The organism is Enterovibrio norvegicus FF-33, assembly GCF_000286835.2.
Taxonomy (GTDB): domain Bacteria; phylum Pseudomonadota; class Gammaproteobacteria; order Enterobacterales; family Vibrionaceae; genus Enterovibrio; species Enterovibrio norvegicus_A.
In genome coordinates, this window is record NZ_AJYD02000038.1 from 518,503 (window position 1) to 576,173 (window position 57,671).

45 protein-coding genes and 1 tRNA gene (1 of these 46 running past the window's edge) are annotated in these 57,671 nt (G+C 47.0%); 19 read left to right on the plus strand and 27 right to left on the minus strand.

Annotated elements, in window-relative coordinates; translation table 11 throughout:
- Nucleotides 1-112 precede the first annotated feature (112 nt).
- From A1OO_RS10595 to A1OO_RS10625, 7 genes are all read left to right on the plus strand, one after another.
- The gene (locus tag A1OO_RS10595) at nucleotides 113-1,180 is read left to right on the plus strand and encodes an FUSC family protein (protein WP_017003000.1); all 1,068 of its coding nucleotides are present in this window, start codon (nucleotides 113-115) and stop codon (nucleotides 1,178-1,180) included.
- 151 nt (nucleotides 1,181-1,331) lie between these two features.
- Nucleotides 1,332-1,898 (plus strand): hypothetical protein, encoded by a 567-nt coding sequence (locus A1OO_RS10600; RefSeq protein WP_026023811.1) that lies wholly within the window; start codon nucleotides 1,332-1,334, stop codon nucleotides 1,896-1,898.
- Nucleotides 1,899-2,324: 426 nt separating this feature from the next.
- Nucleotides 2,325-4,907 carry a family 20 glycosylhydrolase gene (locus A1OO_RS10605; RefSeq protein ID WP_017003002.1) on the plus strand — a complete coding sequence of 861 codons (2,583 nt, stop codon included), beginning with the start codon at nucleotides 2,325-2,327 and terminating at the stop codon, nucleotides 4,905-4,907.
- 301 nt (nucleotides 4,908-5,208) lie between these two features.
- Nucleotides 5,209-7,197, plus strand: a complete 1,989-nt coding sequence (locus tag A1OO_RS10610; RefSeq protein ID WP_017003003.1) for a type VI secretion system Vgr family protein — start codon at nucleotides 5,209-5,211, stop codon at nucleotides 7,195-7,197.
- Nucleotides 7,197-7,772: a DUF6931 family protein gene (locus tag A1OO_RS10615; RefSeq protein ID WP_017003004.1), complete on the plus strand. Its 576-nt coding sequence runs from the start codon at nucleotides 7,197-7,199 to the stop codon at nucleotides 7,770-7,772. The genes A1OO_RS10610 and A1OO_RS10615 overlap by 1 nt, the downstream gene beginning before the upstream one ends.
- The gene (locus tag A1OO_RS10620) at nucleotides 7,769-8,068 is read left to right on the plus strand and encodes a PAAR domain-containing protein (protein WP_017003005.1); all 300 of its coding nucleotides are present in this window, start codon (nucleotides 7,769-7,771) and stop codon (nucleotides 8,066-8,068) included. Before A1OO_RS10615 ends, A1OO_RS10620 begins: the two co-directional genes overlap by 4 nt.
- 74 nt (nucleotides 8,069-8,142) lie before the next feature.
- Nucleotides 8,143-8,763, plus strand: a complete 621-nt coding sequence (locus tag A1OO_RS10625) for a LysE family translocator (protein ID WP_017003006.1) — start codon at nucleotides 8,143-8,145, stop codon at nucleotides 8,761-8,763.
- Between the two features lie 66 nt (nucleotides 8,764-8,829).
- Here the strand turns inward: A1OO_RS10625 and A1OO_RS10630 are convergent, their stop codons facing one another.
- The 19 genes from A1OO_RS10630 to A1OO_RS10720 all read right to left on the minus strand — a co-directional run bounded on the left by A1OO_RS10630 (nucleotide 8,830) and on the right by A1OO_RS10720 (nucleotide 33,692).
- Nucleotides 8,830-9,540 carry a protein kinase domain-containing protein gene (locus A1OO_RS10630; RefSeq protein WP_017003007.1) on the minus strand — a complete coding sequence of 237 codons (711 nt, stop codon included), beginning with the start codon at nucleotides 9,538-9,540 and terminating at the stop codon, nucleotides 8,830-8,832.
- Nucleotides 9,540-13,001, minus strand: coding sequence for a type VI secretion system membrane subunit TssM (gene tssM / locus A1OO_RS10635; RefSeq protein ID WP_017003008.1), 3,462 nt, complete (start codon nucleotides 12,999-13,001; stop codon nucleotides 9,540-9,542). The genes A1OO_RS10630 and tssM overlap by 1 nt, the downstream gene beginning before the upstream one ends.
- Nucleotide 13,002: 1 nt before the next feature.
- Entirely contained in the window at nucleotides 13,003-14,145 is a 1,143-nt protein-coding gene (icmH, locus tag A1OO_RS10640; protein ID WP_017003009.1) for a type IVB secretion system protein IcmH/DotU, read from the minus strand.
- A 7-nt stretch (nucleotides 14,146-14,152) separates the two neighbouring features.
- Entirely contained in the window at nucleotides 14,153-15,466 is a 1,314-nt protein-coding gene (tssK, locus tag A1OO_RS10645; RefSeq protein ID WP_241819093.1) for a type VI secretion system baseplate subunit TssK, read from the minus strand.
- A 9-nt stretch (nucleotides 15,467-15,475) separates the two neighbouring features.
- The gene (gene tssJ / locus A1OO_RS10650; RefSeq protein WP_017003011.1) at nucleotides 15,476-15,967 is read right to left on the minus strand and encodes a type VI secretion system lipoprotein TssJ; all 492 of its coding nucleotides are present in this window, start codon (nucleotides 15,965-15,967) and stop codon (nucleotides 15,476-15,478) included.
- 1 nt (nucleotide 15,968) lies between these two features.
- Nucleotides 15,969-17,162 carry a type VI secretion system-associated FHA domain protein gene (locus A1OO_RS23015; protein ID WP_017003012.1) on the minus strand — a complete coding sequence of 398 codons (1,194 nt, stop codon included), beginning with the start codon at nucleotides 17,160-17,162 and terminating at the stop codon, nucleotides 15,969-15,971.
- Nucleotides 17,146-17,838 carry an ABC transporter substrate-binding protein gene (locus A1OO_RS10660; protein WP_431354956.1) on the minus strand — a complete coding sequence of 231 codons (693 nt, stop codon included), beginning with the start codon at nucleotides 17,836-17,838 and terminating at the stop codon, nucleotides 17,146-17,148. Before A1OO_RS10660 ends, A1OO_RS23015 begins: the two co-directional genes overlap by 17 nt.
- 48 nt (nucleotides 17,839-17,886) lie before the next feature.
- Nucleotides 17,887-19,056, minus strand: coding sequence for an ABC transporter substrate binding protein (locus tag A1OO_RS10665; RefSeq protein WP_017003014.1), 1,170 nt, complete (start codon nucleotides 19,054-19,056; stop codon nucleotides 17,887-17,889).
- Nucleotides 19,053-21,290: an MFS transporter gene (locus tag A1OO_RS10670; protein ID WP_017003015.1), complete on the minus strand. Its 2,238-nt coding sequence runs from the start codon at nucleotides 21,288-21,290 to the stop codon at nucleotides 19,053-19,055. The genes A1OO_RS10665 and A1OO_RS10670 overlap by 4 nt, the downstream gene beginning before the upstream one ends.
- Nucleotides 21,283-22,452 carry a D-alanine--D-alanine ligase family protein gene (locus A1OO_RS10675; protein WP_017003016.1) on the minus strand — a complete coding sequence of 390 codons (1,170 nt, stop codon included), beginning with the start codon at nucleotides 22,450-22,452 and terminating at the stop codon, nucleotides 21,283-21,285. The genes A1OO_RS10670 and A1OO_RS10675 overlap by 8 nt, the downstream gene beginning before the upstream one ends.
- Before the next feature lie 91 nt (nucleotides 22,453-22,543).
- Complete coding sequence (gene tssH / locus A1OO_RS10680; protein ID WP_017003017.1) at nucleotides 22,544-25,156, minus strand: type VI secretion system ATPase TssH; 2,613 nt, start codon at nucleotides 25,154-25,156, stop codon at nucleotides 22,544-22,546.
- An 11-nt stretch (nucleotides 25,157-25,167) separates the two neighbouring features.
- A complete protein-coding gene (locus A1OO_RS10685; RefSeq protein ID WP_017003018.1) occupies nucleotides 25,168-26,148 on the minus strand; it encodes a type VI secretion system baseplate subunit TssG in 981 nt (326 codons plus the stop codon).
- The gene (tssF, locus tag A1OO_RS10690) at nucleotides 26,130-27,911 is read right to left on the minus strand and encodes a type VI secretion system baseplate subunit TssF (protein ID WP_017003019.1); all 1,782 of its coding nucleotides are present in this window, start codon (nucleotides 27,909-27,911) and stop codon (nucleotides 26,130-26,132) included. Before tssF ends, A1OO_RS10685 begins: the two co-directional genes overlap by 19 nt.
- Nucleotides 27,904-28,326 (minus strand): type VI secretion system baseplate subunit TssE, encoded by a 423-nt coding sequence (gene tssE, locus A1OO_RS10695; RefSeq protein ID WP_017003020.1) that lies wholly within the window; start codon nucleotides 28,324-28,326, stop codon nucleotides 27,904-27,906. Before tssE ends, tssF begins: the two co-directional genes overlap by 8 nt.
- Nucleotides 28,323-29,675 (minus strand): type VI secretion system contractile sheath domain-containing protein, encoded by a 1,353-nt coding sequence (locus tag A1OO_RS10700; RefSeq protein ID WP_017003021.1) that lies wholly within the window; start codon nucleotides 29,673-29,675, stop codon nucleotides 28,323-28,325. The genes tssE and A1OO_RS10700 overlap by 4 nt, the downstream gene beginning before the upstream one ends.
- 49 nt (nucleotides 29,676-29,724) lie before the next feature.
- Nucleotides 29,725-31,206 (minus strand): type VI secretion system contractile sheath large subunit, encoded by a 1,482-nt coding sequence (gene tssC, locus A1OO_RS10705; protein WP_017003022.1) that lies wholly within the window; start codon nucleotides 31,204-31,206, stop codon nucleotides 29,725-29,727.
- Nucleotides 31,206-31,715, minus strand: a complete 510-nt coding sequence (tssB, locus tag A1OO_RS10710) for a type VI secretion system contractile sheath small subunit (RefSeq protein WP_017003023.1) — start codon at nucleotides 31,713-31,715, stop codon at nucleotides 31,206-31,208. Before tssB ends, tssC begins: the two co-directional genes overlap by 1 nt.
- Nucleotides 31,716-31,783: 68 nt before the next feature.
- Nucleotides 31,784-32,302 (minus strand): Hcp family type VI secretion system effector, encoded by a 519-nt coding sequence (locus A1OO_RS10715; protein WP_017003024.1) that lies wholly within the window; start codon nucleotides 32,300-32,302, stop codon nucleotides 31,784-31,786.
- A gap of 34 nt (nucleotides 32,303-32,336) precedes the next feature.
- Nucleotides 32,337-33,692: an ImpA family type VI secretion system protein gene (locus tag A1OO_RS10720; RefSeq protein ID WP_017003025.1), complete on the minus strand. Its 1,356-nt coding sequence runs from the start codon at nucleotides 33,690-33,692 to the stop codon at nucleotides 32,337-32,339.
- A gap of 510 nt (nucleotides 33,693-34,202) precedes the next feature.
- Between A1OO_RS10720 and A1OO_RS10725 the strand changes: the two genes are divergently transcribed.
- Nucleotides 34,203-34,847, plus strand: coding sequence for a hypothetical protein (locus A1OO_RS10725; RefSeq protein WP_017003026.1), 645 nt, complete (start codon nucleotides 34,203-34,205; stop codon nucleotides 34,845-34,847).
- Nucleotides 34,848-34,999: 152 nt separating this feature from the next.
- Here A1OO_RS10725 and A1OO_RS10730 read toward each other — a convergent pair whose 3' ends face one another.
- Entirely contained in the window at nucleotides 35,000-35,935 is a 936-nt protein-coding gene (locus tag A1OO_RS10730) for a helix-turn-helix domain-containing protein (RefSeq protein ID WP_017003027.1), read from the minus strand.
- 170 nt (nucleotides 35,936-36,105) lie between these two features.
- Here A1OO_RS10730 and A1OO_RS10735 point away from each other — a divergent pair, with 170 nt between their 5' ends.
- The gene (locus A1OO_RS10735) at nucleotides 36,106-38,880 is read left to right on the plus strand and encodes a glycoside hydrolase family 3 protein (protein ID WP_017003028.1); all 2,775 of its coding nucleotides are present in this window, start codon (nucleotides 36,106-36,108) and stop codon (nucleotides 38,878-38,880) included.
- Between the two features lie 193 nt (nucleotides 38,881-39,073).
- Here the strand turns inward: A1OO_RS10735 and A1OO_RS10740 are convergent.
- A tRNA-Ser gene (locus A1OO_RS10740) sits at nucleotides 39,074-39,164 on the minus strand.
- 561 nt (nucleotides 39,165-39,725) lie between these two features.
- Between A1OO_RS10740 and A1OO_RS10745 the strand changes: the two genes are divergently transcribed.
- The 6 genes from A1OO_RS10745 to A1OO_RS10770 all read left to right on the plus strand — a co-directional run bounded on the left by A1OO_RS10745 (nucleotide 39,726) and on the right by A1OO_RS10770 (nucleotide 45,257).
- Nucleotides 39,726-40,754 (plus strand): amino acid ABC transporter substrate-binding protein, encoded by a 1,029-nt coding sequence (locus tag A1OO_RS10745; protein ID WP_016958108.1) that lies wholly within the window; start codon nucleotides 39,726-39,728, stop codon nucleotides 40,752-40,754.
- A gap of 85 nt (nucleotides 40,755-40,839) precedes the next feature.
- Complete coding sequence (locus A1OO_RS10750) at nucleotides 40,840-42,045, plus strand: amino acid ABC transporter permease (RefSeq protein WP_016958109.1); 1,206 nt, start codon at nucleotides 40,840-40,842, stop codon at nucleotides 42,043-42,045.
- Nucleotides 42,046-42,048: 3 nt separating this feature from the next.
- A complete protein-coding gene (locus tag A1OO_RS10755; RefSeq protein ID WP_016958110.1) occupies nucleotides 42,049-43,146 on the plus strand; it encodes an amino acid ABC transporter permease in 1,098 nt (365 codons plus the stop codon).
- A gap of 17 nt (nucleotides 43,147-43,163) precedes the next feature.
- Entirely contained in the window at nucleotides 43,164-43,913 is a 750-nt protein-coding gene (locus A1OO_RS10760) for an amino acid ABC transporter ATP-binding protein (RefSeq protein ID WP_016958111.1), read from the plus strand.
- 215 nt (nucleotides 43,914-44,128) lie between these two features.
- On the plus strand, nucleotides 44,129-44,794 hold the full coding sequence (locus tag A1OO_RS10765; protein WP_016958112.1) for a Bax inhibitor-1/YccA family protein: 666 nt from the start codon (nucleotides 44,129-44,131) through the stop codon (nucleotides 44,792-44,794).
- Between the two features lie 133 nt (nucleotides 44,795-44,927).
- Entirely contained in the window at nucleotides 44,928-45,257 is a 330-nt protein-coding gene (locus tag A1OO_RS10770) for a TusE/DsrC/DsvC family sulfur relay protein (RefSeq protein WP_016958113.1), read from the plus strand.
- 90 nt (nucleotides 45,258-45,347) lie between these two features.
- Here the strand turns inward: A1OO_RS10770 and yccX are convergent, their stop codons facing one another.
- Nucleotides 45,348-45,620, minus strand: coding sequence for an acylphosphatase (yccX, locus tag A1OO_RS10775; protein ID WP_017003029.1), 273 nt, complete (start codon nucleotides 45,618-45,620; stop codon nucleotides 45,348-45,350).
- An 89-nt stretch (nucleotides 45,621-45,709) separates the two neighbouring features.
- Between yccX and A1OO_RS10780 the strand changes: the two genes are divergently transcribed.
- The 3 genes from A1OO_RS10780 (at nucleotide 45,710) to A1OO_RS10790 (ending at nucleotide 49,122) form a co-directional block, all read left to right on the plus strand.
- Nucleotides 45,710-47,107 carry a methyl-accepting chemotaxis protein gene (locus tag A1OO_RS10780; protein WP_017003030.1) on the plus strand — a complete coding sequence of 466 codons (1,398 nt, stop codon included), beginning with the start codon at nucleotides 45,710-45,712 and terminating at the stop codon, nucleotides 47,105-47,107.
- Nucleotides 47,108-47,239: 132 nt separating this feature from the next.
- A complete protein-coding gene (locus tag A1OO_RS10785) occupies nucleotides 47,240-48,427 on the plus strand; it encodes a class I SAM-dependent methyltransferase (RefSeq protein ID WP_016958116.1) in 1,188 nt (395 codons plus the stop codon).
- A 56-nt stretch (nucleotides 48,428-48,483) separates the two neighbouring features.
- Nucleotides 48,484-49,122, plus strand: coding sequence for a YccT family protein (locus tag A1OO_RS10790; RefSeq protein ID WP_017003031.1), 639 nt, complete (start codon nucleotides 48,484-48,486; stop codon nucleotides 49,120-49,122).
- Between the two features lie 88 nt (nucleotides 49,123-49,210).
- On the opposite strand, the gene A1OO_RS10795 is transcribed toward A1OO_RS10790, so the two are convergent.
- The 5 genes from A1OO_RS10795 to A1OO_RS10815 all read right to left on the minus strand — a co-directional run bounded on the left by A1OO_RS10795 (nucleotide 49,211) and on the right by A1OO_RS10815 (nucleotide 55,534).
- Nucleotides 49,211-51,166 carry a propionyl-CoA synthetase gene (locus tag A1OO_RS10795; protein WP_277814532.1) on the minus strand — a complete coding sequence of 652 codons (1,956 nt, stop codon included), beginning with the start codon at nucleotides 51,164-51,166 and terminating at the stop codon, nucleotides 49,211-49,213.
- 89 nt (nucleotides 51,167-51,255) lie between these two features.
- Nucleotides 51,256-52,707, minus strand: a complete 1,452-nt coding sequence (locus tag A1OO_RS10800; RefSeq protein WP_017003033.1) for a bifunctional 2-methylcitrate dehydratase/aconitate hydratase — start codon at nucleotides 52,705-52,707, stop codon at nucleotides 51,256-51,258.
- A gap of 24 nt (nucleotides 52,708-52,731) precedes the next feature.
- On the minus strand, nucleotides 52,732-53,868 hold the full coding sequence (gene prpC / locus A1OO_RS10805; RefSeq protein WP_017003034.1) for a bifunctional 2-methylcitrate synthase/citrate synthase: 1,137 nt from the start codon (nucleotides 53,866-53,868) through the stop codon (nucleotides 52,732-52,734).
- A gap of 128 nt (nucleotides 53,869-53,996) precedes the next feature.
- On the minus strand, nucleotides 53,997-54,869 hold the full coding sequence (gene prpB / locus A1OO_RS10810) for a methylisocitrate lyase (protein WP_016958121.1): 873 nt from the start codon (nucleotides 54,867-54,869) through the stop codon (nucleotides 53,997-53,999).
- Nucleotides 54,866-55,534 carry a GntR family transcriptional regulator gene (locus A1OO_RS10815; RefSeq protein WP_016958122.1) on the minus strand — a complete coding sequence of 223 codons (669 nt, stop codon included), beginning with the start codon at nucleotides 55,532-55,534 and terminating at the stop codon, nucleotides 54,866-54,868. Before A1OO_RS10815 ends, prpB begins: the two co-directional genes overlap by 4 nt.
- Nucleotides 55,535-55,936: 402 nt before the next feature.
- Here A1OO_RS10815 and A1OO_RS10820 point away from each other — a divergent pair, with 402 nt between their 5' ends.
- A protein-coding gene (locus A1OO_RS10820; protein ID WP_017003035.1) for a chitinase C-terminal domain-containing protein crosses the window boundary here: on the plus strand, nucleotides 55,937-57,671 show its 5' portion. Its footprint extends 1,436 nt past the window's final position; only the first 1,735 of its 3,171 coding nucleotides appear in the window; it begins with the start codon at nucleotides 55,937-55,939; its stop codon lies off the right edge, out of view.

Below are 57,671 nucleotides of genomic sequence, written 5' to 3' on the forward strand. Positions count from 1 at the left end.
ACTGCACGCGAGAGTGGCTAGATCTCCATGGCTTTCGGCCGATTTCACCTGTAACCCTTGTTGGCTTTTTGTTTGTCGCACTTTTCGTCATACGCGCCATGACTCGTTATATATGCTTAAAGCACTAAAAACCAAGCTTGGCGCTACCATGACGCAATACCCCACCTTTACCCTGCAACACGCCCGTCTGCTCTACATGGTCAGAGTCACCATTGTGATGGGTTTCATTTTACTCATCGTCCGAGCTTTCGATGTGCCCTACGGCTATTGGGCGTTAATCACCGCAGTGACCATATTGGGAGCCATTCCCTTTGTGGGTGGTGTACTTTCCAAAGCAAAACAACGCGTATTAGGGACGATTGCTGGAGGTATGGCTGGTCTCGCATTGTTTCTTATCCCCCCGCAATATCACTGGATACATCATTTCGCGTTTTTCGCTTTGCTGATAGGTGCTATGTATTTCACACAGGAACGTTACGCCTATGCTGCATTGATGGCTGCCGTTACCATCGTCATCGTTGCAGGTGGTGGTCCTGCCGATTTTGAAGCGGCAGGCTGGCGGATCATGAATGTGCTGTGGGCTGGCGTCGTGGCTGTTTTGGTTAGCTTGTATATCTTCCCTTCAAGAGCCACAGATCAATTCATTTTCTTACTCGAAACATTCCTTCAAGAGTTTAACCGTTACTACACCCAACACATTGAAGACGCGAAACAAGGCAGTTTTGAACCTTCGCATGCCGACAAACTCAACGAGCTTGTAGATATACAACAAAGCATACTGCCTCACGCACTCAAAGAATCTGGTATTAACAAGAATGTTCTCAATTCTATATTGCTGATTGAAAAGCGGCTCTACGCCGAACTTGAAGCGCTGATCAGCACCCAATGGGATGCCCAACAAGGTAAAGATGAAATCAGCGAAATGGACGGGCTTATCGAAACGCAATATGCGCTCTCCAACCATTTCGAAGACCTCGCCCACCAGATAGTCAATAAAGACGTCACTGCCATGAGCCTTGAACAGATTAGTATCTTGAATCTCTCCTCTGACACCATTGCCGACCCAAAAGGCGATACCCGAGATATCAGTTATTTTGGCTATCTTTGGCTCAATCGAGAAATGGCGAGGCAATTTGTGCAACTGACGGTCGTCACCAAGAAAGTGTTTGCTTATCAATAGTTGTATTGATGCTAGTTTGGATAAGAATGTGCTGAGGGGTGCCCATCATTCCGATAACAGTAGACTTATCGACCTGAACACGTATGATCTCGGGTAACGTTACAAGAAAATAGCCTAACCGGCTGTTTAAAAAGAAGATTTATAATCGATTATGATAAGAGATACGACACTCGCTCCGTACAATAAATGGACCAAACCTTTTGTGTCAGAAGTTGCAGAGGTGATTAACCTACTGAAAGACAACGGATACGATTCAAATCAATTGGTTAGCGTGACGGGTATTCAGCAAAAGAATGTGAATGCATGGACGGCGCGTTATAAAAACGAACCAGACAATGTTTCGACAATTCCTTACCCATGCTGGTGCTTCTTATGTGCGCTCGCTGGAAAGCCGAACATCCAAAGCGATGGTGACGTGATTGAGGTTAACGTGAGAAAGGTCCTTTCTTACTTCAAACCCACGGCTTTCAGACCGAATGACAAATTCGTGTGTCCGACCAGCGAGCAATTCAGCAATCTGATCGATAACGACAATTACGAAGCGCTGACCACAGAAAAGCTCTCAGAGGTTTTTCACTGGAATGCCACTAACTTTGCACACGGTATTTCGCAAGGTTCGTTGCCATTTTTGAATTGGAGCCTGATCGTGATGACCTTGGGCATCGATATTCAGAAAATGATCCTGAAAGATTTACTAGGCCCAGTTTCAATCGACTGATCGAAGATCATCGCATCAAACAATTGAAAAGCTGACAATTTGTCAGCTTTTTTTGATTTGAGCTTTCATAAAAGAAACATGTCATAGCCAGACTGCTCTATATAGTTGCAACGATAACAATGAGCAATTGCTGTTATAAGGGATCTAATAACTAAAAATTTAACTGGCACAATGCTCTTCCAGATTTAAAAACAGGCAGTACCATCTGGGCTGAAAAAACTCCATATTACCCGCTAAGACACATCACTCGAACACACTCATAAATGGCAAAGCAACGATAAAGATCACACTTAATTTGTACGAATAAATTAATGCCTATAAATAAAACAAAAAATCTCCTTCATGACCACAAAACAATACACAATCGAATACTTTTCATACGTTCAGTGATAGTTTTTTTGTTGTTTTTTTTACGGAGTGAAATAAATGAAAAGTGGAGTGTTTAAAAACGCAATCCTAACAACTGCGATATCAATAGCGCTCGCTGCGCCAGCTTTTGCTGTCACATCGCAAGCGTTAACGCAGCTAGGCAACGGCATTGATCTAACCTATTCAGTTATCGACAACACTCAGGATGAATGGCGCACATTTAGATCAGAAATCGCCATCAAGAATGACAGTACAACCGCACTTCCAGCAACTGGATGGTCTTTGTATTTCAGTCATATCCGCATGATCCGTGAGCTTGCCACTGACACAGTCAACGTCACCCACGTTAATGGTGATATTTTTAAACTTGAGCCCACAACAACTTTTAAGGGGCTTGAACCAGGTCAGACGCTGAATATTGAGTTCACAGCTGATGCATGGCAAGTAGCAAAAACCGATGTCATGCCAAACTGGTATCTTGTATCAGAAACTGGCGAGACTGCACTCATCGCGAGTACTTCAAATCAGATAAACGGTGTTGTTCCCGTCAAGCCAAGCGAAGAATTGCCGTTTGTCAGTGAGTTTGATTCTGCAGAGAAATGGAAGCGCTATGGCGGTATCACAGATTACTATGACCCTTTCACCGCCCAAGATCGCTTTAACCGTAACGCCGACCTTAACATCGTTGACAACATTAAGGGGGTTATCCCAACGCCAGCAGAAATCCAAGTGGGAACAACTGACGTTACCATCGATAGCTCTTGGGTTGTCGTATTCAGCAATGGCTATCAAGATCAAGCTGAGTTCATTGCTAACCAATTTGGCCTGACCGCTGTACCTTGGACACCCAATCAATCAAAAATTATTCATGTCGGCTGGGGACAGATCACTATTGATGGCCAATCAAAGTGGGAGGAGGCTTATGACCTCACCGTTCTACCTTCCGCAGAGCGCATTGATATTAAAGCTGCCGACGCTGCTGGCGCTTTGTATGCAGCTCAATCTCTGCTTCAATTGGCAAATGGAAACCTTATCCCCGAAGCAAAAATCACTGATGCACCTCGCTTCGGCTATCGTGGTCTGTCTATTGATGCCGTACGCAATTTCCGTAGCAAAGCGTCTTTGCTCGAATTATTAGATCAGATGTCAGCACTGAAGCTGAATAAATTGCACCTTCGCCTGAGTGATGATGAAGCCTGGCGCATTGAGATCCCTGAGTTGCCAGAGCTTGCGGAGATCGGCTCTAAGCGCTGTCACGATCCAAAAGAAACAAACTGTCTACTACCATTCCTTGGCGCTGGTCCAGAGGGCACAGCCGAGTCGAACGGTTTCTACACTCAGGACGATTACAAAGAAATCTTAAGTGCAGCAAAAGCATTAAACATCGAAGTTATTCCAGAAGTAGATATGCCTGGCCATGCTCATGCAGCCATTAAAGCCATGGAAGCACGCTATGAGAAGTTTGCTGAACAAGGCGATTTGGTAAAAGCCAATGAGTATCTTCTAAGCGATCCAAACGACACAACAGAGTACTTGTCTGTTCAAATGTTTACTGACAATGCAATGAACGTCTGTATGGAACCCACCTATAACTTTGTTGATACCGTTGTGACTTCACTGGTGAAACTGCACCAAGATATTCAGCCCTTGAAAACTTTCCACTTTGGTGGAGACGAAATTGCTGGGGCTTGGAAAGACTCACCAATCTGCCAAGCATTCCTTGCTGATAACAACTATGGTATTTCAACCGTTGATGAACTGAGCCAGCATTTTGTCGAGCGCATCTCAGCCATATCCGCCAACAACAATCTTGATCTTGGTGGCTGGGAAGACGGCTTAATGCACAACAACAAGGTCTACCCTCGTGGCCAAATAGCCAACAAAAAAGTCAGCGGTAATGCTTGGCAAAACATCTGGGAGTGGGGTGTTGCAGACCGCGCGTACAACTTAGCTAACAACGGTTATGGCGTTATCTACAATCAAGCAACGCACTTCTATTTCGACCATCCGTACGAACCAGACCCACAAGAGCGCGGCTATTACTGGGCTCCTCGATTCACTGACACCCGCAAATCCTTTGGCTTTATGCCAGAAGACTTGTATGCGAATGCTGATTTCACCCGTGCAGGTGCACCACTGACCAAGCAAGACGTATTAGACGCCGCAACAGTGAAAACACTGGATAACCCTGAAAATGTGTTAGGGCTGCAAGGTTCTGTATGGACAGAAACTATTCGAACTGAAGCGCAGTTTGAAGGCATGGCGTTTCCACGCACAATTGGTTTAGCCGAACGCGCATGGCACAAAGCATCATGGGAAGCCAACGACGCCTCAGGCAAAATGGTCAATGACGCAGAGCGAAATACTGACTACAACCGTTTCGCTAACCTCGTCGCCAAGAATATCTTGCCGAAACTGGAAGCTGAAGGAATCGCCTTCAACCTGCCCGTACCAGGTGGCATCATTGATGCTGGGATATTGAAAGCGAACAGCCCATTCCCTGGCTTAACTATTGAGTACTCAATAGACAATGGTCAGACATGGCTGATATATGACGAGAAACAAGCGCCGAGTGTTTCGCAAGCGCTGATCCGTTCTGTATCCGATGTTCGAACCAGCCGTATAGCATCAGTTAGATAGCAAACAATAGAAAGTATCCTCAGATATTTTCTCCGTTATCGTTCACCAGCCCCTCGGCTCTCGTCGAGGGGTTTTTTATTTACTCTGGATTTAACAATAAAAACAAAACACTAAGCGACCGAAATGTATTCCCCCAGTGAAACTTGCAAAATAGTTTGATTCGACCCGCAAACAGTCACCCAATTAAAGGCGCATTGCATCAGCTAGCATAAGATTAAGCGTTAACAACAAACAACGGCACGCATTCCTTTAGGGAATCAACAGTGCTTATAGCGATTGCTGAATTTTAGGGAAAAAATCTATGCCAACCGCTTTTCAGGCCAACGCTCGCCCCATTACCGCAACTATTGACGGGAAAGGTCCCCACATTGTGACGAACCTTTCTATGCATGCAGAAATCTCAAATCACTGCACGCTCAACGCATCCGTTGTTTGTGAAGATCTCATCGCCGATAAAGCGCTTGGGAAAATACTTAAGTTCGATATCAAAAACTCACAAGATGACAACACGTTGCTAGGGCTGATTACCACGATTTCTCTACAAGGATACAGCGAAGAGAAAGAGCTTTATTACTACACCTTAGAAGCAAAAGATCCCTTTTCGCTGTTGATCTATCGTCAAAATCGCAAAATATTCCAGAATATGACGAGCAAGCAGATTATTGAAGACGTGCTGGATGAAGCTGGGATAAAAAGTAACGCGAAAGTGTCCGTCTCGGGATCGGGTACTACCCATGAATATTGCACACAAGCAGACGAAACCGACCTAGCTTTTGTCAAACGCATAATGAGCTTTGAAGGTTGGCATTATCATTTTGAACACTCGAGCAGCAAACCTATCGTAGTAGTGGGTGATAGCAATCAAGCATTCCAAGCAATTACAGACAACATATTCACTTATCAAACTCCAAATCCAGACCCATCAAGAGAAGTGACCAGTTGGCTGACAGAAACACGGGTTAACACATCAACTATATCTCTTGGCGATCACAGCGAAACCCTGGCTGAAGCCATTGCGAGCGGTGAGAAGAAAACCTCTAGCGCTGCGTTTGTGTCAGGGCTTAGCCAATACCATTATGGGCAAGGCTTTTCTGACAAAGCCGCCATACGTGATAGCGCAAAACGACAGATGGAGATTCACGATAGCGGGAAAATAATCAGCTTCGCCGAATCCAAAGTCGCAGCCTTGGGCGCGGGCAGTAAATTCAAACTAACGAAGCACCCCATTAATCACTGCAATCAAGAATACGTCGTTATTTCAATTCAAAGTGATTATGCCGGCGCTGCAAGCGGTAGGCCGTTCGAATGCACAAATCGCTTTGAATGCATTCCTTCTGCGACACCATTCCGCCCTGCCTATATCGACAAGCCACGCATACACAGTATTCATACTGCAACGGTCACTGGCCCAAGTAGTGAAGAAATCTACAAAGATAAATCGGGGCAAGTGAAGGTTCAGTTTCACTGGGACACTGAAGGCAAGAACGATGAAAACACCTCTTGTTGGCTGCCCGTGGTTCAGGGTGCTGCGAGTAATGGCTTTGGTATGCAGTTCATTCCCCGCATTGGTGATGAAGTGCTTATCAGCTATATCGAAGGTGACCCAGACAGACCCGTGGTATCCGGGTCAATTTATAACACCAAGAATATTCCGCCCTACTCCGCTGCGACACAAAGCGGCATCAAAACCCGTTCAACGCCAAAAGGCAGCAGCAAGAACGGCAACGAATTACGATTCGAAGACAAGAAAGACAAGGAAGAAGTGTTCCTGCATGCAGAACGTGATTTTATGGTCGAAGTGCTGAATGACAGCACGCGTACCGTGACAGGAAAAGAGGCACTCACGGTCGAGAAAACCATCGACATCAGCAGCAAAGAAGCCTTCACCGCAAAAACCGACGACAAATATACAGCCAGCAGCAAAGCAGACATGGCATTGTCGTCAGACAAGAACGTAAAGGTCGATGCAGGCAGCAACACTGAAATCTCAGCCACATCAAAAGTATCCGTTGATGGACAAACTATCGAAATAAGCGGCAAGACCAAGATTTCTCTATCAGTGGGTGCATGCAAGTTAGAAATCAGCAACAGCGGTATCAAGCTCGATGCGCCACAAATAAGTATCAATGGCAGCGGGAAAGCAGAGCTAAAAGGGGCAATGGTGACAGTTGAAGGGTCTGGTAAAGCCGATATTAAAGGCGCAATGGTCAGCATTAATGGTAGCGCCATGGCAGAGGTCAAAGGCGGAGCCATGGTCCAAATTCAAGGCGCAATTACGAAGGTGAACTGATGAGTTTTGTAAAGATCCCCCACCCGTTCGCACAAAACATTCTGTGCCAATACGAACCGCAAGATGGCATCAAGCCACTCATTGAACCTGGCATGACCCCTGAGCAATTATTGAATCGCGCCTTGCAAGAGGGCTTGAATGCCGATGCCGTTATCTTCCTCGCCCACGGCTTACCCGTTCGCGAGGCCGTGTGGTGGGCTTGCTGCTGTGCAGGTACACGCCAAGATTGGGATGAGGCGCAACTTGATGCCATTCGCGCAGCCAAAGCCTGGGTGCATACGCCAGATGAAACCAGCCGTCGCTATGCAGAGTCCACAGCGAATGCCGCTACGCTACAAAATGGCGCCGGCTGGGTCGCCCAAGCGGTATTTTGGAGCGGTGGGAGCATGACAGGCCCAACGGACCCTGTTGTTCCACCGCCTGAGTATTTGTACGCACAAGCCGTCGCAGGTTCTATTAATCTCACCGCAATTTTGCCAGACGGTGCAGAAGCAGACCCGCGATACAAACTGTTTATCGAAATGGGTTTAGACATTGCCAACGGCGGCAATGGAAACATAGGTAACGCAGCATGACATTACCTGCAGCCCGTGCTGGCGACATGCATGTTTGCCCAATGCAAACCCCAGCCGTACCGCCAATCCCGCATGTTGGAGGGCCAATATTGCCGCTCCCTTGTACGGTACTTATTGCTAACATGCCCGCCGCAACTGTCGGGCAAATGTGTACCTGTGTCGGGCCACCAGACACCATCACTAAAGGCAGCGCGACGGTATTATTTGGTAACCTTCCTGCCGCAAGAATGGGAGACATGACAGCGCATGGCGGCACGATCGTTGTAGGTATTCCCACCGTCTTGATCGGTGGTTAAGTAATACGCATAATCAGAGCATTGATTCTGGGTCATGCAAATCTCTTCTCATTTGGTTAGTTCAAGGAAGAACCATGTCGTTATTTTCTGGCTTCGCGCTGTTTCTCGCCCTGCTCCTATCTGTGATCATTCCCGGACCAAGCGTGATGGCGGTGGTTTCACGATCACTTTCCTTTGGCATGAAACAAGGCTTCATGGTTGTTCTCGGGGTGCTTGTAGCGGACTACATCTTCATTTGTCTGGCGCTATCGGGGTTGTCAGCGGTGGCGACCGCCATGGGCGAGTTTTCAGTGTTTCTTAAATACGCAGGCGCGACTTACTTGATTTGGCTGGCTTACAAAAGCTGGACATCACCGACGTCTGACAGTGACCTCACCGCACAAAAAGCATCGAAAGCCAAAGGGACTTCCAGCTTTGCCATGGGCTTGGTGACCACCCTTTCAAACCCAAAGGCTATCTTGTTTTACATGGGTTTCTTTCCTGCTTTCATTGATGTTCAAACCCTTTCTGGCGCTGGCATTTTAGCCGTTTTGATTCTCTCAACGATTGCCGTTGGCGGCGTATTGAGTGGCTATGCCATCTTGGGTGACAAAGCCACTCGCATCTTCAATGGCAAGAAAGCCAAAGCACGCATCAACAAAGTGTCAGGTGGCATTTTGGCCGCTTGTGGCGTTGCTCTAGCCATCAAAATATAAACAAGCTGACTCAAACGATAAGAACGAAAAAGCCGAGGATCATCTCTCGGCTTTGGGTCACTATCACTATGGCTGCTTTCTCAGCCATTCCATGGTCTTATCAATTCGTTGTCTAGCGATCTCTGACAAATCTGCCTTGTCCATTTGTCTTAGCCAGCGGATCAACGAATACCAATCGTCTGAGGCTGCGACAACCCCCTGCCCTTGGGCTTGAGCTTCTGAAGAGAAGCCTTTGCTCATATGCCAAGCACTCAGATTTTTGCGCGACAAGCCAATGGGCATTGCCGCGCCAAAATCAATCAGACACACACGGTTGTCTATTTGGTTCCAAAGCACATTAGATGGCTTGATATCACCATGAATCCAGCCAGCCTGATGACAATGGCACAAAGCTTTTAATATACCAGGCAACAAGAGGGTGAAGATTTCAGCCTGATAGGGATTCATATCAATCAATGGCACCATGTCAGGGTAGTATTCCAGTGCAATGCAACGGGGTGTGGGATAAAGCGCTAGCGCTTTCTGAATCCCTTCTCCCTTGCATGCTGATAGCGCTTCCCATTCACGCTCTAAGCTGGATTTCTCGGAGCCTAATGGTGCTCGACGCAACACAACCGTGTCACCCGTTTCAATCTCTGTCGCCAAGTAAGCGTTCGGCACAGGTTTCGAACTGAGTTGCTCCGTCAGTGTGAATTTTCTGTCTAACACCGTCCCCACCTGCCAGCTTTCCTGCATAGCAAGGGTTTCCGCTAACAACTTAAGATGGTCAGGTGTCATCAAAGCCTCCTCGGCAAATCGAACTGTGTAAACAAGCCTTTATCGAGCACCACCACACTGTCTTGCAACGTGTAATCAAGCACGATTTTGTGTGTGTCTAACTCATAGTTAAGTTTGTTGATTCGACGATCACTACTTGAACTGGTCGCTCCATCGAAAATCGCTCTGAACAAGGCCCATTCGCCTGAATAGGAGCGAGTCGCCAAGCGATTCTCACCTTGGTAAAAGCTAGTACTCAAATAGCCATCAATCCCCATCGACGGCCAAGAGACATGACTCCATACTCTAGGGCCATGACGATAACTGAATACATTCTCTACTTCGCGGATCTGGAATTCGGTCACGTTGGTGCTCATAGAACTTGGACGCAATGACACTTGCAGTGCCAGTTCTTGCCCAGCAGAACCAAAGAACAACTCACTAATCGTTTTGGCTTTCTTAATCTGGTCGCGGCTAGTTGCCGAAATGGGCATGGCTTGGCCATCAATTTGTCTCAGCTTCAATAAGCCGTTATCCCAATAAACAAATGGCGCGAGCATTTGGTCAATGAAGTTATCTAGTTTGCCTTGAGGCTTAAAGAAACGAGAAAAATCATCTATCGCCACTTCTCCACGCCCTTGCAACGCGAACGGGAATCGCCCAGCGACAGTTGCAGCGTAGTATTGATAAACCTGCTCATCCCACTGCTTGTTTAAGTACCCCGCACTTGAATAGATAACCTGCTGCCAAGATTGACGTTCAATAGATTTCACCCAACTCGCAACTTGTGCTGGCGCATTACTCGATTGGCGACCAAATAACACCAAGGCGTCTTGGCTACCTTGCGCATGGGCAATAGCGTAATCCATCATCACCTTACTCGGTTCAGGGCTAGTCAGCGCTGCATCAAAATAAGCGTTCAAGCTGTCAAACTGTGCAATTAACGCATCCACAGGCAATGGGCTTTTGGCATCGCCTTGCCCTTTTAAAAATGCACTGTAGCTGGCAAAAGTTTCGTTCACTACATAAGACGGTCGAAGCTTTAGCAACTTATCACCGGCAACGCCGCCGACTTTATCTGCCGTCTTAGCGACTTTCGCCACTTTACCGAGCTTGAGGATTTTCGCACCTTGCTGAAGCGCCGCGGTATCACCTGTCTCTTGTTTTGCCAACGTTGTATTAATGACAATGGCGTCCAATAAGTCGAGTAACGGTCCGTTCGATGGTTCTCTTGAAAGACGAAGTGAATAGCTCAAGTCATTGGTCGACGTGAATTTTCTCACGTCAATGTTGCTCAGAATGTCTTGCCAGCGATATATGTAGTCTGAAAAGTAGAGGCGTTGGATCTGTTTGCTGAGCGCCGTCATTTCGGGAATTGATACTGGCGACAAATCACCTTGAATCGCTCGAAACTCTTCGTATTGTTGTTTTAGTACTGGCGAATTAGCGGAAAGATCAAGGTTGTCATACCCCTGTTTCGTGAATATTTCAGGCATGACATAACCATGAAAACCGTCAGAGAAGGTAAACAGAACGTCGAACTTGTCCCCTAGCTGGCGTCGAACATCCACTTGCGCGCGATAAGCAGGCAAGCTTTTTAGTCGGGCATAGATCAAGCGCTCAGGTGAGAGTCCATCAAGGTTACTTGAAGCAACAGAGATGAGTTCATTGTTTGGCGTAAGAGCATGCTCATACTGACTTTCGAATAAATCATCGAGTAACATTGAAAGCGATTTTACATCACTCATGGAGGCTTCACCTTGATCCTCCAAGTTCTCAAGCAAGTACGAAATCAACGCATCTTTATCCAACTGTTGTTGATTAAAGAGCATTTTGTAGTAACGCAAAATTTCAAAAATACGAGTGGGATTTCCCAAACTCACATACACATAAAGCTCATTGCTGATAAGTTCTTCAACACGAGGCAGCAAGAACAAATGCAATTGTTCCGTGTAAGTGTTGTACACCATGTTTGCCGTTTCTTGCTGCTGAACACTCACTTGATTGTACCAGGGACGAGGGGCGACGCCCTCTTTCACTACACCACGTAGTTCACTCATAACTGAAATCGTATCAATGATGGTGTGCGATTCTTTGGCTAGCCGTTCAATATCACTTTGATAAAGGCCCAGTTGGATCAAAGCTTTGCTACGCCACGCCTCGTCATTGTCCCAATTTTCTTTCATTGCTGCCGACACGCCGCCAATGACCAGAAACGCGACCGCTACCATCGCAGTTCTCGACATCAAATAGCGCGTCTGACGAAGCAGATTCATCGCAGTGATCTTGCGCTCTGGTAACAGCACATCAGAGAACAAGCGACCCGCAAAATAGCCTCGCCTTCCTGGTAATTGATCGCGGCGTACCAAAGCATTAAATTCCGCGCGCTCGGCGATAACTTGGGTAAGTAAATCCAACTCTTTGCCACTTTGTCCACTCGAAACCAAATAGACACCGCGAACCCATACCGCACTGCGAACACGATTCTCTCGCCCGACTTCCGCCATCAACGTTCTTATTTGATCGAAGAAAATTCGCAGTTGATAAGGCAGCGCGATTACAGAGTCTGTCCGCTCGTTACTGACATTTCGCAGCAGTGTCATTTGCTGCTTAGCCAAGTCTTTAAGCAATTGTTTTACTTTTTCGTCAAACTGGATGCTATCAAATCGGCGCGTGTCATCATTTGATAAGGTAATACCAAACGGGTTGTCGACGTCTCGACCCGAGTAACTTTCAAAGAAAGGAACGAAATCTGCGATCGTATCGGCTTTGGTGAAGGCACTATATACGGGTAGGTCTACACCGAGCATTTCATACAAAGAAAGTACGGCGTCTTGCAAGGTTATAGCGAGGGCCTGTGAGTCTTTCTTGTCAGCTTCTATCAATTGATTGACTTCAACAACAGTGAGAATGCCATTCAAACCTTGTCTTGGACGGTACTTCATCAGCTGTTGTGCCAGCACCTTCCACAATGCTGGGTCAACGCCGTCATGGTCAAAAAGTCGATGTCCAGCTTCAATGACCACCATATGGTCATTGCTCCAGAAACGAAGGTATTGCGTCGCGTCTGTTTCGCTCAATTGGACATCAATCACGGGCTCGAGGTCATTTTGACTAAGCAATGCACTCTTGGCACTATTTTGACGTCCTATCAACAAATACCAAGGCAACGAATACATGCTCGACAGTTTACGGTTACCGTCACCTTTTATCTTGTTAATCGATGCCGTGAAGATTTCTCGAATCGCTTTACTGTCTTGCTCAAGCAAAACCTGTTGTTCATGTTTTTGAATGGATTCTTCCGTTTTCGGCTTAGACAAAAGGCCAAAAGCCAACACCAAGAAAGGCAACACAAAGGCCGCAATTAGGAACGCCATTCGCGCCCAAGAAACGTCGGATTCGGCGGGAACAACCCACCAGCCAAGCCAACATGCTCCCGAAAGAGCCAGTGCGAGCAAAAGGAGTAAGAGTGCCTTTTTCATATTATTGCTGCGCCCTCCTGATCGTCGCATTCAAGCCATAGCGCACGTTCAGTTCATTTTTGAGTTTTTTAATCGCGTTCAAATTGTTACCCGCGTCCAAAATGACTTCTATCCCTGAGTCTGTCTCAACGGAATAGGTGTCATAACCGGATTTGCTGAGGTTAGTGGAAAGCCTGAGAACATCCGCAGATTCTGAGAACACCGCTAACATGATTTCCCAATCAACCGTGACGGAAGAAGGCGTACTTGTTTCAACGTTTTTAGGTTCATTTAGTGGCAGCAAACCCAAGTCTTGTTCGGAACTGACGTACACCAAATCTTTATTGGTTTTAGCGAGATTCACGTCTGACAAATCGAGAGTGGCGAACTGACTGAGCAGCGCCTCGCTGCGAGTGTGATACCAATACTCAGACGCAAAATAGCCACCACCGAGTAACACACACGAGATTGTGATGATTTTCGCCATGCTTAATGGCTTGTTTGGCTGTGTGTGCGTGTGCAAATTTGGTGTTCGCGGAATAGGAAGCGGCGATTCTTCACGGTAATGACGGAGAATACCGTAGACGTCAGATTTGATGTCGTGCAAAGCACTGGGCTCAACATGTCGATAGCGACCTTTGAAACCAAGCATGACTAAAACGTATTGAAGTTCGATAAAATCTGCGAGCTTTGTAGGCTGCTGGCATGCTTTTTCTAACAAAACAAAAAATACCTCGCCGCCATTTCGCTGATTAAATACTTTGCTCAATAGCGAGTGGTTTTCCCATCGTGCGCGCTGCCCCCATTCGGTATAAAGAATGATTTCATCGAATGCCGCACAAAGCACAAAGCATGCTCTATCGATTACACTGGGATGATAATCAAGGTACAAGCCTCTGCGCTTAAAGTTAGCAATGCCGTCTAGCACTTGTTGGCGAAATCGTTCGAGATCTCTTGGCTCGCCTTGGCGAGATAGCGTCACCAACGTGCCAAGTAATTCTGTCGCAGCATTAAGCAATGGGCTGCCATACACCGAGAGGTTTTCGATCAATTGACCACTATCGCCCAACTCTGGCATCGCTTCTTGAGGTGTTGCTTGTACTTGCGCATCCAATTGCTGCCTGCGGACAACAATGGTGGGCTCTTCATTAAAAAGTCCGCTCATATGCTGCCTACCTGATCACGTGCAGTTCAACGTTAACATTGCCCACACGCTCATCAATATGAAGCGCAATAGGTTCATCTTTTTTCACTAGAGATTGCCAAAGATCCGATTGAATATTCACTTCGAAATACGCCGCATTGCTGCGCGATTTCAATTCCGTTGGTGCGACGGGCAAATAGCGAAGCTCAACGCCTGATAATGCATTTCGGACAAGATCTGCAATATTGCTGTTTCCTGCCATTTTTGCAGCCATGGAAAATTGTTCACCCAGCTCTACCGCTCCCAAACTGTCAGACGACACTACAACAATGAAGCGACCATTATTGAATAGTGCGCGATCTTTCACGATGGTGCGAAGTAAGCGACGGGAAACAAACAAACTCGAGTCCCAAGGGAGTGTAGTGACGTTGTCCAGTTGAACTTCACGCAGGAGCACTTGCAACTCGCCAAACGCAATGCAGAAGTTGTCGTACATAGCGTTGGGGTTCCATATTGGAAACTCTTCGGGCATGCGTCCTTCTAGACCTTGCATCTGTCCCGTCATTGCAATGCATTCGAGGTAGAGCGCTTCTGCAGTTAATGAGCCCGTTTCAAGCCAATGACGAATTTTGGGCAACCATCCTCCCAGAGTTTGTAACCAAAGGTAGTCGCGCATCAGCGCTTGATAGCTTTTGCTGCCACTGTCGACTTGGAGGCGATGAGAAATAGTTTGGGCACGATACTGCATTTGAGCGTAAATTTCCGACACGCAATCTTTCAGATAATCAGACACATTGAAGCTCAAACAAGCGGGAACGAAAGCCTTGTTTAGCAGCACTTCACCCTCCGATTTGTGCTCAGAGACGAATGCGACTGGCAGCAGGGTGTAGTCTTGTAAATCTTCACCTTCAAGCTTCAACACGACGTTCAATTGCGCCACATCTAAAGGCACGGCTTCGCTGTGATCTCGGCTAGTGTCGTAGGCCTGAAACTCTAACGGCATATTACGCATATGCTGACCTTGACCAATATCGACCACGCCCGCGCGATAAACAGGCACAGCCAAATAAACACGTTTATTCAACGTGCCTTTGGGAATATCGAGCACCAATCCCTGCGTCATTTCAAAAGGAGTACCATCAGGGAAAATCCCCTTGGCTTTCTTCACTCCAACTTTGCCAATCTTTGGCATCGAAGCATCGAATTCCAACTCAGAAAGCCCAAAACTTCCTGGTGCAATTTGCCCACAATATGATTTGGCAAAATGTTCTAAATACCGCTCTTGCTGTTGGAAATGTTGAGGGTTGAGAAACATACCCTCACTCCAAACGACCTTTGTCATGTCCACGGCTTAATCCTCTGTCCCTGTCATCGTCAGGTTGATGCCATCCAATTGCAGCGTGATGGTCTGAGACCAGTTCCCAAACGATGTAAAAATTGCTTTGTTGTTGGCTTCTCGATAGTTCGCAAACGCGACAATAACGCCAACAAATTTGGTTTCCGCATTTGCGAGAATCACTTCCCTACGCGTTTCCCCTGGCATCACACTTGGCAAATAGCGCTTGGACAACAAACCTGCTTTCAATGCCCCTTGGTCGTCGTTATAAAGTTGAATGAAATCTGCCTGATTAAAGGCTTCGCTGTCGGCGAGTTGATAAATCCGAATTTCAACCGGAGAAGGCAGGTTATCTACATTTGGGTTAATGTTGCTTTCGGCGCGAATGTCTATGGTAAATTGCGGTGCAGTCGCATCGCTGAACCAGTCAACCGGATTGACGGAAACAGAAGAGCTACACCCCATCAATAGGCCGATAGAGAGCAATGAGACGAGAAAAGTTTTCATCTTACTTACCTCCCACTTTCAACATGCGGTAAGACTCTTGAAAGTAAGCCCCAAATTTAATATGCCAATCTCGATTGGTAACTTGACGTTGAAAATAGCGCTTATACATATCCCAATATTTGGGTTTTCGACCAAAGAAAGATGGGCGGATCAAATCGTTAAACATCCCTTCAAGTGTGTCCGGAGATAACTCTTCTAGTAAGCGACCCAAAGCCAACTCCATCGCTTTTTCAACGTATTGCTGTTCGTGCTCTCGAGGCGTTAAATATTCCGCCACGGAAGTCTGGTTTGTCCCAACGGGTTCAAATACGTCTTCAGGGTGCGCAGTAAAACTGGGAAAATTGTCATCACTATCAACAAAAGGATCATCCGAAAATCCGTGCGAAAGATCAGCCGGCGCATCCATAGGGGCTTGCGGTGATGACGGGGCAAAGGAGTCATTAGAATTCGCAAACGGATCGTTGGCGTTCATACCAGACTCACCAAAACCACCTTCTACCTGCCCGCCAAAACTGGAAACAGGTTGCTGAAAGCGACTGCCACTATGAAATCCATTGCCATGATCCGCATGTTGCTGCTCCCCAAAAGGTGCTCGGCTCTGATCATTTGGCCCCGAAAATGTATTTTCTTGGAAAGGATCTGCATCAAACCCATTTTGTTGTGCGGATGCTTGGTTGGGTGACACAAATGCACCTTGTGCCGAGGCATCATAGCTTTTCGTGTTATTTGGTCGTGCGGATGCCGCAACGTTAAGATGGGGTTCAGCATGTTTATTGGGTGCTTGCTTATGAAGATTCACAAACGGGTCGTCACTAAATGGCATACCTTGCGAGGTCGCCAACGACGGCTGTTTAGCGGCTGCAGCTTGCTCCGGTACAAAACAGGAAACAAGCAAACGGTATTGCCCAACATTGAGCACATCACCGTCTGTTACAGTGGTTTGATTCCCCTTCCCTAACCGCTGAGGCGAGCCATTTATAAACAATCCGTTGGTACTGTTGTCCACAACTTGGTAGCCACGCGCCGATTTTTTTATCATCGCATGGGTGCCAGAAATCTCTCGGCTTGCATCGCTAAGCTGCAATGTCGAGCCATAGGCACGACCAATCTCACCACCTTCTTCTGGAAATTGTTTATTCCACTCTGAAACGGTCTCGCCAGAGGGCGAGCTAATAATCCTAATTGATAGCGGCATAGCCTCTTCCCATACATTTCTTGGCAGAAGAATTAAACGAGTCCATAAACTGCGGGTACTTCTCAACAAAATTTCGAGAAAAATACACCCCCAACGGATTGCTCTTTATCCGTTTTTTAGAAATCGCGCGGTAGCTGACACCTTGTTTTTTTATCGTTTCATCAATCACGACATCGTTAGCCAATATGGCTCCGACCTCGCCATTAAGCAGCAATTCGAGCAAAGCACTAGAAGAGCGCGGTTTACGTTCAACGCGGTAACCTTGCTTGTGTAACCAAAACCATTTATTCGACCCAAAAAGCGCCGCGACTTCTACGTGCTCTTTAAATTTATCACTGCCAACATCCGTGGCATCGGAAAGAAAGACCCAGCTCCACTGTTGTTCATCGATAGGCGATGAAAACACGGCATAGGAATCACGAATGGTATTTTGAGACGCAAGGAAGAAACCATGCTGGCTTCCCACTTCCACCAACAACTGCGCTTTATCCCATTTCGTCATCGTCAACTGATAAGGCTGCTTCATCTCCTTCATCACGCATTTAACGGAATCCACACCCGGCCCTTTCATCACACCTGCTTCTTGGTATTGATAAGGAAACCACTCCTGTGTTGTCAGTAACAGACGCTCTGGACCGATATCAGCGTTCACCCGAAAACTTGAAAACATAACCATCAATGCAGTGGTGACGAGCACGTTTTTACACATCTTTTTTGCTCTCAATTATTGCCTCTCCACACTCATACCTTGAGAACGTACAACACTGCCGTTTTCTGAATACACATCGCTCGCCATTTCGAGCAATACCAACGGCACTGCTTTTTCTAGGCGCTTTGCTTGTCTAAAACTGATCGAAATATCAGGCGGTGAAATCACGCCCACGGGCAAATCGCCCGCTTTTTCTCCATCGCGAAGAATACGAATGCCATATAGCGCCGCTTGGTGAGCGTTATTCACAAAACTCACCCCCACTGACATCAAGGCACTATGCTCATCGCCGTTTACGGCTTCTGGCACCACGGTTAGCAGCGGCAGGTTTTGGGATAAACCATTAATTTCTTCAACCCGTGCTAGCAAACTCGAACTGCCCGTTAACCACAGTAAGCTGTTGTCTAAATTGGTATCTTGCGATTGAAGGGCGCTAATTTCTGACGCCATCACACGCTCCAGCGTTTGATCTTCCATCGATTCATCAACTTCAAAACCCAGCACACGAATACCACGACGCTCGGCTTCTTGTTGAAGGGGTAAAAACTGAGTGATATAGGCACTTTGATTTGTGCGCGCATAGAGAACACCAATTTGAGACAGTTCCGGCATGTATTTCAGTAAGAAACTGAGTGTGACATTGGCAGGAAGATTGAGGGACGTGAACGCGAAATTATCGCCAGAACCTTGATACTCATCGATAAGCCCCATGAGCACAGGATCTTTCGCATTCACCGATACAACAGGTAGCTTTTTACCTTGATATTGCCTGTGTACTGCGACAGTGGCTTTAGACCCCACAGTGTATAGAAGCTGCGCGCGCTGCTCCGCCTCTTCAAGCAGTTGGTCAAGCTCGGCATCGGTCTTGGGAAGCTTAACCACATTAAAAGAAACACTATCAAACTCTTGCTGGTAAACGTTCAACATAGTTGATAGTGCTGTGTCGTAAGACGTCGCTTTTCGAGAGACAATAACCCAAATGGTCGAATTCGATTTACGAGGGGCAATGTGCAATTCGTCATTTTTCCCTTCGAACGTCCAATCGTCTTCCGCTTTGACTTTTACCGTTTCTCCCACCCAATCTGGCCAATCTGACGACACAGCACTCAATGAAAAAGAGAACAAAAATAGACTCACGATAGATACGCAAATCACATTCATCTTCAACAGACGACGCTTATTCATGACTGCACCTCGCTCACTGGCTGTTTATCAGTGCCTTTTGCGCCTGTCAGAAAGAAAATCAGGCCAGCCAAAACGAAGAAGCCTGCGAGTAGTGTGAAACTCTGACTGACACTGAACGAGTTAAGAAGAAAACCAATAAGCATTGCGCCAGTCACGTGCCCAATACGCTCGAGGAATCGATAGGTCGCCGCCGCTTTTGATTGTTCATTCGTCGGTACGCTGGAAACGATCTGTGTAACGACAGGGGCGTTGATCAGTCCATGAGATAGTCCAAGCAAAATCATGGCAAGCGTTGTCATAATTACTGTCAGGGACATTGCTTCCCTCTCTAATCCCCAACCGAGAAGCAGCAATGCAGATACTGTAACCAAACTGCCAACCCCCAAAGACAGCTTGGCGCCACCTTTCCTGTCGATCATGGGGGTCACTTTTCCGTTAACGAACAACACCACAATGGCGTAAGTCATGAGCACCTGACCCACACTTTCTTTTGAGATGCCCTGATCGGCCATGAGCAAAGGAACCGCGAAAAAAACGACACCCGTAAGCAACATTTTGGCGGGAATACCTACCAGCAACAGCGTTCGGAGGAAGGAGGCTTGGCAAAGATAGCGGGCTGAATCTCGAGCAAGTTCTTTTGCCGCATTCTTGACCATCGCGATTTTGGAATCCGGTCTTCGTACATCCGATTTTGATACCAAAACCGGTAGCCATTGCGCGAACAAGAACATGCCAAAGCCAATCACCGCCGACAGGGCGAAAATGCCTTGCACGCCGAGCATATCCGCTAAAAGAGCACCGAATGCCGCGCCTGCAATGAACCCTGCGTTGAAGCAGAAAACAATAATGCCAGTGGCTTGGGTTTTGTTGTGTTGGTTGCTGTAAGACAAAATATACTGCTGCACCGCAATAAACACCGCCGCCTGTCCGACGCCAGAAATGAACCTTGCAGAAAGTAATACCGCGATGTGGTCGCTGACAAAAATCGCCAAGCTTCCCAACGCCGCAAGACAAATCCCCGCAAGCAGAACGCGTCGATTGTCGGCATACTCTGCGACTTTCGAAGCAGGAAGCAGTGTTAACGTAAAGCCAAGAAAATAGAGGGAGAAGAAAACAGAGGCTGCCGCGTCAGAGTAGCCAGCGTCCAATGCTACCTGCTCAATAAACTGCGGCAAAATAGGTGCCATCAGCGCCTCCATAAGCACTATCATCAAAAGAAGCGGCTTTATTTTATCCAACACATCATCTTTGCTCTGGCTATTTACTGTCGTTTCCTTGCTCAGTAATTTCACAAAAGCAAAGCAAACGAATGCACAACCGCCAAACAAAATCGCGAAGCTTTTTAGTACCTTGAGAAGTTGTCCAAGTAACACTTCTGGATGGAAAGCGATGTGAACAACATTGCCTTTGTCATCTTCACTTTCATATTCCGCAAATTGTGATAACACTTGGCTGAGTTGGCCATCCTCACTGCGAGCAATAGCACGGTCATTGACGAACACAGTCAATGAGCCAACTTCCTTATTTGACCGGATGAAATCAGCCAACATCTGATCCATGCCACCCACCAAGGCGGGGTCAATGTCAGCTTGAAGCACTGGGGCAAGTCGATGCCCAATCAGGTTTGCCATTGAGTCAGCTTTGTTTTCAAGGCTTTGTTTGAGCAATACCGTCACCAAAATGACCACCAGCATTGTCATGGTCAAAAAGATCACGGAGAAGCTTTTTAGGTATCGGCTGCCACTTTGATTCAGCGTGATAGACCAAATAAACAACGAAAGCAAAACGACCATGGCCCATAAAAGCGTGAGGAAACTTGCATCCACTTTTTCTTTGATGGGTGCATCGCTCAGTAAAATATCTAGCGAACCCGCGCGGGAGAACTTGTTGTTCAGCGGAATAGTAATGAAGTTGCCCTCAATCACCGTATTGGTATAGCGATAAAGCTCAGTTTCACCTGAGGTTAAACGCAGGTCGACCACTGACGGGTCAGTGTCTGCAATGGGTGACAACAAAGCTTGCAGACCGGCAATATCTTGCAGCGGCACACCAGAACTTAGGACCTGTTCAATGTTGAGTTTGGCGACTTCTGCCTGCGCAAGAATCGCTTCTCGTGTTTGATGCTGATAACTTTTCAGTGTTTGTGCATACCCTACAAACACCACAAGAAATAGAGAAAGCCCGAGTAACAAAATACCGAAAAGTACGCGGCTATTTTTCGACAGATTACTCATGCTCGTCCCCTTTCGCGTTCAACGCTGAAAAGGCATCCGTCAAGCAATGAGAAACGTTCGTTGGTCTGTGTCGATAAAGCTGCTGTAAGCGGTTAAACAATAATGATTGTATGAGTGATTCGTAGTCCAATCCCTCAAGGCTTAGCCCAAAGCCCACCAGATTAACTTCACTGCCTTTTGGAGATTTCAGATCAGGTTTCGGGTTCGCTTCAAGAACATACAGTCTCCCCTTCTTATCCATACGTAGGTCAACGCGGATCAAGGTTTGAATATTGAAAGCGCGAAATATCTGACATGCGATGGCTGAGATATCTGCTTTCAATGCCTCATCTACCACAGCCTTGAGTCGATCCGACGTTATCGGGCACACATCCATCGACGTGAAAATCAGCTCTTTGTCTGCCAGTAAACGCTCGGTCACCGAAAACACCAACGGGCGATCATGTTCTTCAAGCTCACCATTGCGATATATAACCGGCCCCATGACAGCGGCAACAAACTCAGCCCCCGAAAGGTAAGGCTCAATGATGACCGCATTGCTCGTCGCTTCGTGTACTTGATTCACAACATTCACCAAATCATCACGATCGAACACGGGATGAACATGGATAGATGCGCGACCAACAACAGGTTTCACGATGTAACCTTGCCCAAACTCAGCATCCATATGATCAAGCATGCGCAGTTGAGAGTCAGAGAAAAACGGCGCTTCGGGTTGCAGCGTAATAAACGGTGCCGTTGATATACCTAGTGCTGAAAGCTCGTGTTTGAACATTAATTTGTTGTCGAGCAAACCCGCCGTCATAGGCGCATGCCCCACATAAGGAACACCCAGCATTTCTAGCATGGAGGGCAAATGGCACATAGAATCGAAACCTTGCAGCCCACCGCTGTTGGCGAATACGAGGTCAAACTCGCCGTCTTTGAGTTGTCGCGGTAGCTTCATGCTCTCTTCAAGCAAGGCGACGCGTCGAAAGCCAGCGGTGTGCAAAGCATCGGCGATATCTTCAGCAACGAGGCGATAGGTTTTGGTGGAGCGCGGGCTCAGGTTCTCATAGATATAATTATCGGTATGGTGCTTTTCACCACCACAGACAATCGCTATCTTCACCTGTCTTTTAATCCAATCTATCTGTTCTTGATTAAACAGTGCCGCGCTCATACATCTTCCTTAACGTCTTGCAAGTTTCGCCCAGCTTCCTTTTTCATTCTCTGGAGCTGGGCGTACACCAAACCACTTTTAAGTCGTTCTATTAGTCGATATCAAAACCGAATTGGCCACCGTCAACACGGACGCGAATGGCGGTGATTGGCTCACCTTCACTCATACGCGTAATGCACTGATTCGCGAGTTCAGGCATCAAGGTTCTGTTGATGATTTGCTCTATCGCACGTGCGCCAGTTTCTGGAGAGTGATTGCGCATCACAAGCTGTTCAATCACGTCATCGGCATACTCAAACGTTGCACCGTAATGAGCCGAAACACGCTTCTCGATTCGTTTCAGAGACAACTTAGCAATGGACGCCATTTCTTCTTCATTCAACGGGAAATACGGCACCACGGTGGCGCGCCCTAAGAATGCAGGTTTAAAGAAGTTCTGAAGCTCAGGGAAGATGCGTTGCGTCAGGTCTGGAATGGTAGGACGCTCCGTTGCACAAGCTGCAACTACGGCACTGTCCGCTGCATTGGACGTCATAATGATAATGGTATTACGGAAGTCGATTTCTCGGCCTTCGCTGTCACTGATCGTGCCTTTATCAAAGATTTGATAAAACAAGTCATGCACACCTGGATGCGCTTTTTCCATTTCATCCAACAAGAGCACAGAATATGGGTTCTTACGCACCGCTTCTGTTAACACACCGCCTTTCCCGAAGCCCACGTAACCTGCGGGTGAGCCCAGCAGCATGGAGATTTTGTGCTCTTCTTTAAATTCGGTCATGTTGATCGTGGTGATGTTTTGCTCACCGCCATACAACAAATCTGTCAGCGCCAACGCCGTTTCCGTTTTACCCACACCACTTGGGCCACACATGAGGAACACGCCAACAGGTTTGCGTGGATCAGTCAGACCGGCTCGGGACATACGAATGGCTTTTGAAATCTCGTCGATGGGTGCAACTTGGCCAATCACACGCTGACCAATATGAATTTCCAGATGCATCAAGCGTTCGACTTCTTCTTTCACCATGTTGCCGACAGGGATCCCCGTCCACAGTGAAATAACTTCTGCGATGGTTTCTTGGTTCACTTGTGGTATTACCAGAGCATGTTCACCTTGAATATCGCGAAGCTCGGTCATTTTTTCGTCGAGTTCTTTACGCTCTGGCAACGCAGAAATGTCTTCTCCGTCTCGGTACTTTTCATCAAGCGACTCTTGTAAAACCAGAATGCTCGATACCAAGGTTTTTTCTTCTTCCCACTGCTTTTCTAGGGCGTCATGCTCTGCATGCAAAGATTCCAAACGAGACTCTGCTTTCTCCAGTTGATCACTTTCAATCGACCACAATGCAGACTCATGACGAAACGAATCTATTTCATTGTTGGTGTAGAGAATTTGCTCAGCCAAGCCTTCTAGTTGCTGTGGCGTTGCACTTTGGCTCAAACCGATTCGTGAACATGCGGTATCTAGCAGGCTGATAGCTTTGTCAGGCAATTTGCGCTCTGGGAGATAACGCATCGACAGGGTCACCGCGGCTTCTATGGCTTCTTGCAACACTTTCACATTGTGATGCTTCTCTAAGCTTGCCTTCACGCCACGCAACATTTGAACGGCATCTTTTTGGTTTGGCTCACCGACTGAAACCACTTGGAAACGACGCGTCAGTGCGGCGTCTGTTTCGAAGTATTGCTTGTATTCCGCCCACGTTGTCGCTGCTAATGAACGAAACTCACCACGCGCTAATGCTGGCTTCAATATATTAGCAGCATCGTTTTGACCCGCGGCACCACCCGCACCAATTAAGGTATGTGCTTCATCAATGAAAATGATGATAGGGATCGGTGATTGTTTGATTTCGTTGATGATATCTTTGAGGCGACTTTCAAATTCGCCTTTGATGCTGGCACCCGCTTGAAGAAGGGACAAATCTAGACTGCGTAGTTCAACGTTAGCCAGTGCTGGCGGTACATTTCCATCAACAATTTGTTGCGCGAGACCTTCAACGATAGCGGTTTTACCCACACCAGGGTCTCCCACAAGAATGGGACTGTTTTGACGACGGCGACAAAGGATATCAATGGATTTTCGAATTTCACTCGAACGCCCAGAGATAGGATCAAGTTTTCCGTTTCGCGCGGCTTCGGTCAGGTTATGGGTGAATTTATCTAACGCGGCCGTGCTGGCTTCTCCAACTGCGACTGGCGCGCCACCAGCAGTTGAAGCCTCGCCCAATTTACCGCTAGAGACTTCGTTCGCCTTGCTCTTGAGCCATTCTGAAGACAGTTCTGAGATCCAATGACTCAATGGGCCGTTATAGGCACTTTGAGTAATTCGCTGCTGCAATACCAGCAATAGATGGTACTCGTTCACACTCGCTTGAGATTGATTAAGTGACGCAAGTAGCCACGCATCTTTTAAGAGTTCAATCAGTGATGGCGACAGCGAAGGTGCGGCATTATTACCACGGGCATACGATGATAACTTCTGATCGAGTTGATCAAGCAGCGCACCTTTAGACACATTGCTTTGGTTTACGGCAGCGTGCCAGCCGAGGGCTGAATCTTTGATCAACTCGTAAAACCAATGCTCTAACTCAACGGCGTAATGCGTTCGACCCATACAATCGCCCGCCGCAGCCTCAAGCGATGATTTTACGCCCGGTGCCAATCTTCTCACCAGATTCTGAAGTTCGATGTTTATCATAATGGTATCCGTTATCCCTTAAGTGGCATTTCTACAAATGTCATCTTGTTATCCTGCGTCCGTATCCAAGCTGACTGGCCCAATTGCTGCCCTTTTTGCTGATTCTCCGAGAGCGAAAGTCTCGGCAGATACTGCCCATCGACTTTCATCAACAAGCGAAATTTCAGGTTCACGCCAATGTATTGCGTCACCATTTGGTTGATGGCGAAAGCAAGGCGTTTATCTCGACGAATAGCGCGGTATTCGTCGTAGCTTTGTGGTCTCACTTTAACGTCAAGTTTCTGCCCGACCATCGCAGCGTTCTTTCCAATCAAGGCATCAAAACCCAACGCACGGTTTATTCCTGATGAACCGATTTTCGTCAGCGCATCTTGGCTAATCGGTTGGTATGAAAGCGCGCTTCGCTCCACATCAAACGGATAGCCAAAATAGTCTTCAAGCATGCAACGAAGTGTTTCTGGACAGGTCACCTTCAGCCCAATCAGGCCGGTGTATTGCACGAAATGACTGGCTGGAATACCTTTAGGGCTGCCTACCGCACCATGTAAATTGGTGAGTAATCGCGTGATCGAAGGGCTATAGGTCACCCAATCAAATGTTTCCTCTTCGCATTGAGCAGAAAGGTTATGTTTGTTTTCGGTTTGGCAGTACAGACGGTAATAACGATTATTAAAACTGTCGAAGAAGTCAGCCATGGCATGGTCTTCTTCATCAAACACAGCTTGGATGGCTTCTTTATAAATGCTTCTAGGCATTACCCCTTTCGCGCCTGATAACCCCGACAAAGATGTCGTGATCTGCCAGTCATCACTCATGCAGCGTTCAACTGACACAACCTCCGAATGGTAATACGCTGGGAGCCGTGCCGCTTTAAATCGAACATTAGGACGTACGCCTTGCGCTTGAGCATGATGCTTGACCAACTGCCAGCTGCTCTGCAGTGTTGCTAAATAAGGGTGTTCAACCCACTTTTCTAAAGAAGACTTTTGCATCCGGCCCTCCTTGGAAAGGCTTGAAATACAGAATCTTGCCCTTCAAGCAATACATCCACCTGCGTGAAACTATTGAAACCGGCGAAGCAGGCAAAAAAGCGATCGAGCAAATGCGAAAATAGCTCAATTCCACCCACTAATTCATTCGCATTTAGTGTCACTTTGATCTTCGTGCCGTAAGCAAAACAACTTTTACCCGAGACACGAATTGGTGCGACCACTTGCTCAGTGTCAATCGCCACCAACGCGTTGATATACGCCGTGATTTGTTGGCTATCATGATGGTTATAAAGAGAAAATAAAGACTTCAGTTGCGTTACCGGATCTTCAGCACCAAAAATCGCGTGATAGTTAAAATGCAGATGAGAGAGCAATACCCATGAGCTGTTTTGCAGATCTTTTTTCGGAGCGGGTTGTGTTGGTCGACGACTCAATCGTGCAGTGCCGGGAATGGTGATGGTTTCACGGCATTGGATATGACTATTGGTAGTAAGTTTTGCCGCATGTCGACCGTTCGAGCACAGAGTGTTGACCAGCCAAATACGAGGATCACTGTCCGCACTTTCATTTCGCGTATCCGTGACCTTTAGCCGATATTCTGTCTCCCCCGCTTCCGTGTCACGTTCAGAAAGCTGCCAGCGATAACCCGTTTTTGACACTTGATATTGATCGCTGTATAGCGCGGGTACTGGTGTTGTTCCACACTCATCGACATCTTCAACACTCACAATAGAGAACAAAGAAAAAGCATCTGGATTGCTTGCATCTATCGTTAACGGATAAGACGATTGGGTGAAATCAATACGCGTTGGCTCAGCAACCACACGGTGCAGGTTAACGACAGGGGTGCTATGAAGCGTGAAATTCGATTTATCGATGGCGCGTGCAACATCCACCTCAAGGTCTTCAATAAACAGTTTGATTGTTAGGCTATGCGAATCAATGTGTTTGACTGCATCCCCTAAATTCAAACGCAATGCATGAAAGCGCTCAGGGAAAACGAAGAATTCGGTAAGAAGTTTAAAGCCAAAGAAGCTGCTCGCAAGATACGGGAGCGTTGATTGTTTACTGTCAAACCCCACCACCTCTAACGCATCTTGTCCAAGAATGCGTTCGCCGCCATCCCAAGAAACAACCACCTGCTCAATACCGGACAACACCATGTCATGTAGGCGAAGCATTAAATTCGGATCGCCCTGCAATTGCAAATCTATGTGTGACATCGACAAACTAGACAAAGGCATGCCTTCATCAAAAGCGCTAAACGTGAATGTCAGCATCGCTTTAGATTGCTCAGCACCACGCGGTTTTGCGATGTCAAAGGGTGCCATCAGGACATCTAGTGCTGACAGCTCTATAGGGTTAATCGTCAAATTTTGCGTTGTGCGAAAAACAGCGTGATGGCCGTTGTCATCAGACACATCGAACTCAGTGTCTTTGGGTATGCAATGTTGTGCCGTTGCATCATCACCGACATCAATACTCAGTATCCCAAACGATGGAACTGGACGAAGATAGTGTGGGAACAATAATCGCAGCAGGCTTTCTGTAAACTCTGGATAGGCATCATCTAAGCGTTTTTGGAGTTTGCCGTTAAGCAACGCAACACTTTCGATCAACCTCGCGACTTGAGGGTCATCAACGGTTTCCTTGTTCAAACCGAGTGAGCTCGCCGCGCCGGGATGACGCTGAGAGAATCCAACAGCTTCTTCACGGATAAAGCGAAGCTCTTGTTCAAAATAGGCAAGCAGGGAATCAGACAAGATTCGTTTTCCTTACATCAAGTTTACTGGTGCTGAAATCTAAAAACGAATCAAAAACAACCGTCTCATCACCTTGGTCAGTATGCAGAACGGCCGTAATGCGAAACTCAAGCTGATTGTTGCCTGTCGTCTCTTCATTCACTTCTAAGTCAACCGCTGATAGACGCGGCTCAAAGGCTTTGATGAGCTGGCGAATCTCTTCCCCGACCACTTCACTATTTGCTTTGCTTTGAGAAGATGAGATGTTTTGCATACCAAGCGTGGCGATAGTGCCACTGAGAGCATTGTCGTTTTCATTGCCCGTCCAGATTGGTGCACGTCCAGAAATCAGAGAAGAAATGTGCGCAATGATGGCGTCACGCACATCATCCAAATCGCCGCGCCACTGCTGTTTTAACTTCATGGTCAAGCTCATGCACTTTCTCCCACTTCATTGGAAGACACAGCTGTAGAAAGCACGATTTGAGCGTCTAGAATTTCATATTGATATTGAGGTTGAAGGCGGATTTCACAAAGATAACGCGTTTGATCGGACGCATCTTCAATCAAAGTAATGTCACAAGATTTAAGCGGATAGCGCGCCATGATGGCATCTTCACCATAATCCACTTCGCTGATGTATTTTTGAATCCAGCGCTCTAGGCTGCGCTTACAATCTGCAGCACTGTCAAAGCTGCCTACTTGGTCTCGAAGCTGTGCCTTGATGTAATGCCCAAAACGACATGCCATTAAATTGGTTTGCAGCATACCAAGTAGTCGGCTTGCTTCGTCGGGGGCTTGCCATACAGACTGATTCGAGAAAAAGCCTTGCTGACTGCTTAAATACAAACTACTGAGAGCGATAAAGCCTTGCTCAGACCAGAACCCATCTTCCTCACTGAATATATCAACACGTGCAAACTGGTTTTTCTTTTCGAGCAAAATAGCCCCATGACCTGCGGTTTCATCATAGGCACGTAAGAAACCAAACCAACTAATGCGATCAAATTCGCGCAATACATTGGCAGCCAGTAAGTAGGCAGGATTGCCCCACAACACAGGCTCAGACAGCGGAACCTCATTAAAAACAAACCCCGCAGGGTAGTTTTGCCAAGGTAAACGCTGGCTATATTCTGGCAATACCAGATGAAGAAAACGGCTTGATTGGTTTTTACGCAGTAATTGCCATGATCGGTAATCATCGCTATCTAAAATTCGAGCAATACGTGCGTTGTCATGCATCTGACGCTCAGGCTGATCGCCAAAGAAATACGGGTCGACACCAAGTGCAATTGGACACAATGCCCTCTCCCCCACTTCAGACAAGAGTTGTAGGGTATAGAGGTCGTCATAATCACTGTCGTCACTAAAATCAGGATGAACGCGATGATCAATCACCAACATACCAAAAGGCTGACCTCCCGCTGTATCAAGTTCCTGAGAGTAAGTTTTTCTGTAGAGCGTCGATTGAGAAACGTCGAAAGATAGACTCACATCGTTCGCTATTTCCTGCCAGGTGGCATCAAGCATTTTTACTTTGATGCGTCGCATTGAAACAGGCAGTTCGATTAGGCCTTGTAGCCCTCGCCAACTGGATTCGAGTTTTTTGAATTCTGGCTCTTGGATCACCAACGAGAGCTGCTCGCTGATTTTCTCGTCGAGTGCGGAAATAAGCCGAGTAACAGAAGACCTAAACGCATCCAGATCATTATCACGTGACGAGGCCAGCAGAGCTTGCCAGTGCTCGCTGTCGTGAGAATTAATAAAGGTTGCGTTATCTGCCATCGGCTATCATCCCTGTTCAAAAAGCGGGGATATTCCCCCGCCATTTGAGTTAGCCTGGAATATTGGCAACCATCCGTAAGGAGGTCGTCAATTCTTCCATTTGTAGCCAAGGACGAAGATAAGCGACAGCAGAGTAAGCGCCTGGCTTACCCGCTTGTTCCTGAACGGTCACTTTCGCTTCAACCAAGGGATGACGAGCTTTCGCTTCGTTGCCGATAGCATTTGGGTTCACATATTGGTGAATCCAAGTATTTAGCTCTTTCTCAACATCGGTCGCTTCAAGGTGTGAACCGATTTTGTCGCGGCCCATCACTTTCAAGAAGTGTGCGATACGGCTACTTGCCATGGTGTAAGGCAGGCGAGCTGAAATGGCAGCGTTCGCTGTCGCTTCAGGGTCGGTATACGTCTTCGGCTTGTGTGCCGTTTGCGCGCCCATGAACACACCGTAGTTGGTGTTTTTGTAGTGAACCAACGGCAAGAAACCTAGGTCGCTAAGCTCTTTTTCACGCTCATCAGTTAGGTTAACTTCGGTAGGACATTGCTGAAGGAGATCGCCAGCATCGTTCTTGAAAGTAAAGTTAGGAAGGTTTTCCACTTTACCGCCGTTGTCATTACCGCGAATGGCAGTACACCAGCCGAACTGACGATAGGCATTGGTCAGGTTTAGACCGTAATCGTACGCCGCGTTGCTCCATACGAAGTCGTCTTCAGATTCTGGCACAGCCGAACCGTCAGCGCCTTTTGCTAGCTCTTCAAACGCAAAAGATTTCACAGGAATTGTGCCTTCGCCGTATGGCAGACGTGCCAACGTTTTAGGTAGCGTAAGTGCCACATAACGGCTGTCGTCGCTTGCACGGAATGCATTCCAGCTTGCGTAAGCTGGTGAGTCAAAACCGGCAGCAACTGGCTTACCTTCTTGGAACGTTTGGAACGAATCGAAATCGAACATGCTCGCGTTCGCTGCTGCAACGAATGGGGCATGAGAAGCCGAAGCCACTTCACCCATGTAGCGCAATAGCGCCACATCTTCATCGCCATAACCAAACTCATAATCACCAATCAGCGCACCGTAAGGTTGACCACCCGCCGTACCAAACTCTTCTTGGTAAATCATGGTGAAGAAGCGGCTACGATCGATAGCAGGCGCATCTTCAAATTGCTCTAGCAATTCTTGCTTGGTGTAGTCAGCCAGCTTAATTTTCAGGTCTGGACCCAAATCGCTGTTCTTCACCAGTTTCTGTAGGCCAAGCCATGTACCTTCGAGCTTTTGAAAATCTTTCTCTTTCATCACAGCTTGTAGCTGCTCGGAGATTTTCTCATCGATGGCCACAATGGCTTTTTCGATGGTCAACGTCAGGTTTTTATCCCAAGTGACCGTGCCATCAAGCACTTGTGACGTCAGGTTTGAAAGTAACTCTTTGGTTGTATCTGGTGGTGTTTGCGTCGTTGCAGTAATCGCGCGTTCTAGAAAACTCGCTTGACCTTCCGCCGCTTCTGCACCCGCTTGATTTGCTTGTTGTTCAGTCGACATTACTCATCTCCTTCCTTCTTCACGCCAAGCTCATCAGCCAACCCTTGGATTGCATCTGTGCTTTGCAGAACTTCTTTCAGAAGGCGCTCAAGATCACGAGAGCGGTCTGCTTTGCTCAGCAGGTCTTTTAGCTGGTTACGGGTTTCAACCAATTGTCTCAGCGGATCAATTTGATCAACTAAGCTTTCAGGGTGAAAGTCGCGCATGGATTGGAAGCTAAGGTTAACTTCGAACTGGCTATCGTCATCAGCCAATTTGTTGTCAACTTTATAGCTAAGTTGCGGATGAACCTGAGTCATCACTGAATCGAAGTTGTCTTTATCGACGCCAGTAAATTCACGCTCTTCTAAGTCCGTTTTATCAGAGTCAGGTTTGTGGCCAGAGAAATCACCAATGACACCGACCACGAAAGGCAGCTCTTTGGTCTCTACAGCCCCATTTGTTTCCACATCATAAGTAATACTGACTCGGTTCTTACTTACACGTTTATGTTGTGCATTCAGTGCCATAACACAATTCCATTTTTAATTTTACGTCACTAAGAAAAAGCGCCGACCACAAAGGCAGCGCCTATCGATTACTTAGCACCTGACAGCAATTTACCTTGAGGTATGTTGTAGGTGACGATGCCGCCATCTTTCAGCTCGCCATCTTCAAGTTCATAGTTATGCTTTTGAGAAATCTCAATGTAAGAAAGGGCGACTTTCTCCATTGGTTGAGAGCCATCAGTGCCTTCAACGTTGTAAGACACAAGGCGCGCATTGGAGAGCTTAATTTGGAAGTAAACCACGGCACCTTGACCACCAGACTCTGGCTTGGTGAACGCGATCTCGACCATCTTTCCTTCTTTACCTGGGTTAAACAGGAAAGACAGTAGATCTTCAGACGCACCATCGGCTTGCTTGGTAAAGTTCACTTCAGTGATTGCCACCATGCCTGAGTCAGCGTTATTAGCATTGCCGATATCCATAGCAACGTTGCGCACGCCACCCCATTTGTACGAACTGATCGCAAACCAGCCTGTACCTTCCAGCCCTTCAATCGTTGCTCCGCCTTTCACATCCACGCCATCAATGCGCATAAAAATACTAGCCATAGTTTTCCCTATTTATTTGTGAACAAATCTATCCCTACCAACGTAAACCCGTTGAACCCGAAGAGGATTTACTAGAGCTTTCTTTCGGTGTTTCCTTCTGATCAGTGTTATGCGAAGCATTTTCCTGAACGGAATTTTGCATCGGCGGAGAAGAAGGACGAGAGGTCTTTACTGAAGTCACCTCAGGCAACACCACTCTCTCCTCGCTATCTAAGCCAATAAGATTGAAAATTTTGTCTTGATCGTTTTCTCTGCCCACCAGCAGCTCAGTCATGAGTTCTGGCAACGGCATATAGCCCCAACGAATGGCTTTTTCTAAAAGAAAAGAGACAGGGCTGTGAGGCTCACTGACACGGAAGTACTCCGCCAACTCACGCAGTTGGACGAACGCTTGGTCTCGGTTCATGTTGTTCATTTTCGCTGCCTCTGAGAAGCTTGCGGTTTCAGACACCGAGACACTGACTTGAGATACCGATTGCTGACTGACTGATTGACGATCATTGACGCCAGCCTGTATCTCCATCGATTGGGCATTGTCTTGGCTAGAGGAATTTTGACTATTGGAAGGTTCAGAATGTTCTTTTGTTGGCGTAAGCCCTGTGAGATAGGTGATCGCACTCTGAGCTTTTGAGATGAGAGACAAAGCGAAGGTGAAATTCACACCTTTAACCAGCATCGGCTGAGTGTGTTTATTGACACACTCAGAAACTGACACAAAAAGTTTGGATAGCTGTGCGAGGTTATCGGTACGAGCTTGCACAAGGCTTTTCTGCGACACGAGTGCTTGTGTCGCTTGCTGGCGTAACTGAGGTGCACCACCTTTATTCTCAGCACTTTGATACTGAAAGAAAGTGATGTTACCAACCAGTGGCAACATGAGAAGCGGCGCATAAAGAAGACTGCTGTCTTCACTGTCCCCACATATCTGGAAAAAGGCTTTTACCTTGGCTTCAAATTGCGCTTTTTGGGCTTCATCCCCCTCACCTTTCAACTTGTCTTGAGGCAAAACGGGATTGAGAGTATCCCAATCATTCTCGACAAGTTCATTTAGCCAAGCGATGAGGTTTGACGCGCCATCAATACTGTTGTCCACGATCAGCTGAACAGCGAGCATCCATCCGATGAGTTCTATATCCCGACTTTCTGTTTCAAACGTTTTCTTTAGGCTCGCACCCAGTTGCTTCCACGCCTGCAGGTTCTCATCCTGCAAGTTGTCCAGTTCGGCTTCATCTGGGTTTTGCGCCAGTTTTCTCAGTGCGGTTTGAGCGACATTAAATTCATTTCTTAGCGGCCTGAACGTTGCTCGGTCAGTCTTCAGATATTTGCCGCATGGCAGCTCGCTCGAAATAGGACTTGAAAGCGATCGTTTTACGTCTTCCGTGAATATCATACCTATGGAATTTCCCTGTATTGCTGCGACATCCTTTCACAACAAAGTCATTTTGCTAAAGTCACGAATCGAACTAGAAGCCTGTAAACACCTACAAATGAAAGGGTTACGTTCCAGCGTGATGTGCTTCTAGGTGTTTAACTTGTTTGTTAACTGAGTACATCTTAAATCCAGCTAAAACGCTTCTTAACAAACAAAATTATGTTGATATTTGTATTATAAGGTGGAATTTAGTCCAATTTATGAAACATATGAAACGATTAGGTTACAATATATTGATGCATTAGTCACATCTAGGGTCTTTGGTTTTCGAAAATCCTTCAATTCATCCCGCAAAGCATTTCGTTGTAAAACTTCTGCTCATACTATGAGTTCGACAATCCTTTGGGACTTACAGTGAGTAGCGTTGTGATTTATAGATATGAAACCCAAACGTAGATTAAGCGTAGGGTTAGCTAGATACTCGACACTAATTATTGATAACATACAGATTAAAAAGGATATTTCTGCATGATTACGATTCAAGAAACAGGCAGGTTGTCTAAACCTTTGGACGAAGCAAGAAAAATTCTGATCGTCCCTCAAGGCTATGCAGGATTTTGCTTTGAACCAAACAAATTCCCAGACCAAGCCAAAACCGTACTCACCACAACAGGTGTGGGCCCCTGTCATTGCTTGATCATTGTGGAAGATTACTCAGACAGTGTTGTTTTGTGCCACCTTGACGAGAGTTTCACAAACAACGCATTCGCTCACACCACCCGCCTTTTAGAAATTTTAAGAGATGGCTGTGGCGTAAGTAGCCCTAAATACAGTCTCTCAATAGCGACCAGCAGCCCAATAAGAGACACGGTATTACGTGGTAGAGAAGTCATTCGGGCTGCCAATGCATTTTGTGGTAGTGATAGAATGGAAGCACCTCTCGTACACACCGTCTGTGGGCAAACCGACCATGCTTTTACAGTCGGTGATCCAACGACAACACACCATATCGGCGATATAGACCAAAGTAAGCACTTTGACAGAAGTGATGGCGTGCTGGGTTGGTCTACGTGGCAGAGAATTGGTGGTATGAGCCCAGGTTTAAGCGGGCGAAGAATTCGGTACCTTCTAAATCCTGATATTACGCCAACGCGTTATATCAAGCCGGTTTAGCGCTTTTCTAAAAGAAGAGAGTAGTAGTAAGTAAGCATCTTCATGACGTGTAGTGTTACTAGATGATCGCCACACGTAACCATCACGCTTAACGAAAAGGAGGCATTTTGCCTCCTTTTCTATTATCTATCGTCTAATGGCTACCATCGGAATTACAGCGCTTGCCCGTCTTTCCACGAGATACAACGGTATCTATCAGCGTTGGTGTCACCCCTCTCAACAATCGCCCGTTTTCTATAAGCTCTAGGGCTGCATCTAAACTGCTGCTTGAAGCACTTTGAGAAATAATTGCTATCAGAAAAGCCGCAGTTCTCAGCAATATATTGAATCGTCAAGTCACTACCGCTATCTAACAGTTTTACTGCATAGTTAAGTTGAATCTGCTTCAAGTACTGGTTTGGCGATGAATTCATAAATTGTCGAAACAACCTTTCCATCTGACGCTTACTGATAAATGCTGCTTTGGCGATAGTATCGGTATTGACCTCGGCATCATTGAAATTCTGTTCAATAAATACAAGGGCTCGGCTCAACGCAATCGTGGTCGGTGGTAAATCACTGCTGCTATCTTGATATATTCGTGCAAGACGAATGACCAATTGTTGCATCGAGCTTGTCAGCATCACCTCAAACGCGGGTTGATATGATTCGTATTCTGTCTTAATCACAGTCAGCAAGTGCTCGATTTCAAGCAGTTGTTGTCTATCTAGGGTCAACTTGGCTTTGTATTCAGTGGTTTGCCTAGCAATGGGTTCTATTTTGAACATTGCCTGGTAGCCCGGTAACTGACGCATAGACGGCAGCTCAAAAAAAGGCCTTTTCGCATCAAACATGAGGTTCACAACTTCAAGCTTCTTCACATCACTGAAGCCGTGCTCGATATCGCCGTTTATCACAAACACATCGCCTTTGCGTATTGGATACTCGTGATCTGCCACCGTATGTTTTCCACTTCCGCTTGTGACAAAAAACAACTCCGAAAAATCATGCTTATGTGCCGCGAAATCGCTGTGATGATGGCCATCTAGATAAGCGAATTTTAGGTGGCTATGTTTTTGATGTGATCTAAGTTGGTAGACGACACTCATGTCGCTCGATTCCTTTTATTGGTCGCCATATTGGTAGTTTCACGCACTCCGCAAGTATACTATTTCTCATCAATAACGTGAATTTTCACTCTTGTTTTCAACGACATTATCCCGCTAATTGCCATACTGATAATGACGATAGCAAGACTAAAACGGTTGTGTGATTGTATATGAACAGAAAAGAAATTATGGATGCGCAAAGCCACCTCGTCCCTGTCAGCCGCCAAGCTGCGGCAGAAGGTGTCGTACTCTTAAAAAACACTGACTCGATTTTACCCTTGAAGGAAAATGATGTGGTGTCTCTGTTTGGGCGTTGCCAAATTGACACCTATCGAAGTGGTACGGGATCAGGAGGTGCCGTGAATGTCCCATATGCAGTCAATATCCTCGAGGGGTTTCTAGCCAATAGCGCGATTACCATCAATGAAGAGTTAGTGGCTGTTTATCAAGACTGGGTCGCCGACAATCCGTTCGATAACGGCTGCGGCGGTTGGGCATCTGCGCCTTGGTTCCAAAAAGAAATGGCTTTGTCAGATGATCTCGTCGCCAGCGCGTCTGCGCGGTCAGATAAAGCAATGGTATTTATTGGACGTACGGCGGGAGAAGATCAGGATAACGCTGAGGAACAAGGCAGTTATCGTTTAACCAATCATGAAATCGACATGCTCTCCAAAGTGGCGAGTCACTTTTCGGACGTTATCGTGGTCATGAATGTCACGAACATCATGGACATGTCGTGGTTAAACACGCTGGAACACAAACAATCGCTCAAAGCCGTACTTTATAGCTGGGCGGCGGGAATGGAAGGCGGTCATGCACTTGCTGATATCGTATCTGGGCAACAGTCCCCAAGTGGTCGCTTAACCGACACCATTGCTCACCACCTTTCTGACTACCCATCATCACCCAATTTCGGGCGTAAAGACCGTAACCTTTACGTTGAAGACATCTATGTCGGCTACCGATATTTTGAAACCTTCCAACCCGATTCTGTTCAATTTGAGTTTGGCGCGGGTTTATCCTATACCGCGTTTACTCGTGAGTTAGTAGATTTCTCGATTCACGGTGAAGGCGCAAAAGCCTTGCTAATTTTTGATATCAAAGTGAGTAACATTGGCAGTCATTACGCCAGTAAAGAAGTGGTGCAGCTTTATGTTGAAGCGCCACAAGGTCAATTAGGCAAGCCCGCAAAAGTGCTAATCGGTTTCGCCAAGACAAAGGTCATCGAGCCAAACCAAAGTGACTTTGTGAAAATTTCCGTCCCTGCAAGCATGCTGGCTTCCTATGATGATAGTGGCGTGACAGGTAGCCGCAACAGCTATGTCATTGAGTCAGGTAACTACCAATTTTTCATGGGCGATAGCATTCGCCATGCAAAACATATCGCTGCGGATTATCACGTAGACTCGTTAGTTTTGGTTGAGTCACTAAGTGAAGCTTGCGCGCCCACTTATTCTTTTGAACGCATCAAACCCGCTAAGAAAACACCGAACGGCGTTTACGAATCTTGCCTTGAAACGGTGCCCGTTCGCACCGTCTCTTTGGCCGAGCGTATTAAAGAAAACATGCCAACACCTCTTGATATAGTGGGTGACCAAGGCATTAAATTAATCGATGTTAAACAGGGAAAAGCGAGCTTAAGCGAATTTGTTGCTCAAATGACACCTGAACAACTCGCCATGATTGTTCGTGGCGAAGGCATGTGTAGCCCAAAGGTCACACCGGGCACCGCGGCTGCGTTTGGTGGCCTTTCAGATTGCCTATTTAACTTAGGAATTCCCGTGGCGGCTGCCGCCGATGGTCCTTCTGGCATTCGCATGGATAGTGGTCACAAAGCCACTCAGGTTCCTATCGGTACATTACTTGGCTGCACTTGGAATCTTGCTTTAAACGAAAAGCTCTTTTACTTAATTGGTAAAGAACTAAGTGCCAACCACATTGATACCTTATTAGGGCCTGGTATCAACATTCATCGACATCCACTGAATGGTCGTAATTTTGAGTATTTCTCTGAAGACCCGCTTCTCACCGGTGTCATGGCTGCGGCACAAACTCGGGGTCTCGCTAATGCTGGCGTCTCTGGGACAATCAAGCATTTTGCTGGCAATGACCAAGAAACTGCGCGTGTAGATGTTGATAGCATTCTTTCTGAACGTGCACTTAGAGAGATCCACATTAAGCCTTTCGAGATCGCCGTCAAGGAAGGCAAGGCCTCAACCATTATGACCTCATACAATCCTGTTAATGGTCACTGGGCAGCATCCAACTACGATCTGAACACAACCATCCTTCGCAATGAATGGGGCTTCACAGGCATTGTGATGACTGATTGGTGGGCAAAAATGAATGACCCGATAAACGCGGGGCAAGAAAGTAAGACGTTCACCTCTTTCATGCTGCGCGCTCAAAACGATCTGTATATGGTGGTAGAACACAACGGCGCAGAATCAAATATCATGGGTGACGACACGTTAGAAGCGTTAGCAGAAAAGACTTTAACCCTCGGTGAGTTGCAACGCAGCGCGATGAACATTTGTCGTTTCATTATGTCCACGCCTGTTATGGAGCGCGCTCTCAAAGCCTATGAACCGATACAAGCCTTTACCTCTTTAGACCAAGCACCCAAAGGTTTAATTCATCAAGCAGAACAAACGCTGAACCTACACACCAATGTTAATACGTCTGTAACACTTGAAGTGAACGAAACAGCCAACTATCAATTTCATGGTGTTATGCACTTTGACCGAGATTCGCTCGCGCAATCAGCATGTAGCTTATTTCTTAACGGCGAATTCAGCATGACGTTACCCACGAATGGAACTTGCGGTGACTGTGTGAAAGTTGAAGGCCTACAGGTGAAACTACACCCTGGTTTCTACGTGTTAGATATCGATTTCGTTAAGCCGGGTCTAATGCTAGAAGAGATCGTTATTTCCAAGGCGTGATCAATGAACTGATTGACGAAAACTCGCTCTCATCTAAGTCTGTTGAAAGGCAAAAAGGCCGCTGATTTATCAGCGGCCTCTTCTCATTCGGCGGCACCAGATCGAAGTCTAGAGGGATTTCAAAATCCCGAGACCATAGCAAGCAGATCCCAGATGCGAAAAAGCCCGCTCAATGAGCGGGCTTTATCAAATTTGGCGGAGAAATAGGGATTTGAACCCTAGGAGGGCTATAAACCCTCGCCGGTTTTCAAGACCGGTGCTTTAAACCACTCAGCCATCTCTCCGTGAGTGGTACGTATAATAATGTTCAGAAGTCGCTTTGTAAACCCACTAATTATGCATTTTTGTTCAATCGGACACATTTAAGCCACTATGCGCATATCGCGCTCGAACGGCGATTTACATTCGACCGCTTATCAATAATTTAAAGTCTTGTCAGATTTACATATGCATAAGCATCTAATCAAAAAGCACATAATATTCTAGTCATTGCGAAACACGCAGAAACAAACCGAAGTGCTCAATATGGCGGTAGGTTGCATATTCATTGATACACATGCTGTACGAGTCGCATAAAAACAATGTGTTACAAACACCTTGCCTTCACATTTTATACTAAACAATGCCTCAAATTTGCCAAGATCATTGCCTAGGTCACACCTCTTACTTGTTCAATTTGCAGCCAAGACATCTGGCCCTATACTGGATTTGTTAACCGAGTGTTAATTTCGGTTTCAGTGTTAATAAATGGTTTTACGAGTTTCTCACTACTGTTGGGCTAATTGCCTTAGATGTAACTCGTCCATGAGTAAGACCCAGTTATAACCAATAAAGGATTAATAGGTATGGTTTCTAAAAAGTCGACATTTGGACTTGCAGTTGTCTCAGCACTGCTTTTCTCTACCGGTGCAAGTGCCGAAGGGGATAGCACCTTGGATAAAGTCAAAAAGGCTGGCGTTGTTAGCTGTGGTGTCAGCACCGGGCTTCCTGGCTTCTCTAACCCAAATGCAGAAGGTCAATGGGAAGGTATCGACGTTGAGTTCTGTCAGGCAATGGCTGCTGCCGTTCTGGGTGACAAGAACAAAGTCAAATATGTTCCGCTGACAGCGAAAGAACGCTTCACTGCCCTGCAATCAGGCGAAATCGATATTCTTTCTCGTAACACAACGTGGACACTGCAACGTGACGGTACTTTGGGTCTGAACTTCGTTGGCGTTAACTATTACGATGGTCAAGGCTTCATGGTGAAAAAAGACCTCGGCCTGACCAGTGCATTAGAGCTTGATGGCGCTTCAGTTTGTGTTCAATCCGGTACAACGACTGAGCTGAACCTTTCTGACTACTTCCGTGCTAACGGAATCTCATTCAAGCCAGTTGTTTACGATACGTATGACGCGACCGTTAAAGGTTTTGAGTCTGGTCGTTGTGACACCTTAACCACTGACCAATCTGGCCTGTATGCATCACGCATCAAACTGGCGGATCCTAAGAGTGCTGTGGTATTGCCAGAAATCATTTCTAAAGAGCCTTTGGGCCCTGTTGTTCGCCAAGGCGATGACAACTGGTTCAACATTGCTAAGTGGACGTTGAACACCATGATCAATGCTGAAGAGTTTGGCATTACTTCTGCCAACGCTGATGAAATGCTGAAATCTAAAGATCCAAACATCCGCCGTATTCTTGGACAAGATGGTCCTAAAGGTAAGGGGCTGGGTCTGAATGATGATTGGGGTTACCAAGTAGTCAAGCAAGTTGGTAACTACGATGAGAGCTTCCAACGTACTGTAGGTACCGACTCTCCGCTTAACATTCAACGCGGCGTTAATGCCCTTTGGAATGACGGCGGTATCCTCTACGCGCCACCTATCCGTTAAGTTAAGTAGTTATCTACTTATAGCACTTGTGGGGCACAGCATCTGTGCCCCTTATTTCAACGTGAAAGGATAGGGGTGCGGTTGTATGGCATCTAAAGAGAATATGCTTAGCTCATCGGCTCCTCGCCCTGAGAAAAAGCAAAGCCTGATATACAATCCAACGTTTCGCTCTGTAGTTTTCCAAGCGATTGCAATTTGTGCCTTGGTATTGTTTGTTTACAACATTGTAGATAATGCACTCACCAACTTAGACGCTCGCGGTATTGCAACAGGGTTTGGCTTTATGAGCCAAGAAGCGGGGTTTGGTATTGGATTAACGCTCATTGATTACGATGAAACCTACTCGTATGGTCGAACATTTTTTGTCGGTCTATTAAATACGGCGTTGGTTTCTGTTTTAGGGATTGTATTAGCAACCATTATTGGTTTTCTGGTTGGTATTGCGAGACTTTCAAGAAACTGGCTATTGAATCGTTTTGCCGCGATTTATATCGAAATCTTTCGAAATATCCCCCTCCTGCTTCAAATCTTTTTCTGGTACTTCGCCGTATTGCAAGCCCTGCCCTCTCCTCGGCAGAGCTTAAGCTTGGGTGAATCCGTCTTCTTAAACGTTCGTGGTTTGTTTTTCACTCGCCCCGTTTTTGAAGAAGGTTCAGTATTGATTTCAATCGCCCTTGTTATCGCCCTGGTGTTTAGCTTTGGCTTGGCTCGATTTGCGAAGAAGAAACAAGAAAAAACAGGCGAACAAACGCCAGTATTTGCGATATCGATTACCGCGATCATTGGTTTACCTCTGCTGGCTTTCTTTGTCGCAGGCATGCCAGTGTCACTGGAATATCCTCAATTGAAAGGTTTCAACTTCCAGGGTGGCTTCTCAATTATTCCTGAGCTCGCGGCACTCACGCTCGCACTGTCTATTTATACTGCGTCATTTATCGCAGAGATTGTGCGTTCGGGTATTAACGCCGTCAGCCATGGGCAAACAGAAGCAGCTATGGCGTTGGGGCTTCCTCGTAACAGAACGCTTCGCTTGGTGGTGATCCCACAAGCCATGCGAATTATTATTCCTCCACTCACCAGTCAATACCTAAACCTAACGAAGAACTCTTCGTTGGCGATGGCTATCGGCTACCCCGATTTGGTCTCAGTATTTGCAGGCACAACGCTCAACCAAACAGGGCAAGCCATTGAGATTATTGCAATGACGATGGGTGTTTATCTGACGTTGAGTTTATTGACTTCACTGTTAATGAATATCTACAACGCCAAAGTCGCACTGGTAGAGAGGTAACCCATGGCAAAACATGAGTTTCAACCAGATTTGCCGGCACCACCAAATACAGTTGGTGCGGTAGGATGGATGCGCAAAAACTTGTTTTCATCGCCTCTCAACTCAGTCATGACCGTGATTTTGGCATTTCTTGCCATGAAAGGATTGTGGGCTGTTGTTGAGTGGGCATTCCTTAATGCAGATTGGATCGGCTCATCACGCGACGATTGTTCGCGAGAAGGCGCATGTTGGGTATTTATCAACGTACGTTTTGACCAGTTTATGTTCGGCTTCTATCCACAGGAAGAGCTTTGGCGTCCTCAGTTGTTCTATGCGATTTTGGCCATTATCACCGGTCTGTTGATCTATGAACGCACACCAAAGCGTGGTTGGATTCTGCTGTTATTCATTGTTGCCTTCCCGCTCATGGCTGTGTTCTTGATTTTCGGTGACGTAGCAGGCTTGCCAAAGGTGGAAACTCACCTTTGGGGTGGGCTGCTTATCACGATGATCATCGCCATTGTCGGTATTGTCGTTTCACTGCCTATTGGCGTGATGCTGGCATTGGGTCGACGCTCTGATATGCCGATAATTCGCAGTTTATGTACTGTGTATATCGAAGTGTGGCGCGGTGTTCCGTTAATTACCGTATTGTTCATGGCGTCAGTTATGTTGCCATTGTTCATGTCTGGTGAGTCGGAAACTAACAAGCTCGTTCGCGCTTTGATCGGTGTCGTCATGTTCTCGGCTGCCTACATGGCAGAAGTCGTGCGTGGTGGTTTGCAGGCGATTCCAAAAGGTCAGTATGAAGCTGCAGATGCATTAGGCCTCAGTTATTGGAAGAAAATGGGATTCATCATTCTGCCTCAGGCACTGAAAATCACCATTCCTTCGATTGTGAATACCTTTATTGGGCTGTTCAAAGACACCAGTCTCGTCCTTATCATTGGTATGTTTGACGTGCTGGGTATTGGTCAGTCGGCGAATACCGACCCCAATTGGCTAGGTTTCGCAACGGAAAGCTATGTGTTTGTGGCATTGGTGTTCTGGATTTTCTGTTTCGGCATGTCCCGCTACAGTATTTATCTTGAAAACAAACTCCACACTGGTCACAAGCGATAGAGAACAAGGATAGTATTATGACGCAACAAGACGCCCCTGTTATCCAACTGACCGATGTGAATAAATGGTACGGTCAGTTTCACGTGCTTAAAAACATTAATCTTTCCGTTTCAAAAGGCGAAAAGATCGTAATTTGCGGCCCTTCCGGTTCAGGTAAATCAACCATGATCCGCTGCATCAACCGTCTTGAAGAACATCAACAAGGTTCCATTATTGTTGGCGGTACTGAGCTAACCGACGATTTGAAAAACATTGAACTGGTGAGAAAAGAAGTGGGCATGTGTTTCCAGCACTTTAACCTCTTCCCTCACCTCACTGTGTTGGAGAATTGTACGCTAGCACCGATTTGGGTAAAGAAAATGCCCAAGGATGAAGCGGAAGAAGTCGCGATGAAGTTTCTGGAGCGCGTAAAGATTCCAGAGCAAGCGGGTAAATACCCAGGTCAGCTTTCAGGCGGTCAGCAGCAGCGTGTAGCAATTGCGCGTTCGTTATGCATGAACCCAAATGTGATGCTTTTCGATGAACCTACCTCTGCACTCGATCCAGAAATGGTGCGCGAAGTGCTGGATGTAATGGTAGAGTTAGCTGAAGAAGGCATGACTATGTTGTGTGTAACGCACGAAATGGGCTTTGCAAAAGAGGTCGCGGATCGCGTTATCTTTATGGATGCAGGTGAAATTATTGAAGAAAATGTCCCACAGGAATTCTTCAATAATCCGCAATCTGACCGAACTCAGTTGTTCTTGAGTCAGATTTTGCATCACTAGAACATGAGTGCAAATAAGTAATAGCTTTCGGGTTAACCACTCGTTAACATTTGCTTACAAGATCAAACAGGCTTAGCTGGAGGGATATATTAGTATTCTCAAAGGCTAAGCTGTTTTATTATCAGTAATGCGACAATTGTGACTTGAAAAGTTGAGCCAAAGGCGCAATAAATGTCGTATAGAAATAAATGTCTGCACCCCATCGGGAGAAAGCTATGAATGATCGTTTCGTTGCTCGCGAGTACTCGCAAGAGAGCCAGTTAGCAACCAACAAGGTGTTACGCAACACCTATTTCCTATTGTCACTAACCCTTGTGTGGTCAGCATTGGTTGCTGGTGTGTCAATGGCGATGAACATGCCATACCCTGGCATAATCATTACTTTGGTTGGTTTCTACGGCTTACTTTTCCTAACCGAAAAGAACAAAAATAACTCAATGGGCATAGTGCTAACTTTCGCGCTAACCGGTTTCATGGGTTACACCTTAGGTCCAATCCTAAACATGTACGTAGGCGCTGGTCTCGGTTGGGCAATTGCACCGGCACTGGGCGGTACCGCACTGACCTTTATGGCGTGTTCTGCTTATGCACTGACCACCAAACGTGACCTGTCGTTCCTTAACGGTATGTTGATGGCAGGTTTTGTTGTGATCATCGTCGGTATGATTGCAAACATCTTCCTGCAAATGCCAATGATTTCAGTGGCAATTAGCGGTGCGTTCGTTCTGTTCTCTACTGGTGTGATTTTGCTGACGACTCAGTCAATCATCCGTGGTGGTGAAACCAACTACATCTCAGCAACCGTTGGTCTGTATGTGGCAATTTACAACCTGTTCCTGAGCCTGCTGCAACTGCTTGGCATTTTCGGCGGCGACGATTAATCGGACAGCGTTAACATGATTTAGAAAAGCTCCTTCGGGAGCTTTTTTCTTTTTTGCTATTGCCGAATAACATGATCTTGAAGCCTCTCTCACAAGTCGATATGCTTTGCGCGATCGAAACACGAGGTAATCCATGTTGGAATTAAACGGCAAGCAAATTGAAACCGATGCCCAAGGTTATTTGAAAAATTTCTCTGAGTGGGATGAAGCGCTAGTGCCGCTTCTTGCTGAGCAAGAAAACATTACGCTGACTGAAGCGCACTGGGAAGTGGTTTACTTTGTACAAGCGTTTTATAAGGAGTACAACACTTCTCCTGCTGTTCGCATGCTGGTGAAGTCCATGGAGAAGAAATACGGCCCAGAAAAAGGCAATAGCCGATATCTATATAAACTGTTTCCTAAAGGGCCAGCGAAACAAGCTACCAAGCTTGCGGGTCTTCCTAAGCCTGTTAAATGCATTTGAAAAAAGAGGCGCTGATCAGCGCCTCTTTTTTTCTTTTTTGGTGCGTCTATTAAGAATAAACTGGCCAATACAAACGTGATTAGCGGACATTTACTGAATCGAAAAACCATCTATCGCATGCCAATCAACTTGCTCTTTTGTCACTCCAGTCACATTGGCCGTCTGAGGGCCATGCTCCAACCACACCAAAAGCGCGTTGATATTTTTCTCATCGCCGCACATTAATACGGTCACTGTGCCATCAGTTTCATTTCGCGCAAAACCGGATAAAGACAGCTTCAATCCTTCGTGGGCAGTGTGAAACCGAAACCCAACCCCCTGAACCCGCCCAGAGACACCGGCCTTGATACATATTTGAGACATATGTCACACTCCTATGATTGGTTTTTACCGTATGCAACAGTGTAATATCCCCCTACCCGAGTAACCTCAAGCTGTAGGATTTATTCAAGATGAAAGAAACGCCGTTCCGTTGGATTGACCAATACCTCATCCGACTCAGCCTAAAAGGAAAATTTCATTTCCTTTACGTGTTCATGTTTTCGCTGACCATTGCCACTGGTGTTGTATTCCATTCAGCATCAACCTCGCAAATGGCCGACGTTCAAGACAAACATAGCGCAGCGTTAAACGCCGTGTTGTCTCACTACGATGTCAGCGCTGATGAAGCGGCTTCAATCATCGCCGCCACTGGCGTAAATGCAACCCAGTCAAACAACAAATGGGGCCAGTCTTCTCAGACCACATACCAAGTGCTAGACAGCAGTTTTTGGTCTCACATGAGTACAAGTTCACTCAGCATCATGGCCGCCCTGTTTATTCTTGGACTCATGGCATCGCACTATGTCTCTAGCTTCATTGGCGGCGCAATGTACACCATGAACACCGCACTTCAACGCATGCTAGACGGCGACCTTACCAGTCGTATGAATTTCTTCCCCGTAAGAGATGAATTTAGCATCATCGCGACCACTGTCGACAATGTTGCCGATCGCGAACAAAGCCTAGTCAAAGCCATTAAGAATGCATCTAACCTAATGGGGCAGCTTTCTGCAGATTTGGGTCATCGCAGCACTGAAAGTGAAAATCTTTCAACTGAGCAACGTACTTACCTTGATTCATTAGCCAGTGCGACTGAAGAAATGGCAGGTTCTATCCGTGACGTTGCAACGCACGCTGAGCAAACGTCAGGGGAAATTATGGTTGCTGGTGAAGCGTCAGAACAAAGCCGCCAACAGGTCAACCAAACCCTGCATGCCATTCAAGCACTGAGTGCCGAAATTGAAGCGGCCTCAAAAGCAGTCTCCTCACTGGAGCAGAATTCCAATGAGATTGGTAGTATGGTTTCGACTATCAGTGCCATTTCAGAACAAACCAATCTGCTTGCATTGAACGCCGCTATTGAAGCCGCACGCGCTGGCGAACAAGGTCGTGGTTTTGCTGTTGTTGCCGATGAAGTCCGCACACTGGCAGGTCGCACGCAACAAGCGACCGTTGAAATCCAGCGAATGATTCAAGACCTAGAAAGCAACACCGCGCACCTTCGAGGCGTCATGCAAGGCACCGTCGATAATGCAGCGGCAAGTGAATCCTTGATGAAGAACATCGACCTTGAGATTGGTCACATTTCGGAGCGTAGTCAGCGTATTACAGACCGAAGCACTGAAATTGCAACAGCTGCAAACCAACAAGGCAGCGTTGCAGGCACCATTTCGTCTGACGTCGAGCGTGTGCGCCAACAAGCATGGCAAGTTAGCGAGATGATTCAGCAAACAGCAAAAGACGTGACTGACTTGCAAAAGCAATCCACTAGCCTGACATCTCTTGTTGACGGCTTGCGTACCGAATAACTTTACTAAAAAACAGCCGCAGAGCCTGCGGCTGTTTGCATTCTTGCCCTTCTTCTCTGACAATACACCCCCAATTTATAGGCCGCTGTATGCTGTTGCAGTGAGTCAGACATCTGAATTTAGGAAAAACCAATGAATCCGTCTGTTTATCTGGTTAAAGGCCGTGAAAAATCACTACGCCGTCGCCACCCATGGATTTTCTCACGTGGTATTCAGCGTGTAGAGGGCAAACCCGCTCTCGGTCAAACAGTGGATGTTTATGATCATCAAGGCCAATGGCTAGCGCGTGGCGCATTTTCTCCTAATTCTCAGATCCGCGTGCGAGTCTGGTCGTTTGAGCAAGAAGAAATCGACGTCGAATTCTTCAAAAAACGCCTTCAAGAAGCACAAGGCCTACGTGACACACTCGCCGTTCGAGATGGCCTAACGGGCTACCGTTTGATTGCGGCTGAATCTGATGGCCTCCCAGGTATCACCATTGACCGCTATCAAGACTTCATGGTTTGCCAGTTACTCAGCGCAGGCGCTGAAGCACAAAAGCAAAACCTCGTTGATGCACTCGTCGCACTTCACCCTGAGTGCAGCATCTACGAACGTTCAGACGTATCAGTCCGTAAGAAAGAAGGCTTGAAAGAGCGCACAGGCGTGCTGCATGGCGACATGCCACCTGCTTCTTTGGTGATTGAAGAAAACGGCGTGAAGATCAGTGTTGATATCGTTGGTGGACACAAAACAGGCTTCTACCTTGACCAACGTGATAGCCGCGAAGCTTCCGTGAAATACATCAACGGTAAACGCGTGCTGAACTGCTTCTGTTACACCGGAGGCTTTGGCCTGTATGCCCTAAAAGGCGGCGCGTCAGAAGTTATCAATGTTGACGTGTCTCAGCCTGCGCTAGACATTGCGAAAGCCAATGCTGAAATAAACGGCTATGACCTGTCAAAAGCGCAGTTTGTGAATGCAGACGTGTTTAAATTGCTACGCGAATACCGTGACCGTGGCGAGCGCTTTGACGTTGTCATCATGGACCCACCTAAGTTTGCAGAGTCAAAATCTCAGCTAAATGGTGCATGTCGTGGTTACAAAGACATCAACATGGTGGCGATGCAAATCCTGAAACCGGGTGGCACGCTGCTTACCTATTCTTGCTCAGGTTTGATGGACAACGCGCTGTTCCAAAAAATTCTTGCTGACGCAGCGCTTGATGCTCAACGTCAGGTTCAATTTATTGAACGTTTTGAACAAGCCGCAGATCACCCTCTCGATAGTGCTTACCCAGAAGGCTTCTATCTGAAAGGTTTCGCCTGTCACGTAAAATAACCACTATTTGGCCCACCACTTTTGTGTGGGCCCATTTTTAGATTTAAGGGATCACAATGAGAAGAAACCTGTTTCTCGCGTCTGTACTTGCAGCGATGCTGCCATTGTCAGTGGCTGCGGAAGTGACACTTCACGCTAACAACAATGTTGAACTTTTGACTTACAACGGCCAATCACACAAGTCTTCTATGTTTGGAAAACAAGAGCCGGTAATACTGGAAAACGGGACACAACAAGTCGCGTTTCGCTATGTTGAAAGCTTCGAAGAAGGTAAAGACATCTCTTTCATCAAATCTGATGTACTGGTTGTGACATTTGATGCCAATGACAAAGATGTTTATTTTGCTTTTCCAAAGCACAAGAACAAACGTCAGGCTCGGGCATTTAACGACAACCCAAATTTTAAGCTCGTTGATGAAACAAATTCATCCATTGCGTTTGAACAAAATAAACTAATGAAAAGCGGCTTTCAGTTAAGTCGTGACTATTTGGCCGAGCTTTCACGCTTCAATCAAACCGATGCACCAGCTTCATTGCAACTGACTGCAGTACCATCGACGACGGTATCACGCACCTCTCATGTCGTGGTGGGTAGCAAATCAATAGACGAAATAGATTATCAGCTGCACTACTGGTTCGAGAAAGCGAGCCCAGAAGCAAAAGCACGCTTTAAAGCCTACGTGAACACCCAATAACATTGAGAACAGGCCACCGAGTTAGGTGGCCTGCTTGTTTTTTCTGCCTATCCCCATTCCGCGCTAACTTAATCTTTCAGTTAATGCGTTAATGTCCGGATAAAACGTGGCTAATATCATCAAGGCTGGCGGGATCATCAATGGTTGAAGGCACCGAATAACTTTCACCGTCCGCAATCTGACGGATAATACGACGCAGAATTTTTCCAGAGCGTGTTTTTGGCAATCGGTCGACGACAATCGCACGTTGAAAACAAGCAACAGGGCCAATTTCACTACGCACTTTGGCTACCAATGCTTTTTCAATATCGCCGTCATGCGAGTAATACCCGTCTTTGAGTACCACCAAACCCAATGGTAACTGGCCTTTGATTTCGTCATAAACACCCACAACAGCACACTCAGCAACGGCTTCATGCGCACCCACGACTTCTTCCATTTCTCCCGTCGATAAACGATGGCCTGACACATTGATCACGTCGTCAATGCGCCCCATGACAAACAAATAGCCGTCTTCATCCACATAACCGCCATCCCCAGACACGTAGTAACCGGGAAACTGTTGTAAATAGCCTGATTCAAATCGGTCATGATTCCGCCATACCGTCGACAGACAACTCGGTGGCAATGGTCGTTTGATGGCAATAAATCCTTGTTGATTTGTTTCGGCAGGCTGGCCTAGCTCATTCAAAATTTGCACATTGAAACCAGGCGTTGGTTTGGTTGATGACCCTGGTTTCGTCATGAAGCTTTCCAAACCAATGGGGTTGCAGGAAATCGCCCAGCCCGTTTCTGTTTGCCACCAATGATCAACAACCGGACGTCCAGTGTGAAGCTCCACCCATTCCAACGTGGGCGGGTCTAAACGCTCACCCGCCATGAAAATCGTGCGAAGCGATGCCATCGGATAGTCACCAATCAGCTTACCGTCTGGATCTTCTTTTTTGATTGCACGAAACGCCGTGGGTGCAGAAAACAATACCGAGACATTGTATTCATCACAAACACGCCAAAACGCGGCAGGATCTGGCGTTCGCACGGGCTTTCCTTCAAACATAATGCTGGTGCAACCATGAATCAGCGGCGCGTAAACAATGTAGGAATGCCCCACCACCCAACCGACATCAGAAGCCGCCCAAAACACTTCTCCCGGTTCCATGTTATACACGGTCGACATGCTGTATTTCATGGCGACAGCATGACCGCCATTGTCTCGAACCACACCCTTTGGCTTTCCGGTAGTTCCCGATGTATAAAGAATATATAAAGGATCGGTTGAATTAACGGGAACGCAGTCATGCGGCGAGGCACGTTCAAATAAGGTCGCCCAATCTGCATCACGCTCATGGTCTAGTGCAGCAGGTTGTTCGGGCCGTTGATAAACCACCACTTTGTCGGGCTTCCAACGACTGTCCATTACTGCTTGGTCGACCATCGGCTTATAAGGGATCACTTTGCACACTTCGATGCCACACGATGCAGTCAGCAACACTTTGGGTTCCGCATCTTCTAGCCTAACGGCCAGCTCATTCGGCGCAAAGCCGCCAAATACCACCGAATGAATAGCACCTAGTCGCGCACAGGCCAGCATTGAAATAGCGGCTTGCGGGATCATGGGCATGTAGATAACAACACGATCCCCTTTGGTCACACCAAGGGCTGCCAACATACCCGCACACTTGGCCACTTGATCACGAAGCACTGCATAGCTGTATTGCGCTTTTTTACCGGTGACTGGCGAGTCATAGATCAACGCCGTCTGATCGCCGCGTCCGTTCTCGACGTGATAATCGAGCGCGAGATACGATGTATTAAGCTCACCATCAGGAAACCAACGTTCAATGCCGTTGGCATCATTTTCCAGTGCGACAGTTGGTGGTGTGAACCACTGAATATTCCTTGCTTGTTGCAACCAGAAAGTATCTGGGCTGGCGACGGATTGCTGATAGGCGTTTTGATAGGCTGACATTGTCATGCTCCTTGCCTCTTGCTGAGGTTTTGCTTCTCTACCTGCAGGTTTGAGTCGCCAATGGCACTCAGTCAGGTAAAAAAGCTTGGCAGCAAGCGGATGTCGTTGCTTACTGCCAAGTAACTGCTGTTTCTCAAGCCTTATGTTGGCTTGTTGATGAAACACTAATTAATGGTAAACATCTCCATAAAGGTATTTACCGGCGTCTTCATCAAGGTGTTTTGATCTAAACAAAGCGTATAAATCTTATTTGCTTGCGCCGCCGGAAAACGCGTGAGGAGGTTACGTTTGAATTTATCCTCAAGCACAGGGATCCCTTCTTCACGGCGACGACGATGACCAATCGGATATTTCACTTCTACCTTCTCGGTCGACGACCCATCAGTGAAGAAAACCTGTACCGCATTCGCAATCGAACGTTTCTCTGGGTCGAGATATTCTTCGCTGTAGCGCGTGTCTTCAACAATCGTCATTTTCTCGCGCAGCGCATCAATTCGGCTGTCGCCTCGGTGAAAACTGTCTTCATAATGCTCGGCCACTAAATCGCCGTGAATCAAAGGCACAGCAAGCATGTATTGCAAGCAATGGTCGCGATCGGCGGGGTTCGCCAAATCGCCCACTTTGGAGATAATACGAATCGCAGACTCATGCGTGGTCACTTCAATACGATCAATCTCATCGAGGCGACTCACCACTTGCGGGTGCAAGGTCACGGCACATTCCACTGCCGTTTGTGCATGAAATTCCGCAGGGAATGAAATCTTAAACAGAACATTTTCCATCACATAGGCATCAAAAGGCTGGTTCACGCGGAATGATTCACCTTTGAACAGCACATCATAAAAGCCCCACTTCTTAGCGGTCAGTACAGACGGTAAGCCCATTTCACCTTTCATGGTGATCATGGCCAATCGAACCGCACGCGAGGTCGCATCGCCCGCTGCCCATGATTTACGAGAACCCGCATTCGGAGCATGACGATAAGTACGCAGCGAACAACCATCCACCCACGCTTGTGACAATGCATCAATGACTTGATCGCGGTTACCACCCAACATTCGTGTAACCACGCCTGTCGACGCAACACGCACCAAAAGGACGTGATCAAAACCAACGCGGTTGTAGCTGTTTTCTAGTGCCAACACACCTTGAATTTCATGGGCTTTAATCATCGCCGTTAGCACGTCGTGCATGGTCAAAGCAGGTTTACCTTCTGACACAGCAATACGGCTAAGATAATCTGCGGTGGCAAGAATGCCGCCCAGGTTATCTGATGGGTGTCCCCACTCGGCGGCGAGCCAAGTATCGTTAAAATCCAGCCAGCGAATCATGCAGCCGATGTTAAATGCAGCTGTGATCGGATCGAGTTCATGGGAAGTGCCCGGCACGCGCGCACCGTTTCTTACTGTTGTGCCCGGAACCAGTGGTCCCATATGCTTAGTGCACTCTGGAAAGCGTAACGCTAACAACCCGCACCCAAGGGTATCGATCAGGCAATTGCGCGCGGTGTTGTACGCCTCCGTAGAAGTGATCTCTTTATCGCACACATAATCGGCAATGGTTTGTAGCAGTGCATCAGGCTCGGGACGCTGGTTTACATCGACATTCATTGACATGTTTAGATTCCTTTCCTTAATCACTTATTGGCGTTTTTCGATTGGCAACCAGTCTTGATGCTCTGGCCCAATGTAGTCCGCACTTGGTCTAATAATTCGGTTGTTGGCACGTTGCTCAAAGACATGAGCACACCAGCCTGTAACGCGGCTCATCACAAATATGGGCGTGAATAGCTTGATGGGGATCCCCATGAAGTGATACGCCGAGGCATGGAAGAAATCAGCGTTAGGGAACAGATCTTTTTCACGTTTCATTACCTGCTCGACACGCTCCGATACGTCATACAATGCCGCTTCAGACGAAGACTCAGACAGCTGTTTTGACCATGCTTTTATCAGCGCGTTTCTCGGGTCGGACTCACGATAAATCGCGTGCCCAAACCCCATCACTTTTTCTTTGTTCGCCAGCATTCCCATTAGCGTGGTTTCTGCTTGATCGGGTGTGGTCCAGTTTTCAATCATCGCCATTGCGGCCTCGTTCGCGCCGCCATGCAACGGCCCACGTAAGGTGCCAATGGCGGCAGTCACGCACGAATGAATATCCGACAAGGTAGAAGCACACACCCGAGCTGCAAAGGTGGACGCATTGAATTCATGTTCAGCGTACAAAACTAACGAGCAATGCATGACGCGGATATGCAGATCAGATGGCGTGTCGTCAGACAACATGTCGAGGAAATAGCCCGCAATGCTGTTTTGATCGCTCGCGGCGGTATCAATGCGTACGCCATCATGTGAGAAGCGATACCAATAGCAAATCATGGCGGGAAGGTGCGCGAGAATGGTGTCGGATTTGTCTGACTGCTCTGAGAAATCCAATTCGGTATCAAGGTTACCCAACATGGAGCAACCGGTGCGCATCACATCCATGGGGTGAGCATCAGCAGGAATACTTTCTAGTACGCGACACAAAGCCGAAGGTAAGCCCCTTTTGTGGACCAAGGTTTGCTTGTAATCTTTCAATTCTTGCGCGTTCGGTAGCTTGCCTTTCAACAGGAGATACGCGACTTCCTCAAACTCAGCGTGATTAGCAAGATCCGTAATGTCGTAACCTCGGTAGGTTAATCCCGTGCCCGATTTTCCGACCGTACACAAAGCCGTGCTGCCCGCACTTTGACCCCGTAGTCCTTCTCCGCTCAACGGCTTGTTTTTGTCCGTCATGGTATGCTCCTTGTCGTCGACTAATTCATTGTTTTTATGTGTTTCCCTACTGCTTTTTCTGCTTCAATGTCTTTTTTCATCTTTGTGCTTCAAGCTTTCTGTTTCAGCGTTTCTATTTCAAAGCGAACTCATTCTTTCTCAGCAAACAGGTTGTCGAGCTGCTGTTCGTAATTGTGGTAACCGAGGTAGTGATACAACTCATCACGCGTCTGCATCGTGTCGACAACATTGCGTTGATGACCATCGGCTTTCACTTGCTGATAAACGTTAAGTGCCGCCTGATTCATGGCACGAAATGCTGAGAGCGGATACAGCACGAGATCAACCCCAACTTCGTCCAATTCACTGACCGAGAACAGAGGCGTTTGACCAAATTCCGTAATGTTTGCCAGCACAGGGACGTTAAGCGCTTGCGTGAAAATCTTGTATTGTTCGAGGGTATTAATGGCTTCTGGGAAAATCATGTCCGCACCGGCTTCAACACAAGCTTGAGCACGTTCCAAGGCAGAGTCTAACCCCTCAACCGCCAGTGCATCGGTACGCGCCATGATGACGAAATGCGGGTCCGTTCTTGCATCTACTGCCGCTTTGACGCGGTCAATCATTTCAGCTTGGCTTACGATGGCTTTGTTGGGTCGATGCCCACAGCGTTTTTGTGAAACCTGATCTTCAAGATGCACCGCCGCCACACCCGCTCGTTCCATTTCACGCACCGTGCGAGCAATGCTGAATGCCCCCCCGAATCCAGTATCAATGTCCACCAGCAATGGAAGGCGAGATGCATCCGTAATACGACGCGCGTCTTCGAGTACGTCGTTAAGCGTGGTGATCCCTAAGTCAGGCAAACCAAAAGAGGCGTTTGCGACACCACCACCAGAAAGATAAATAGCTTGGTGTCCGGTTTGTTCTGCCAACATCGCGGTATACGCGTTGATCGTGCCCATCACTTGCAACGGTCTGCCGTTTACGACTGCATCGCGGAATTTCTTCCCTGCGCTCATGAGGCTTTCTCCCTGTCTGAATTTAGTTGCTGCGCTGCCAATTCGCCGCTTCGTCGGATATGTCTTCGCATCAGCATTTCCGCCAGTTCTGCATCCCTTTCTTCTAATGCATTTAAGATTTGAACATGCTCATTTAATGCGCGTTCTGGCCGGGATTGGGTTCGCGTTGATTGGGTACGATACATGCGCACCAAATGGTAAAGTTCATCGCATAACAAACTGATTAATTTATTGTTTCGGCTGGCTTGAATAATTCGATAATGAAAGTCAAAGTCGCCCTGTTGATGAAAATAGGTCGCGCCATCTACATCGTCGATGTGCTGTTGGTGGCGATGAAGAAGATGTTTCAACGCATCCAGTTCACGCGCAGTGATATGGGTACAGGCTTGTCGAATTGCCATGCCCTCTAATGCTTCTCGCACCGCGTAAATATCGGAAAGTTGTGCCGCACTTATCGCAACCACTCGTGCGCCAACATGAGGAATGCGCTCGACTAAGCCCATGGCTTCCAAACGCATCATGGCTTCTCGTAAAGGCCCACGACTCACGCCAAGCTCACGAGATAATTCTGGTTCCGAAATCTTGCTTCCCGACGCAAATTTTCCGCTGACAATGGCTTCAATTAGCCATTCCGTCATCCCTTCTGATTTGGTGACATCCTTCATTGTGCAATTCCTTTGGTGTCGACAATGGGTTTAATAAGTTGCTCGCATAACACCACACATTGTCGACAACATTTCTCTATGGGTTAATTATTAACCGCAAATTGTGCATTTTTCAACCCAAACTGTCGACAATCCTCATTAGACATTGGTCTAGCATACGGTATTGCCCGCCAAACATTCACTGCACAGATTTCATGAATTCACTGAATATGTGTCAGTTAAAATTGTGAGTCACTACCAAGAGAGAAAAGCTTTTCATCACAGATACTGACTAGAGATCTAACTCTGACGAAAACAGCCGTGTCTCAAAACTGCAACTCCACTACTTTATTTAGTACGCAATTTAAGTTGCGTTAATTACAAATAGATCAATAGCCAGTTAATTTTTTCGAGGTAATTCCAATGGATGTGACACGCAAGAGCAAAGGCTTCACGCTGTCGGCAGTCGCCGTCGCGTGTATGTTTGCTTTCAACGCGCAAGCAGCAACTGATTGCTCAACAATTCAAGAATGGAAAGGCGACGTTGCTTATGGCGGTGGCTCTACTGTTCAGCAAGATAACAAAGTCTACACGGCCAACTGGTGGACAATGGGTAACGACCCCATAACGTCATCTGGCTCTTACAAAGAATGGAAAGAAATTGATCAGTGCGATACTGGCGGTTCAGTGACTCCACCAGAAAACCAAGCACCTACCACATCGCTGGTTTCTCCGACTGCAACCGATAAGATCACTAGCGGTGACGTGGTCGCGCTAAGTGCTGCCGCAGCAGATACTGATGGCTCTGTTACTAAAGTCGAATTCTTCGTTGATGGCGCGTCAGTCGGTTCAGACACTTCTTCTCCCTACTCTGTAAACTGGACTGCCGCTGAAGGTGCCCACACGATCACGGTTAAAGCAACCGATGATAAAGGTGCCATCACTGAATCAACAACGCTCAGCGTGACTGTCGACGCAGGCACTGTTGATCCTGGCAATGAAGCACCAACTGTTTCAGTTGCAACGTCAGCAACAGCCGTTGACCAAGGTGCCGTCGTCACACTAACAGCGGATGCCGCCGATGCAGATGGCACAATCGCGAAAGTTGATTTCTACGTCGCCGGCCAATTGAAAGGTTCGGCTGATACGGCACCGTACACGTTTGATTGGATGACAGACAAAGCCGGTTCAGTTTCTGTCTATGCAAAAGCGACAGATGACAAAGGCGCATCAACCGATTCTGCTCTAATTAGCGTCAGCGTTACTGGCACGCCAACCGTTTCAAACTGTCGCCCTGAAGGTCTCTATCAAACAGCGGGACTTAACGTTCCTTACTGTACGATTTATGACGCAGATGGCCGTGAAGATATGGGTGTCGACCACCCTCGTCGAATTATTGGTTACTTCACAAGCTGGCGTTCGGGTGATGACCCGCAAGCCTCTTACCTGGTTAACGATATTCCATGGGAACAACTCACCCATATCAACTATGCGTTCGTGAGCATTGGCTCCGACGGCAACGTGAATATTGGTGATGTTAACGACCCAACAAACGCCGCTGTTGGTAAAGAATGGCCTGGCGTTGAAATAGATCCTACACTCGGCTTCAAAGGCCACTTCGGTGCACTCGCTACTTACAAGAAAAAACATGACGTTAAAACACTGATCTCAATCGGTGGTTGGGCGGAAACAGGCGGTCACTTTGGCACAGACGGTAATCGTGTCGCAGACGGCGGTTTCTACACCATGACCACCAATGCTGACGGTTCTATCAACCATGCAGGCATCGAAAAATTCGCTACCTCAGCCGTTGAAATGATCCGTAAGTACAAATTTGACGGTGTGGATATCGATTACGAATACCCAACCTCTATGGCAGGTGCGGGCAACCCAGATGACAAAAACTTCATGGAGCCGCGTCGTGCGTATCTATGGGCGTCTTATCAAGAGCTGATGCGCGTACTGCGTGAGAAACTCGATCAGGCATCGGTTGATGACAATTTTCACTACATGTTGACCATTGCGTCGCCGTCATCAGGTTACTTGCTGCGTGGCATGGAAACCTTCGATGTCACTAAGTACCTCGATTACGTCAACATCATGTCTTACGACTTGCATGGTGCTTGGAATGACCACGTTGGTCACAACTCAGCATTGT

Bases quoted from the DNA above. Each gene is read 5' to 3' on its own strand.
- A1OO_RS10815 (WP_016958122.1), bottom strand. From the start codon at position 55,534: ATGAAGGATGTCACCAAATCAGAAGGGATGACGGAATGGCTAATTGAA.
- tssJ (WP_017003011.1), bottom strand. From the start codon at position 15,967: ATGAAAACTTTTCTCGTCTCATTGCTCTCTATCGGCCTATTGATGGGG.
- A1OO_RS10735 (WP_017003028.1), top strand. From the start codon at position 36,106: ATGAACAGAAAAGAAATTATGGATGCGCAAAGCCACCTCGTCCCTGTC.
- A1OO_RS10730 (WP_017003027.1), bottom strand. From the start codon at position 35,935: ATGAGTGTCGTCTACCAACTTAGATCACATCAAAAACATAGCCACCTA.
- tssK (WP_241819093.1), bottom strand. From the start codon at position 15,466: ATGACAAAGGTCGTTTGGAGTGAGGGTATGTTTCTCAACCCTCAACAT.
- A1OO_RS10660 (WP_431354956.1), bottom strand. From the start codon at position 17,838: ATGGTTATGTTTTCAAGTTTTCGGGTGAACGCTGATATCGGTCCAGAG.
- A1OO_RS10725 (WP_017003026.1), top strand. From the start codon at position 34,203: ATGATTACGATTCAAGAAACAGGCAGGTTGTCTAAACCTTTGGACGAA.
- A1OO_RS10665 (WP_017003014.1), bottom strand. From the start codon at position 19,056: ATGAATAAGCGTCGTCTGTTGAAGATGAATGTGATTTGCGTATCTATC.
- A1OO_RS10625 (WP_017003006.1), top strand. From the start codon at position 8,143: ATGTCGTTATTTTCTGGCTTCGCGCTGTTTCTCGCCCTGCTCCTATCT.
- A1OO_RS10790 (WP_017003031.1), top strand. From the start codon at position 48,484: ATGAGAAGAAACCTGTTTCTCGCGTCTGTACTTGCAGCGATGCTGCCA.
- A1OO_RS10800 (WP_017003033.1), bottom strand. From the start codon at position 52,707: ATGTCAATGAATGTCGATGTAAACCAGCGTCCCGAGCCTGATGCACTG.
- A1OO_RS10720 (WP_017003025.1), bottom strand. From the start codon at position 33,692: ATGATATTCACGGAAGACGTAAAACGATCGCTTTCAAGTCCTATTTCG.
- tssM (WP_017003008.1), bottom strand. From the start codon at position 13,001: ATGAAAAAGGCACTCTTACTCCTTTTGCTCGCACTGGCTCTTTCGGGA.
- A1OO_RS10620 (WP_017003005.1), top strand. From the start codon at position 7,769: ATGACATTACCTGCAGCCCGTGCTGGCGACATGCATGTTTGCCCAATG.
- A1OO_RS10670 (WP_017003015.1), bottom strand. From the start codon at position 21,290: ATGAGTAATCTGTCGAAAAATAGCCGCGTACTTTTCGGTATTTTGTTA.
- A1OO_RS10600 (WP_026023811.1), top strand. From the start codon at position 1,332: ATGATAAGAGATACGACACTCGCTCCGTACAATAAATGGACCAAACCT.
- A1OO_RS10780 (WP_017003030.1), top strand. From the start codon at position 45,710: ATGAAAGAAACGCCGTTCCGTTGGATTGACCAATACCTCATCCGACTC.
- A1OO_RS10715 (WP_017003024.1), bottom strand. From the start codon at position 32,302: ATGGCTAGTATTTTTATGCGCATTGATGGCGTGGATGTGAAAGGCGGA.
- A1OO_RS10610 (WP_017003003.1), top strand. From the start codon at position 5,209: ATGCCAACCGCTTTTCAGGCCAACGCTCGCCCCATTACCGCAACTATT.
- A1OO_RS10685 (WP_017003018.1), bottom strand. From the start codon at position 26,148: ATGCAAAAGTCTTCTTTAGAAAAGTGGGTTGAACACCCTTATTTAGCA.
- prpC (WP_017003034.1), bottom strand. From the start codon at position 53,868: ATGACGGACAAAAACAAGCCGTTGAGCGGAGAAGGACTACGGGGTCAA.
- A1OO_RS10785 (WP_016958116.1), top strand. From the start codon at position 47,240: ATGAATCCGTCTGTTTATCTGGTTAAAGGCCGTGAAAAATCACTACGC.
- A1OO_RS10755 (WP_016958110.1), top strand. From the start codon at position 42,049: ATGGCAAAACATGAGTTTCAACCAGATTTGCCGGCACCACCAAATACA.
- A1OO_RS10675 (WP_017003016.1), bottom strand. From the start codon at position 22,452: ATGAGCGCGGCACTGTTTAATCAAGAACAGATAGATTGGATTAAAAGA.
- A1OO_RS10700 (WP_017003021.1), bottom strand. From the start codon at position 29,675: ATGGCAGATAACGCAACCTTTATTAATTCTCACGACAGCGAGCACTGG.
- A1OO_RS23015 (WP_017003012.1), bottom strand. From the start codon at position 17,162: ATGCCGCTATCAATTAGGATTATTAGCTCGCCCTCTGGCGAGACCGTT.
- A1OO_RS10595 (WP_017003000.1), top strand. From the start codon at position 113: ATGCTTAAAGCACTAAAAACCAAGCTTGGCGCTACCATGACGCAATAC.
- yccX (WP_017003029.1), bottom strand. From the start codon at position 45,620: ATGTCTCAAATATGTATCAAGGCCGGTGTCTCTGGGCGGGTTCAGGGG.
- A1OO_RS10760 (WP_016958111.1), top strand. From the start codon at position 43,164: ATGACGCAACAAGACGCCCCTGTTATCCAACTGACCGATGTGAATAAA.
- prpB (WP_016958121.1), bottom strand. From the start codon at position 54,869: ATGAGCGCAGGGAAGAAATTCCGCGATGCAGTCGTAAACGGCAGACCG.
- tssE (WP_017003020.1), bottom strand. From the start codon at position 28,326: ATGAGCTTGACCATGAAGTTAAAACAGCAGTGGCGCGGCGATTTGGAT.
- A1OO_RS10770 (WP_016958113.1), top strand. From the start codon at position 44,928: ATGTTGGAATTAAACGGCAAGCAAATTGAAACCGATGCCCAAGGTTAT.
- tssH (WP_017003017.1), bottom strand. From the start codon at position 25,156: ATGATAAACATCGAACTTCAGAATCTGGTGAGAAGATTGGCACCGGGC.
- icmH (WP_017003009.1), bottom strand. From the start codon at position 14,145: ATGAGCGGACTTTTTAATGAAGAGCCCACCATTGTTGTCCGCAGGCAG.
- A1OO_RS10765 (WP_016958112.1), top strand. From the start codon at position 44,129: ATGAATGATCGTTTCGTTGCTCGCGAGTACTCGCAAGAGAGCCAGTTA.
- tssC (WP_017003022.1), bottom strand. From the start codon at position 31,206: ATGTCGACTGAACAACAAGCAAATCAAGCGGGTGCAGAAGCGGCGGAA.
- A1OO_RS10605 (WP_017003002.1), top strand. From the start codon at position 2,325: ATGAAAAGTGGAGTGTTTAAAAACGCAATCCTAACAACTGCGATATCA.
- A1OO_RS10615 (WP_017003004.1), top strand. From the start codon at position 7,197: ATGAGTTTTGTAAAGATCCCCCACCCGTTCGCACAAAACATTCTGTGC.
- A1OO_RS10745 (WP_016958108.1), top strand. From the start codon at position 39,726: ATGGTTTCTAAAAAGTCGACATTTGGACTTGCAGTTGTCTCAGCACTG.
- A1OO_RS10750 (WP_016958109.1), top strand. From the start codon at position 40,840: ATGGCATCTAAAGAGAATATGCTTAGCTCATCGGCTCCTCGCCCTGAG.
- A1OO_RS10630 (WP_017003007.1), bottom strand. From the start codon at position 9,540: ATGACACCTGACCATCTTAAGTTGTTAGCGGAAACCCTTGCTATGCAG.
- tssB (WP_017003023.1), bottom strand. From the start codon at position 31,715: ATGGCACTGAATGCACAACATAAACGTGTAAGTAAGAACCGAGTCAGT.